The 57,671-nt window shown below is 67.9% G+C and carries 48 protein-coding genes and 1 pseudogene (2 of these 49 cut by a window edge); 20 read left to right on the forward strand and 29 right to left on the reverse strand.

The window, feature by feature from the left end:
• The 6 genes from CUJ89_RS03545 to queA all read right to left on the reverse strand — a co-directional run.
• Positions 1–1,200, reverse strand: the 5' portion of a protein-coding gene (locus CUJ89_RS03545; protein ID WP_201752266.1) for a S41 family peptidase. It extends 366 nt beyond the left edge of the window; 1,200 of the gene's 1,566 nt are visible here — the first part of the coding sequence; the start codon lies at positions 1,198–1,200; its stop codon lies off the left edge, out of view.
• Between the two features lie 201 nt (positions 1,201–1,401).
• Positions 1,402–2,352, reverse strand: coding sequence for a protein translocase subunit SecF (gene secF / locus CUJ89_RS03550; protein ID WP_114176149.1), 951 nt, complete (start codon positions 2,350–2,352; stop codon positions 1,402–1,404).
• Positions 2,353–2,370: 18 nt separating this feature from the next.
• Positions 2,371–4,395, reverse strand: a complete 2,025-nt coding sequence (gene secD, locus CUJ89_RS03555) for a protein translocase subunit SecD (RefSeq protein ID WP_114176150.1) — start codon at positions 4,393–4,395, stop codon at positions 2,371–2,373.
• Positions 4,396–4,501: 106 nt separating this feature from the next.
• A complete protein-coding gene (gene yajC / locus CUJ89_RS03560; RefSeq protein ID WP_048250795.1) occupies positions 4,502–4,825 on the reverse strand; it encodes a preprotein translocase subunit YajC in 324 nt (107 codons plus the stop codon).
• A gap of 233 nt (positions 4,826–5,058) precedes the next feature.
• A complete protein-coding gene (gene tgt, locus CUJ89_RS03565; protein WP_114176151.1) occupies positions 5,059–6,246 on the reverse strand; it encodes a tRNA guanosine(34) transglycosylase Tgt in 1,188 nt (395 codons plus the stop codon).
• A 204-nt stretch (positions 6,247–6,450) separates the two neighbouring features.
• On the reverse strand, positions 6,451–7,518 hold the full coding sequence (gene queA, locus CUJ89_RS03570) for a tRNA preQ1(34) S-adenosylmethionine ribosyltransferase-isomerase QueA (RefSeq protein ID WP_114176152.1): 1,068 nt from the start codon (positions 7,516–7,518) through the stop codon (positions 6,451–6,453).
• A 167-nt stretch (positions 7,519–7,685) separates the two neighbouring features.
• On the opposite strand from queA, the gene recG reads away from it, so the two are divergent.
• The 7 genes and pseudogenes from recG to ubiA all read left to right on the forward strand — a co-directional run bounded on the left by recG (position 7,686) and on the right by ubiA (position 15,345).
• Entirely contained in the window at positions 7,686–10,016 is a 2,331-nt protein-coding gene (gene recG / locus CUJ89_RS03575; protein ID WP_114176153.1) for an ATP-dependent DNA helicase RecG, read from the forward strand.
• Positions 10,017–10,142: 126 nt separating this feature from the next.
• Complete coding sequence (locus CUJ89_RS03580) at positions 10,143–11,102, forward strand: hydrogen peroxide-inducible genes activator (protein WP_114176154.1); 960 nt, start codon at positions 10,143–10,145, stop codon at positions 11,100–11,102.
• Between the two features lie 392 nt (positions 11,103–11,494).
• Complete coding sequence (locus tag CUJ89_RS38825; protein ID WP_265341760.1) at positions 11,495–11,623, forward strand: hypothetical protein; 129 nt, start codon at positions 11,495–11,497, stop codon at positions 11,621–11,623.
• Positions 11,624–11,743: 120 nt separating this feature from the next.
• Positions 11,744–13,930 (forward strand): catalase/peroxidase HPI, encoded by a 2,187-nt coding sequence (gene katG / locus CUJ89_RS03585; protein WP_114176155.1) that lies wholly within the window; start codon positions 11,744–11,746, stop codon positions 13,928–13,930.
• A 110-nt stretch (positions 13,931–14,040) separates the two neighbouring features.
• A complete protein-coding gene (locus CUJ89_RS38175) occupies positions 14,041–14,205 on the forward strand; it encodes a hypothetical protein (protein WP_201752268.1) in 165 nt (54 codons plus the stop codon).
• Positions 14,206–14,224: 19 nt separating this feature from the next.
• Positions 14,225–14,326: pseudogene (locus CUJ89_RS39025) on the forward strand (DNA starvation/stationary phase protection protein); the annotation flags it as partial.
• A gap of 155 nt (positions 14,327–14,481) precedes the next feature.
• Positions 14,482–15,345, forward strand: coding sequence for a 4-hydroxybenzoate octaprenyltransferase (gene ubiA / locus CUJ89_RS03590; RefSeq protein ID WP_114176156.1), 864 nt, complete (start codon positions 14,482–14,484; stop codon positions 15,343–15,345).
• A gap of 96 nt (positions 15,346–15,441) precedes the next feature.
• Here ubiA and proC read toward each other — a convergent pair whose 3' ends face one another.
• From proC to CUJ89_RS03620, 6 genes are all read right to left on the reverse strand, one after another.
• The gene (gene proC, locus CUJ89_RS03595; RefSeq protein ID WP_114176157.1) at positions 15,442–16,254 is read right to left on the reverse strand and encodes a pyrroline-5-carboxylate reductase; all 813 of its coding nucleotides are present in this window, start codon (positions 16,252–16,254) and stop codon (positions 15,442–15,444) included.
• Between the two features lie 51 nt (positions 16,255–16,305).
• Positions 16,306–17,004 carry a YggS family pyridoxal phosphate-dependent enzyme gene (locus tag CUJ89_RS03600; RefSeq protein ID WP_114176158.1) on the reverse strand — a complete coding sequence of 233 codons (699 nt, stop codon included), beginning with the start codon at positions 17,002–17,004 and terminating at the stop codon, positions 16,306–16,308.
• A 98-nt stretch (positions 17,005–17,102) separates the two neighbouring features.
• The gene (gene glcF, locus CUJ89_RS03605) at positions 17,103–18,329 is read right to left on the reverse strand and encodes a glycolate oxidase subunit GlcF (RefSeq protein WP_114176159.1); all 1,227 of its coding nucleotides are present in this window, start codon (positions 18,327–18,329) and stop codon (positions 17,103–17,105) included.
• Positions 18,330–18,333: 4 nt separating this feature from the next.
• A complete protein-coding gene (glcE, locus tag CUJ89_RS03610; protein ID WP_114176160.1) occupies positions 18,334–19,422 on the reverse strand; it encodes a glycolate oxidase subunit GlcE in 1,089 nt (362 codons plus the stop codon).
• 185 nt (positions 19,423–19,607) lie between these two features.
• A complete protein-coding gene (locus tag CUJ89_RS03615; protein WP_114176161.1) occupies positions 19,608–21,101 on the reverse strand; it encodes an FAD-linked oxidase C-terminal domain-containing protein in 1,494 nt (497 codons plus the stop codon).
• A gap of 38 nt (positions 21,102–21,139) precedes the next feature.
• Positions 21,140–22,549: an FAD-binding oxidoreductase gene (locus tag CUJ89_RS03620; protein WP_114178473.1), complete on the reverse strand. Its 1,410-nt coding sequence runs from the start codon at positions 22,547–22,549 to the stop codon at positions 21,140–21,142.
• A gap of 137 nt (positions 22,550–22,686) precedes the next feature.
• Between CUJ89_RS03620 and CUJ89_RS03625 the strand changes: the two genes are divergently transcribed.
• Positions 22,687–23,238, forward strand: a complete 552-nt coding sequence (locus CUJ89_RS03625) for a cob(I)yrinic acid a,c-diamide adenosyltransferase (RefSeq protein WP_114176162.1) — start codon at positions 22,687–22,689, stop codon at positions 23,236–23,238.
• Between the two features lie 94 nt (positions 23,239–23,332).
• The gene (gene hmpA, locus CUJ89_RS03630; RefSeq protein WP_114176163.1) at positions 23,333–24,541 is read left to right on the forward strand and encodes an NO-inducible flavohemoprotein; all 1,209 of its coding nucleotides are present in this window, start codon (positions 23,333–23,335) and stop codon (positions 24,539–24,541) included.
• 85 nt (positions 24,542–24,626) lie between these two features.
• On the opposite strand, the gene CUJ89_RS03635 is transcribed toward hmpA, so the two are convergent.
• The 6 genes from CUJ89_RS03635 to CUJ89_RS03660 form a co-directional block, all read right to left on the reverse strand.
• On the reverse strand, positions 24,627–25,016 hold the full coding sequence (locus CUJ89_RS03635; protein WP_114176164.1) for a type II toxin-antitoxin system VapC family toxin: 390 nt from the start codon (positions 25,014–25,016) through the stop codon (positions 24,627–24,629).
• Positions 25,013–25,282, reverse strand: coding sequence for a type II toxin-antitoxin system Phd/YefM family antitoxin (locus tag CUJ89_RS03640; RefSeq protein ID WP_114176165.1), 270 nt, complete (start codon positions 25,280–25,282; stop codon positions 25,013–25,015). The genes CUJ89_RS03635 and CUJ89_RS03640 overlap by 4 nt, the downstream gene beginning before the upstream one ends.
• Before the next feature lie 124 nt (positions 25,283–25,406).
• The gene (aroG, locus tag CUJ89_RS03645) at positions 25,407–26,480 is read right to left on the reverse strand and encodes a 3-deoxy-7-phosphoheptulonate synthase AroG (RefSeq protein ID WP_114176166.1); all 1,074 of its coding nucleotides are present in this window, start codon (positions 26,478–26,480) and stop codon (positions 25,407–25,409) included.
• Between the two features lie 398 nt (positions 26,481–26,878).
• Positions 26,879–28,345 (reverse strand): metalloprotease TldD, encoded by a 1,467-nt coding sequence (gene tldD, locus CUJ89_RS03650; protein ID WP_114176167.1) that lies wholly within the window; start codon positions 28,343–28,345, stop codon positions 26,879–26,881.
• A gap of 85 nt (positions 28,346–28,430) precedes the next feature.
• Positions 28,431–29,258 (reverse strand): carbon-nitrogen hydrolase family protein, encoded by an 828-nt coding sequence (locus CUJ89_RS03655; protein ID WP_114176168.1) that lies wholly within the window; start codon positions 29,256–29,258, stop codon positions 28,431–28,433.
• A 51-nt stretch (positions 29,259–29,309) separates the two neighbouring features.
• On the reverse strand, positions 29,310–33,509 hold the full coding sequence (locus CUJ89_RS03660) for a YhdP family protein (RefSeq protein ID WP_114176169.1): 4,200 nt from the start codon (positions 33,507–33,509) through the stop codon (positions 29,310–29,312).
• A 228-nt stretch (positions 33,510–33,737) separates the two neighbouring features.
• Between CUJ89_RS03660 and glnE the strand changes: the two genes are divergently transcribed.
• The gene (gene glnE / locus CUJ89_RS03665) at positions 33,738–36,539 is read left to right on the forward strand and encodes a bifunctional [glutamate--ammonia ligase]-adenylyl-L-tyrosine phosphorylase/[glutamate--ammonia-ligase] adenylyltransferase (RefSeq protein WP_114176170.1); all 2,802 of its coding nucleotides are present in this window, start codon (positions 33,738–33,740) and stop codon (positions 36,537–36,539) included.
• A 99-nt stretch (positions 36,540–36,638) separates the two neighbouring features.
• On the opposite strand, the gene recN is transcribed toward glnE, so the two are convergent.
• Together recN and CUJ89_RS03675 are read right to left on the reverse strand one after the other, a co-directional pair.
• Positions 36,639–38,288, reverse strand: coding sequence for a DNA repair protein RecN (gene recN, locus CUJ89_RS03670; protein ID WP_114176171.1), 1,650 nt, complete (start codon positions 38,286–38,288; stop codon positions 36,639–36,641).
• 19 nt (positions 38,289–38,307) lie between these two features.
• Positions 38,308–39,210, reverse strand: a complete 903-nt coding sequence (locus CUJ89_RS03675) for an NAD kinase (RefSeq protein ID WP_114176172.1) — start codon at positions 39,208–39,210, stop codon at positions 38,308–38,310.
• Positions 39,211–39,341: 131 nt separating this feature from the next.
• On the opposite strand from CUJ89_RS03675, the gene hrcA reads away from it, so the two are divergent.
• From hrcA to CUJ89_RS03690, 3 genes are all read left to right on the forward strand, one after another.
• On the forward strand, positions 39,342–40,364 hold the full coding sequence (hrcA, locus tag CUJ89_RS03680) for a heat-inducible transcriptional repressor HrcA (protein WP_114176173.1): 1,023 nt from the start codon (positions 39,342–39,344) through the stop codon (positions 40,362–40,364).
• Positions 40,365–40,489: 125 nt separating this feature from the next.
• Entirely contained in the window at positions 40,490–41,554 is a 1,065-nt protein-coding gene (gene hemH / locus CUJ89_RS03685; protein WP_114176174.1) for a ferrochelatase, read from the forward strand.
• An 84-nt stretch (positions 41,555–41,638) separates the two neighbouring features.
• Complete coding sequence (locus tag CUJ89_RS03690; protein WP_114176175.1) at positions 41,639–42,046, forward strand: RNA-binding S4 domain-containing protein; 408 nt, start codon at positions 41,639–41,641, stop codon at positions 42,044–42,046.
• On the opposite strand, the gene CUJ89_RS38180 is transcribed toward CUJ89_RS03690, so the two are convergent.
• Positions 42,018–42,179 carry a hypothetical protein gene (locus CUJ89_RS38180; protein ID WP_201752269.1) on the reverse strand — a complete coding sequence of 54 codons (162 nt, stop codon included), beginning with the start codon at positions 42,177–42,179 and terminating at the stop codon, positions 42,018–42,020. The genes CUJ89_RS03690 and CUJ89_RS38180 overlap by 29 nt on opposite strands.
• A gap of 353 nt (positions 42,180–42,532) precedes the next feature.
• Here CUJ89_RS38180 and grpE point away from each other — a divergent pair, with 353 nt between their 5' ends.
• The 5 genes from grpE to CUJ89_RS03720 all read left to right on the forward strand — a co-directional run bounded on the left by grpE (position 42,533) and on the right by CUJ89_RS03720 (position 48,975).
• Positions 42,533–43,078 (forward strand): nucleotide exchange factor GrpE, encoded by a 546-nt coding sequence (gene grpE, locus CUJ89_RS03700; RefSeq protein ID WP_114176177.1) that lies wholly within the window; start codon positions 42,533–42,535, stop codon positions 43,076–43,078.
• Between the two features lie 13 nt (positions 43,079–43,091).
• Positions 43,092–43,517, forward strand: a complete 426-nt coding sequence (locus CUJ89_RS03705) for a thioredoxin family protein (protein ID WP_114176178.1) — start codon at positions 43,092–43,094, stop codon at positions 43,515–43,517.
• A gap of 148 nt (positions 43,518–43,665) precedes the next feature.
• Positions 43,666–45,618 (forward strand): molecular chaperone DnaK, encoded by a 1,953-nt coding sequence (gene dnaK / locus CUJ89_RS03710; protein WP_114176179.1) that lies wholly within the window; start codon positions 43,666–43,668, stop codon positions 45,616–45,618.
• A 266-nt stretch (positions 45,619–45,884) separates the two neighbouring features.
• Entirely contained in the window at positions 45,885–47,021 is a 1,137-nt protein-coding gene (gene dnaJ / locus CUJ89_RS03715; RefSeq protein WP_114176180.1) for a molecular chaperone DnaJ, read from the forward strand.
• Between the two features lie 4 nt (positions 47,022–47,025).
• A complete protein-coding gene (locus CUJ89_RS03720) occupies positions 47,026–48,975 on the forward strand; it encodes a chorismate-binding protein (protein ID WP_114176181.1) in 1,950 nt (649 codons plus the stop codon).
• A 79-nt stretch (positions 48,976–49,054) separates the two neighbouring features.
• Here CUJ89_RS03720 and CUJ89_RS03725 read toward each other — a convergent pair whose 3' ends face one another.
• From CUJ89_RS03725 to hda, 7 genes are all read right to left on the reverse strand, one after another.
• Positions 49,055–50,275, reverse strand: a complete 1,221-nt coding sequence (locus CUJ89_RS03725; RefSeq protein WP_114176182.1) for an ISL3 family transposase — start codon at positions 50,273–50,275, stop codon at positions 49,055–49,057.
• Between the two features lie 138 nt (positions 50,276–50,413).
• On the reverse strand, positions 50,414–51,229 hold the full coding sequence (panB, locus tag CUJ89_RS03735) for a 3-methyl-2-oxobutanoate hydroxymethyltransferase (protein ID WP_114176183.1): 816 nt from the start codon (positions 51,227–51,229) through the stop codon (positions 50,414–50,416).
• A 43-nt stretch (positions 51,230–51,272) separates the two neighbouring features.
• On the reverse strand, positions 51,273–51,959 hold the full coding sequence (locus CUJ89_RS03740) for a deoxynucleoside kinase (protein ID WP_114176184.1): 687 nt from the start codon (positions 51,957–51,959) through the stop codon (positions 51,273–51,275).
• Complete coding sequence (folK, locus tag CUJ89_RS03745; RefSeq protein WP_114176185.1) at positions 51,956–52,498, reverse strand: 2-amino-4-hydroxy-6-hydroxymethyldihydropteridine diphosphokinase; 543 nt, start codon at positions 52,496–52,498, stop codon at positions 51,956–51,958. The genes CUJ89_RS03740 and folK overlap by 4 nt, the downstream gene beginning before the upstream one ends.
• A gap of 35 nt (positions 52,499–52,533) precedes the next feature.
• Positions 52,534–54,075: a polynucleotide adenylyltransferase PcnB gene (gene pcnB, locus CUJ89_RS03750; protein WP_114176186.1), complete on the reverse strand. Its 1,542-nt coding sequence runs from the start codon at positions 54,073–54,075 to the stop codon at positions 52,534–52,536.
• 5 nt (positions 54,076–54,080) lie between these two features.
• Positions 54,081–54,758, reverse strand: a complete 678-nt coding sequence (locus tag CUJ89_RS03755; RefSeq protein WP_114176187.1) for an HAD family hydrolase — start codon at positions 54,756–54,758, stop codon at positions 54,081–54,083.
• A gap of 11 nt (positions 54,759–54,769) precedes the next feature.
• Entirely contained in the window at positions 54,770–55,504 is a 735-nt protein-coding gene (gene hda, locus CUJ89_RS03760; protein WP_219139655.1) for a DnaA regulatory inactivator Hda, read from the reverse strand.
• Between the two features lie 250 nt (positions 55,505–55,754).
• Between hda and purM the strand changes: the two genes are divergently transcribed.
• The gene (purM, locus tag CUJ89_RS03765; RefSeq protein WP_114176189.1) at positions 55,755–56,810 is read left to right on the forward strand and encodes a phosphoribosylformylglycinamidine cyclo-ligase; all 1,056 of its coding nucleotides are present in this window, start codon (positions 55,755–55,757) and stop codon (positions 56,808–56,810) included.
• Positions 56,811–56,911: 101 nt separating this feature from the next.
• Positions 56,912–57,307: a YybH family protein gene (locus CUJ89_RS03770; RefSeq protein WP_114178474.1), complete on the forward strand. Its 396-nt coding sequence runs from the start codon at positions 56,912–56,914 to the stop codon at positions 57,305–57,307.
• Between the two features lie 189 nt (positions 57,308–57,496).
• Here CUJ89_RS03770 and miaA read toward each other — a convergent pair whose 3' ends face one another.
• Positions 57,497–57,671, reverse strand: the end of a protein-coding gene (miaA, locus tag CUJ89_RS03780; protein ID WP_114176191.1) for a tRNA (adenosine(37)-N6)-dimethylallyltransferase MiaA. 800 nt of this gene lie beyond the right edge of the window; 175 of the gene's 975 nt are visible here — the last part of the coding sequence; its start codon lies beyond the right edge, outside the window; the stop codon is at positions 57,497–57,499.

A 57,671-nucleotide genomic window follows, 5' to 3' on the forward strand; every position in this document is an offset into this window, starting at 1 on the left:
GCCGTTCGGCCGCAGGTTGCGAGCGAACGTGAAATTCAGGCGCGTGCCGTCGATCAGGTCGACGCCCGTCTGCGCGAGCCCCTTCCCGTAGGTCGGCATGCCGAGCAGTTTGGCGCGGCCGAGATCCTTCAGCGCGGCCGCGGTCGCCTCGGCGGCAGATGCGCTTTGCCCGTCGACCAGCACGACGAGCGGCACGGTACGCCACCAGTCGTCGGCCTGCAGTGGCGCGAGCGGGTCCTGCCCGTGCATCACCGGCAATTCGTAGTCGGGCCAGTTGGTCGTGAAGCGGCGGCGCTTCGTGTCGTCGCGCTCGACCGTGACCATCGCGGTGCGGTCGCGTCCGGCGAACAGCGCGGTGATGCCGATCGCCGCATTGAGTGCGCCGCCGCCGTTGATCCGCAGGTCCAGGATCACACCCTTCACGGGTGGCCCGGTGCGGCGCGCGGCCTGCACCGCGTCGATATAGTCGCCGACCGCCGGCTCGGGGAAGCTCGACAACCGCGTGTACAGGATGTCGCCGTCGAGTCGCTTCGCGGTCGCCGGATGCGGCTTGATGATCGCCCGCACCGGCGCGAAGCGCAGTGTCTCGTGCGACGGGCCGCGCTGTACGGTGAGCTTCAGCGGCACGCCCGCGTCGCCTTTGGCGAGGGTCGCGAGATCGCTGGCGTCGATGCCGACGACGCTCCTGTCGTTCATCGCGACGACGAGATCGTCAGGCCGCACGCCGGCCTTCTCGGCGGGGGCATCGGGAATCACGTCGACGATGTGCAGCCCGTCGGGCCGTGTCTCGAACACGATCCCGATGCCGGGCGTGCCGTCGCGCGCGCGCCGTTCGTCGTCGCGCCGCTCCTGCTCCTCCTTCGCGTCGAAGAAGCGCGCATACGGCAACGTCTTGATCCCCGCGTGGACCGAGGCGTCGAGCAGCGCGCCGATGTCGATGTCGGTCAGGTGCTGCCGCTTCAGCAATTCGACCGCGGCCTTGAGTTCGCAGATCTGCGGCTCCCAGTCGGGCGGACAGGGCGATGGCGATACGGCGGTGGTGGGCGAGGAGGCAGGCGCAGCGACGGGCGGGGAGGTGGGCGACGAGGCAGGCGGCGCGGACGCTGGCTGGGCGCTGGCGGATTGCTCACACGGCAGTAATGCAGCCGCGACGGCTGCGCAGATGGCAAGACGACGAATGACACGCGTGGGAGGCATCATCGGGACCGCAGGTTAGGACCGGTGGCGAGGGTGCTGCCCGCTGGCGCGCGACCGGCAGGCGACGAGGTGGGAACGATTGTAGCCGACACCCGTGACGGCGCACGACGGCCCGTCGCGGAGCGGAAGGAGCGGGCCGCTGTCCGCATAAAAAAACCGGCCCAACCGGGCCGGCTTTTCGTCGATGCCGAAGCAGCGTTGCGCTTAAACCTGCGCGCCCGCGTTCGGATCGTCCGGATCGTGCGCGGTCTTCTTGTCCTTGATCAGGTCTTCGCGCTTGATGCCGAGCCACATCGCGAGCGAGCCCGCGACGAACACCGACGAGTAGATGCCGAACATGATGCCGACCGTCAGCGCGAGCGCGAAGTAGTGCAGCGTCGGGCCGCCGAAGAAGAACATCGACAGCACCATCATTTCCGTCGACGTGTGCGTGATGATCGTGCGCGACATCGTGGTCGTGATCGCGTGGTTGATCACTTCCTGCACGTTCATCTTGCGTTCGCGGCGGAACGTTTCGCGGATCCGGTCGAAGATGACGACCGACTCGTTGACCGAGTAGCCGAGCACCGCGAGGATCGCCGCGAGCACCGCCAGCGAGAACTCCCACTGGAAGAACGCGAAGAAGCCGAGAATGATCACGACGTCGTGCAGGTTGGCGATGATGCCGGCGACCGCGTACTTCCATTCGAAGCGGAACGACAGGTAGATCACGATGCCGATCACGACGCACGCGAGCGCGAGCAGGCCGTCGGTCGCGAGCTCCCGGCCGACCTGCGGGCCGACGAACTCGACGCGTTGCAGCGTGACGTCCGGGCTCTGCGCCTTCAGCGCGCCCATCACCTGGTCGCTCTGCTGCGCGGACGTGAGGCCTTCCTTCAGCTGCAGGCGGATCAGCACGTTGCGCGAGGTGCCGAAGTTCTGCACCTGTGCGTCGGTGTAGCCGAGCTTGCCGAGCGTCGCGCGTACCGGTTCGAGCTCCGCGGCCTGCTGGTACTGCACCTCGATCACCGTACCGCCGGTGAATTCGACGGACAGGTGCAGCCCGCGGTGGAACAGGAAGAACACGGCGGCGAGGAACGTGACCAACGAGATCACGTTGAACACCAGCGCGTGCCGCATGAACGGAATGTCTTTACGGATGCGGAAAAATTCCATGGTCTCGTCTCCGGGGCCTTATTGGGTCGAGCCCGGTTTCTTCGGCGACACGCCTTGCTGCGCGCGGTTGCGCAACTGCGGCTTGCCGGCGGCGCGCGGTGCATTGCTCTTCGCGGGTGCGGCGAGCTTCGCGGCGCGCGCGGTGTCGGTCGATTCGTCGGCCGCGGCGAACGACGCGGCGGCAGCGGCGCCTTCCGGCTTCCACACCTGGCCGATCGCGAGCGACTTCAGCTTCTTGCGGCCGCCGTACCAGAGGTTGACGAGCCCGCGCGAGAAGAACACCGCGGAGAACATCGACGTCAAGATGCCGATACAGTGCACGATCGCGAACGCGCGCACCGGGCCCGAGCCGAACGCGAGCAGTGCGAGGCCGGCGATCAGCGTCGTGACGTTCGAGTCGAGAATCGTCGCCCACGCATGCGCGTAGCCGGCCTGGATCGCGAGCTGCGGCGGCTGGCCGGCGCGCAGTTCTTCACGCACGCGCTCGTTGATCAGCACGTTCGAGTCGATCGCCATGCCGAGCGCAAGCGCGATGGCGGCGATACCGGGCAGCGTCAGCGTGGCCTGCATCAGCGACAGCACGGCGACGAGCAGCAGCAGGTTCACCGACAGGCCGATCACCGAGACCACGCCGAACAGCATGTAGTACGCGATCATGAACACGGCGATCGCGCAGAAGCCCCAGATCACCGAGTGCACGCCCATCTTGATGTTGTCGGCGCCGAGGCTCGGGCCGATCGTGCGTTCCTCGATGATCTCCATCGGCGCGGCGAGCGAACCAGCGCGCAGCAGCAGCGCGAGGTCGGCCGCGGCCTGCGGCGTCGGCTGGCCCGTGATCTGGAAGCGGTCGCCGAGTTCGGACTGGATCGTCGCGACCGTCAGCACTTCGCCCTTGCCCTTCTCGAACAGCACCATCGCCATCGGCTTGCCGATGTTGTCGCGCGACACGGTGCGCACCGAGCGGCCGCCCGCCGAATCGAGGCGGATGTTGACCGATGGGCGCTGGTGTTCGTCGAAACCGGCCGATGCATCGATGATGCGGTCGCCGGTGAAGATCACGTCCTTCTTCAGCAGCACGGGCGCCTGGTTGCCCTGCGTGAACAGTTCCTCGCCCGGCGGCACGGGGTCGTTCGGGTTCGGGTGCGTGTTGATCGGGTCGGCGAGGCGCGCCTCGAGCGTCGCGGTGCGGCCGATGATGTCCTTCGCCTTCGCGGTGTCCTGCACGCCCGGCAGCTCGACGACGATGCGGTCGCTGCCCTGCTGCTGCAGGATCGGCTCCGACACGCCGAGTTCGTTCACGCGGTTGTGGAGCGTCGTCAGGTTCTGCTTGAGCGCGGCGTCCTCGACGGACTTCTGCACGGCCGGCGAGAACGTGCCGACGACTTGCGTGCCGCCGCCGCCGGGCTGGGTCGCCCATTGCAGTTCGGTGACCGAAGCGGCGAGCACCTTGCGGGCGTCTTCCGCCGTCTGCGCGTCGCTGAAGTTGACGACGACGGATTGATCGACGCGGCTTACGCCGCCGTCGCGGATGTTCTTGTCGCGCAGCAGCGTGCGCGCGTCGGACGCGTCGGAGTCGAGCTTCTTCGTGAGCGCGCCCGTCATGTCGACCTGGAGCAGGAAGTGGACACCGCCGCGCAGGTCGAGGCCGAGATACATCGGCAGCGCGTGCAGTGCGGTCAGCCAGCGCGGCGACGCGCTCTGCAGGTTCAGTGCGACGACGTACTGCGGATCGTTCGGGTCGGCGTTCAGCGACTTTTGCAGCAGGTCCTTGACGCGCAGCTGCGTATCGGTGTCCTTCAGGCGCACGCGGATGTTCGCGTTGGCTGCCGTGTTCTCGAAGGTGACGTCGTCCGGCGTGATCTGCGCGGACGCGAGCGCCGATTCGACCTGGGTCAGCGTGGTCGAGTCGAGCTTGACCGTGGCCTTGCCGCTCGACACCTGCACCGCCGGCGCTTCGCCGAAGAAGTTGGGCAATGTGTACAGAAGGCCGATGGCGAGCGCCACGACCATCACGACATATTTCCAGAGTGGGTAACGATTCATGAGGGGGCCGAACGGGTGGTTGGCGTGAAAGCGTCGCGTCCGGCGCCGTGGCGGCCCGCTCTCTCAGGCAGGCACGGCGCGGGGAGCCGGACGCTCGGTGAAGGGCTTACAGCGACTTGATCGTGCCCTTCGGCAGAATGGTCGTGACCGCAGCCTTCTGCACGGTGATTTCGGTGCCTTCGGCGATTTCGACGCCGATGTAGCCTTCGGTGACCTTCGTCACCTTGCCGACGAGGCCGCCGCTCGTGACGACTTCGTCGCCCTTGGCCATGGCCGACAGCATGTTGCGGTGCTCCTTCTGCCGCTTCATTTGCGGACGGATCATGATGAAGTAGAGCACGGCGAACATCAGGATGAGCGGCAGGAAGCTCATCAGGCTCGATTCGGCGCCACCGGCACCTTGCGCGAAGGCATTGGAAATAAACGGCACGTTGGTCTCTCCGTAGGGGAAGATCGAAAAATAAGCCGGTTATTCTACCACCGGCCCCATGCGCAAACGGTTCGGCAAATGCGCTTTCGGATCAAGCTGTTAAAGCGCGAACCGACACCGTTGCGACTTGTATGGAAAGGCAATTGTAATATTTCGCGGTCGCGACTGGCGATTGGAGCGCGTTATTTAGTACACGTCCTATGTGACTTGCCGCCGCGCGGCTCGCCGGCCCGTCAGTCGACGCCTCTCGCGCGATCCTCCGCGAAGCGCTGGCGGAACGCGTCGAACGTGTGGGTTTCGATCGCGTCGCGGATCTCGCTCATCAGTTGCAGGTAGTAGTGCAGGTTGTGGATCGTGTTGAGCTGCGCGCCGAGGATTTCGCCGACGCGGTGCAGGTGATGCAGGTAACCGCGCGAGAAGTTCTGGCACGTGTAGCACGCGCAGCTCGCGTCGAGCGGCTTCAGCGAGTGCTTGTGCGTCGCGTTGCGGATCTTCACGTCGCCGAAGCGCGTGAACAGCCAGCCGTTGCGCGCGTTGCGGGTCGGCATCACGCAGTCGAACATGTCGACGCCGTTGGCGACGCCCTCGACCAGATCCTCCGGCGTGCCGACGCCCATCAGGTAGTGCGGCTTGTTGGCCGGCAGCTTCGGGCCCACGTGCCGCAGCACGCGCATCATGTCTTCCTTCGGTTCGCCGACCGACAGCCCGCCGATCGCGAGGCCGTGGAAGCCGAGTTCCGACAGGCCTGCGAGCGACTCGTCGCGCAGGTCCTCGAACATCCCGCCCTGGACGATCCCGAACAGCGCATTCGGGTTGCCGAGGCCGTTGAACTCGTCGAGCGAGCGCTTCGCCCAGCGCAGCGACATGCGCATCGAGTCGGCCGCTTCCTTGTGCGTCGTCGGCACGCCGTTGGTCGCGTAAGGCGTGCACTCGTCGAACTGCATCACGATGTCGGAGTTCAGCACCTTCTGGATCTGCATCGACACTTCCGGCGACAGGAACAGCTTGTCGCCGTTGATCGGCGACGCGAACGTGACGCCGTCCTCGGTGATCTTGCGCAGGTCGCCGAGCGAGAACACCTGGAAGCCGCCCGAGTCGGTCAGGATCGGCTTGTTCCAGCCCATGAAGCCGTGCAGGCCGCCGTGCGCGTCGATCGTGTCGAGGCCCGGGCGCAGCCACAGGTGGAACGTGTTGCCGAGGATGATCTGGGCCTTGATCTCGTGCAGCTCGCGCGGCTGGATCGCCTTCACGGTGCCGTACGTGCCGACCGGCATGAAGATCGGCGTCTCGACCACCCCGTGGTTGAGCTTCACGCGGCCGCGGCGTGCATGGCCGTCGGTCGTCAGCAGTTCGAATTCGAGCCCGTTGGCCGGGCGGTCCTGAACGGGGGCGTGCGTATCGTGGGATGAACCTTCGGTCATCGTATCGTGCTCCTCGCTACCGGAAATGCTTTGCATGGGACCAGAGTAGTCGCTAAAGCGCCAACTCTGGATCGCAAGTCCGGCGCATGTTGGAAACACCGCCGGGAGGCCGGCAGCGGGGAAAAAGCGGGTGCGCGCCATCGTAGCGCGCGGCACGGGCAAACGGCGACTCGCGCGTGGGCGCAGTGCCGTGCGCTGCGTGTATTACGCGCCGGCCGTCTCCGGCGTGTCGCGCCGCGTGAGCAGCATCGCGTCGCCGTAGCTGAAGAAGCGGTAGCGTTCGTCGATCGCGTGCCGGTATGCGGCACGGATCGTCTCGACACCCGCGAACGCGGACACCAGCATCAGCAGCGTCGACTTCGGCAGGTGGAAGTTCGTGACGAGCCGGTCGACCACGCGAAAACGGTAGCCGGGCGTGATGAAGATGTCGGTCTCGGCCTGGGTTGCCGCGAGCGGGCGGCCCGCTTCGTCGGCCGAGCGCGCCGCGGCTTCGAGCGCGCGCATCGACGTCGTGCCGACCGCGATCACGTTGCCGCCGCGCGCGCGGGTCGCGGCGATCTTGTCGACGAGCGACTGCGGCAGGTCGTACCACTCGCTGTGCATCTTGTGTTCGGCGATGTTGTCGACGCGCACCGGCTGGAACGTGCCGGCGCCGACGTGCAGCGTCAGCGTCGCGCGCTCGACGCCCATCGCGTCGAGCTTCGCGAGCAGCGGCTGGTCGAAGTGCAGCCCGGCTGTCGGCGCGGCGACCGCGCCCGGATTGCTTGCGTAGACGGTCTGGTAGCGCGTCTCGTCGGTCGCGTCGGCGTCGTGCTCGATGTACGGCGGCAACGGCAGGCGGCCGTATTGCTCGATCAGCGTCAGGCACGGCTCGGGGAAGTGCAGCGTGAAGAACGGCTCGACGCGCTCGCCGACCGTCACGTCGAACGCGTCGGCGAGACGCAGCGTCGTGCCGGCGCCCGGCGATTTGCTCGCGCGGATCTGCGCGAGCGCCGAGTGCGTGCCTGTCACACGCTCGATCAGCACCTCGATCCTGCCGCCACTGGCCTTCTGGCCGAAGAAACGCGCCTTCAGCACCTTGGTATCGTTGAAGACGAGCAGGTCGCCGGACGCGATGCACGACGGCAGCTCGGCGAAACGGCGGTCGACGAAGCGCGCGGGCTCGACGGTACGGTCGACCTCGAGCAGGCGGCTCGCGGTGCGGTCGGGCAGCGCGGTTTGCGCAATCAGCTCGGGCGGCAGATTGAAATCGAAATCGGAAAGCGTGAACATGCGAGCTGGTTCGAAGCGGCCGGCGGGCGTCGCCGGCAGGGCGGAAACGCGTAAATGGGGCGCGCGAGCCGCTATGATGACGGGATGCGCGGCCTGGCCGGCGTCGTTCGTTCGGACGACGTGAAAGCCGCTATTGTACTTGCCTTGCGAAGCACCCAGACGATCCGATGCCTGTGTCCCCACGCCGTTCCACCGCCGCCGTTGCCGATTCCGCCGATCCGTTCGACGCGGAGGATGCCGCGCTACCCGCGCGTAGCGCGGGGGAGCGCGATGCAGGGGAGCGCGCCGCGCCGCGCCGCGCCGGGCCGAAGCGCGGCGCCGACGGGCGGCTCGCGCAGCCGGCCGCCGCCGCGCCCGATGCCGAAGGCAGCGCCGCGAGCGACGAAGCGGGCGCGGCTGGCGCGAAGCGCAAGAAGAAGGCGGCCGCCGACAAACCCGTGAAGACCGCCGACAAACTCGCGAAGCTTGGCCTCACGCGCTCGATCGATCTCGTGCTGCATCTGCCGATGCGCTATGAGGACGAAACCACGCTCACGCCGATCGGCGAACTGCTGCCGGGCGGCATCGCGCAGACCGAAGGCGTCGTGTTCGACAACGAGGTCGCGTTCCGGCCGCGCCGCCAGCTCGTCGTGAAGATCCAGGACGACGACGGCGAGCACCTCGTGCTGCGCTTCCTGAATTTCTACGGCTCGCAGGTCAAGCAGATGGCCGTCGGCCAGCGGCTGCGCGTGCGCGGCGACGTGCGCGGCGGTTTCTTCGGGATGGAGATGGTGCATCCGGCGGTGCGCGTCGTCGAAGCGGATGCCCCGCTGCCGCAGGTGCTCACGCCCGTCTATCCAAGCACGGCCGGCGTGTCGCAGGCCTATCTGCGCAAGGCGATCGAGAACGCGGTCGAGCGTACGCCGCTGCCCGAGCTGCTGCCGCCCGAGATCGATCGCGCGTACCTGCAGCCGCTCGGCGTGCCGTCGCTCGAGCAGGCCGTGCGCATCCTGCACCACCCGCGCGTCGATTCCGACGAAGCCGCGCTGATGGACGGCTCGCATCCCGCGTGGACGCGCATCAAGTTCGAGGAGCTGCTCGCGCAGCAACTGTCGCTCAAGCGCGCGCACGAGGAGCGCCGCACGCGAGCGGCGCCCGCGATGCCGCGCCGCACCGCGAACGATGCCGACGCGCTGACGACCCGGTTCTACGCCGCGTTGCCGTTCGCGCTGACGGGCGCGCAGTCGCGCGTCGTCGACGAGATCGCGCACGACCTCACGCTCGCGCACCCGATGCAGCGCCTGCTGCAGGGCGACGTCGGCAGCGGCAAGACGGTCGTCGCGGCGCTGGCCGCCACGCAGGCGATCGACGCCGGCTACCAGGCCGCGCTGATGGCGCCCACCGAAATCCTCGCCGAGCAGCACGCGCGCAAGCTGCGCGCCTGGCTCGAGCCGCTCGGCGTCACGGTTGCGTGGCTGGCGGGCAGCCTGAAGGCGAAGGAGAAGCGCGCGGCGATCGAGGCGGCCGCGCTCGGCACCGCGCAGCTCGTGATCGGCACGCACGCGATCATCCAGGACACGGTCGAATTCGCGCGGCTCGGCCTCGTGATCGTCGACGAGCAGCACCGCTTCGGCGTCGAGCAGCGTCTCGCGCTGCGCGCGAAGGCCGCGAACGCGGCCAACGGCGCGCGCGATTTCCAGCCGCACCAGCTGATGATGTCGGCCACGCCGATTCCGCGCACGCTCGCGATGACGTACTACGCGGATCTCGAGGTCTCGACGATCGACGAGCTGCCGCCGGGCCGCACGCCCGTGCTGACGCGCCTCGTCGGCGACGCGCGGCGCGAGGAGGTGATCGCCCGCGTGCGCGAGGCCGCGCTGACGGGGCGCCAGGTGTACTGGGTGTGCCCGCTGATCGAGGAGAGCGAGACGCTGCAGCTGCAGACGGCCGTCGAGACCTACGAGACGCTGGCCGCCACACTCCCCGAGTTGAAGGTCGGGCTCGTGCACGGCCGGCTGTCGCCGGCCGACAAGGCGGCCGTGATGGAAGCGTTCACGCGCAACGACGTGCAGCTGCTCGTCGCGACGACCGTGATCGAAGTCGGCGTCGACGTGCCGAATGCGTCGCTGATGGTGATCGAGCATGCGGAGCGCTTCGGCCTCGCGCAGCTGCACCAGTTGCGCGGTCGCGTCGGGCGCGGCACCGCGGCGTCGGTGTGCGTGCTGCTGTACACGGGGCCGCTGTCGATTACCGGGCGCGAGCGGCTGAAGACGATGCGCGAGACGACCGACGGCTTCGAGATCGCGCGGCGCGACCTCGAAATCCGCGGCCCCGGCGAATTCCTCGGCGCGCGCCAGTCGGGCGCGGCGATGCTGCGCTTTGCCAACCTCGAGACCGACGGCTGGCTGATCGACCCGGCCCGCGAGGCCGCGACGCGGCTGATCGCTGCGTACCCCGACGTCGTCACGCAGCATCTTGCGCGCTGGCTCGGCGCGCGCGAGCAGTACCTGAAGGCCTGATCCACCGGTTTGGGGCCGGATCTGAAGCCGCCAATCGATGCGTCGCGATGCAGAGAAACTTGGCGAACCGGTGCCGGAGGGTGTATAAATTAAACCTATCGCATGTATATCCCTGATTGACCCACAATGACGCTGACTGAATTGAAATACATCGTCGCGGTCGCGCGCGAGCGGCATTTCGGCCGCGCGGCCGAAGCATGCTTCGTAAGCCAGCCGACGCTGTCGGTGGCGATCAAGAAGCTTGAAGACGAGCTGAACGTGCAGATTTTCGAGCGCGGCGCGAGCGAAGTGAGCGTGACGCCGATCGGCGATCAGATCGTCACGCAGGCGCAGCGCGTGCTCGAGCAGACCTTCGCGATCAAGGAGATCGCGAAGCAGGGCAAGGACCCGCTGGTCGGCCCGTTCCGCCTCGGCGTGATCTATACGATCGGGCCGTACCTGCTGCCGACGCTCGTCAAGCAGATGATCCAGCGTGTTCCGCAGATGCCGTTGATGCTGCAGGAGAACTACACGCTGAAGCTGCTCGAACTGCTGAAGCAGGGCGAGATCGACGCCGCGATCATGGCGCTGCCGTTCCCGGAAACCGGCCTGATGGTGCGCCCGCTGTACGACGAGCCTTTCGTCGTCGCGCTGCCGGCCGGCCATCCGTGGGAGAAGCGCGACGAGATCGCCGCCGAGGACCTGAAGCAGGAAACCATGCTGCTGCTCGGCAACGGCCACTGCTTCCGCGATCACGTGCTCGGCGTGTGCCCGGAGCTGATGCGCTTCTCGCAGACGGCCGACGGCATCCAGAAGACCTTCGAGGGTTCGTCGCTCGAGACGATCCGCCACATGGTCGCGAGCGGCGTCGGCATCACCGTGCTGCCGCGGATGTCGGTCGCCGAGATCGGCCCGCGCGCGAGCGGCCCCGATGCCGAGCTGCTGTCGTACGTACCGTTCAACGAACCGGTGCCCGACCGCCGCGTGGTGCTCGTGTGGCGCAAGAGCTTCACGCGGATGCCCGCGATCGACGCGATCAGCGATGCGATCACCGCCTGCGTTCTGCCGGGCGTCGCGAAGCTCGACATGCCGGCCACGATGAACTGAACGAGCTGCGGCAGGCGTGCGCGACAGCCGATGGACGGGGTTTGCGACCCCGTTTATTTTTCCCTATCGAATAGATAAAATTAATTAAATTAAAATAATCGATAGATTTAAATAGAATCCTCTACGTGGATCGGCGTCGTGTTGACGTCCGATTTGCACGCGGAATGCAAGCGTCAAAGGAGGGTGTCATGATGCGGTCGGTATTGCAGCACGCGCAGCGGAACATCCGGTTGCGCAACGAGGTCGTACATCGCGCCAAAGCTGCGGTTCGCAGCCTGCGTCCGATTGCGTTCGCGTACCTGGCGGACCGTGTGTATGGTGGATGAACGTCGCCGCATGACGGTCCCGTGTGCCGCCGCTTCACCTGCCGTCAAGCCATGAGGGAGCATCGCATGTCCGAAAGCTGGAACACCACGCGCAGCACCGGCACGACGCCTGCCGGCCGCCGGTTCCCCGAGCGCCCCGCCTGCGGCGCGTCGCAGCGGGAACGCGCGACGAAGGCCACGCACGACATCCCGTAGTACGACAGGAGGACCTCCCTGTTCCGTTTCTTATCCCCGCAATGACACTCCACGAACCGCGCCCGGCATGCTGCCGGAGCGAGCTGGTGGAGGCATACGAGCAAGCCAAGGAGAAAACGCATGTCGACCGAAACGAAGTGCCCGTTCAACCACGCCGCAGGCAGCGGCGCGACGAACAAGGACTGGTGGCCGAATCAGCTGAATCTGAACATCCTGCACCGGCATTCGGCGCTGTCCGATCCGATGGACAAGGATTTCGACTACGCCGAGGCGTTCAGGAAGCTGGACCTCGCGGCGGTGAAGAAGGATCTGCACGCGCTGATGACGACGTCGCAGGACTGGTGGCCGGCTGACTTCGGCCACTACGGCGGCCTGTTCATCCGCATGGCATGGCACAGCGCCGGCACGTACCGCACGGCCGACGGCCGCGGCGGCGCGGGCGGCGGGCAGCAGCGCTTCGCGCCGCTCAACAGCTGGCCGGACAACGTGAGCCTCGACAAGGCGCGCCGGCTGCTGTGGCCGATCAAGCAGAAGTACGGTCGCAACATCTCGTGGGCCGACCTGCTGATCCTGACCGGCAACGTCGCGCTCGAATCGATGGGCTTCAAGACGTTCGGCTACGGGGGCGGCCGCGTCGATACGTGGGAACCGGACGACGTCTACTGGGGTTCGGAAAAGATCTGGCTGGAACTGAGCGGCGGCCCGAACAGCCGCTACTCGGGCAAGCGCGATCTCGAAAGCCCGCTCGCCGCGGTGCAGATGGGCCTCATCTACGTGAACCCGGAAGGCCCGGACGGCAACCCCGATCCGGTCGCCGCCGCGCATGACATCCGCGAGACGTTCGCGCGGATGGCGATGAACGACGAAGAGACGGTCGCGCTGATCGCGGGCGGCCACACGTTCGGCAAGACGCACGGCGCCGGCCCGGCATCGAACGTCGGCGCCGAGCCGGAAGCCGCGGGCCTCGAGCAGCAGGGTCTCGGCTGGAAGAGCACGTTCGGCACGGGCAAGGGCGCGGACGCGATCACGAGCGGTCTCGAAGTCACGTGGACGTCGACGCCGACGCAGTGGAGCAACGACTTCTTCAAGCACCTGTTCAGCTATGAGTGGGAGCTCACGAAGAGCCCGGCCGGCGCGCACCAGTGGGTCGCGAAGGACGCCGGCGACGTGATTCCGGATGCCTACGACGCGTCGAAGAAGCATCGCCCGACGATGCTGACGACCGACCTGTCGCTGCGTTTCGATCCGGCATACGAAAAGATCTCGCGCCGCTTCTACGAGAATCCGGCCGAGTTTGCCGACGCGTTCGCGCGTGCGTGGTTCAAGCTCACGCACCGCGACATGGGCCCGCGCGCCCGCTATCTTGGCCCGGACGTGCCGGCGGAGCATCTGCTGTGGCAGGACCCGATCCCGGCCGTCGACCACAAGCTGATCGACGATGCCGACGTCGCGGCGCTGAAGGCGAAGGTGCTGGCATCGGGCCTGTCGGTGTCGCAGCTCGTGTCGACCGCATGGGCGTCGGCTGCGACGTTCCGCGGTTCGGACAAGCGCGGCGGCGCGAACGGTGCGCGCATCCGCCTCGCGCCGCAGAAGGACTGGGAAGTGAACCGTCCGGCTGATCTCGCGAAGGTGCTCGAGACGCTCGAAGGCGTGCAGAAGGCGTTCAACGACGCGCAAACGGGCGGCAAGAAGGTGTCGCTCGCCGACCTGATCGTGCTGGCCGGTGCGGCCGGCGTCGAGCAGGCTGCGAAGAACGCGGGCGTCGCGGTGACGGTGCCGTTCGCACCGGGCCGCGCGGATGCGTCGCAGGAGCAGACCGACATCGAGGCGATGGCCGTGCTCGAACCGCTCGCGGATGGCTTCCGCAACTTCCTGAAGAGCGCGTACAAGACGCCGGCCGAGGCGCTGCTGGTCGACAAGGCGCAACTGCTGACGCTGAACGCGCCCGAGATGACGGTGCTCGTCGGTGGCCTGCGCGTGCTCGGCACGAACGTCGGCGATGCGAAGCACGGCGTGTTCACCGACCGGCCGGAAGCGCTGACGAACGACTTCTTCGTGAACCTGCTCGACATGGGCACGGAATGGAGGCCGGTGTCGGCCGCGAACGACGTGTTCGAAGGGCGCGATCGTGCGACGGGCAAGGTCAAGTGGACCGGCACGCGCGTCGACCTGATCTTCGGCTCGCACGCGCAACTGCGTGCGCTGGCCGAGGTGTACGGCAGCGCGGATGCGAAGGAGAAGTTCGCACGCGACTTCGTCGCGGCCTGGAACAAGGTGATGAACCTCGATCGCTTCGACCTCGCATGAACCTTGCCGCAGCGTAATGCGGTAGTGCGCTAACGCAGCAACGCGAAACGGCCGGTCGAATGACCGGCCGTTTCTTCTGGAACCGATGTCTTGTCGAAGGAGTGACGACCATGACGCAGATGATGCTGGACATGCGCGCCGCGTTCGCGGCGCCGGTGAAGCGGGCGCCGGCCGCGATGGCGCGGCGCTTCGTCGGCTTTGCAATCGCCGGCGGCGGCGCGGCCGTGCTGGTCGCGCAGGCGCTGCACGCGTTCGCGCCGGTCGCGGGAGGCTGAGCGCGCCGTTCTTTGTGCGCTCGGCGGCGTCGCGCCCGGCACGTTTGAGGATTTCGCGAAACTGGCGTCGGTGCCGGAGGCGAACGGCGCGCCGGCCGGTTTGATCCGGGGCGTCGTCAAATCTGTCCCTTGATTGGCGCATATCGCGACACGGCGCATGTGGCGGGCCCGTGCGGCCCGTGCGTGTGCGGCGATTGCCGGCCGCGGGCCGCGCCGACATGACGCGAAGCGCCGCTCGGCTCTAAAATGCCGGGGTTATCTTCCCGGTGCTTCGCCATGCTTGCCCGCTTTCCCCTGTATCTGCGGCTCGTCCGGATGGACAAGCCGATCGGCAGCCTGCTGCTGCTGTGGCCGACGTTGAACGCGCTGTGGATCGCGTCGGACGGGCACCCGCGCTGGCCGCTGCTCGTGATCTTCACGCTCGGCACGCTGCTGATGCGCTCGGCCGGCTGCGCGATGAACGACTACGCCGACCGCGATTTCGACCGCCACGTGAAGCGCACGGCCGACCGGCCGCTGACGTCGGGCAAGATCCGCGCATGGGAAGCCGTCGCGATCGCGGTCGGGCTGTCGTTTATCGCGTTCCTGCTGATCCTGCCGCTCAATACGCTGACGAAAGAGCTGTCCGTCGTCGCGCTGTTCGTCGCCGGTTCCTATCCGTTCATGAAGCGCTTCTTCGCGATTCCGCAGGCGTATCTCGGCATCGCGTTCGGCTTCGGCATCCCGATGGCGTTCGCGGCCGTGCAGGACACGGTGCCGACGGTCGCATGGGTGATGCTGGTCGCGAACATTTTCTGGTCGGTCGCGTACGACACCGAATACGCGATGGTCGATCGCGACGACGACATCAAGATCGGCATTCGCACGTCCGCACTGACGTTCGGCCGTTTCGACGTCGCGGCCGTGATGGCGTGTTATGCGGCGACGCTCGGCATCTACGTGTGGATTGGCGTGACGCTCGGCTTTGGCCTTGTGTACTGGGCCGGCTGGGCGGCGGCGGTCGGCTGCGCGCTGTATCACTACACGCTGATCAAGGACCGCGAGCGGATGCCGTGCTTCGCGGCGTTCCGGCACAACAACTGGCTCGGCGGCGTACTGTTCGCCGGGATCGCCGCGCATTACCTGCTGGCCGGCAACTGAACCAAGCTGCGCGCCGGCTCGCGTTGCCAATAAAAAAGCGGCCGGGTGGCCGCTTTTTTGTTTCCGGCACCAGCGGAGCCGGCACCCCAGAAGCGCTTACGCGCGGCCGAGCTCGTCGCCCATTTCCTTCGCGCGCGCCTCGGCCGCGAGCGCGCCGCGCACGATCGCTTCCTTCACGCCCTGTGCGTCGAACGACGCGAGCGCGGCGGCCGTCGTGCCGCCCTTCGACGTCACGCGCTCGCGCAGCACGCTCGCCGGTTCGCCCGATTGTGCGGCGAGTTGCGCGGCGCCCGCGAACGTCGCGACCGCGAGCGCGCGGCCCTGTTCGTCGTTCATGCCAAGGCGGCGCGCGGCTTCCTGCAGCGCTTCGATGAAATAGAACACGTACGCGGGGCCGCTGCCCGAAATGGCCGTGACGGCGTCGAGCTGCGCTTCGTCGTCGAACCACACGATCTCGCCGACCGCGCCGAGCACGTTCGAGGCGAGTTCGCGGCCCGCCGCGTCGACGCCCGGCAGCGCGGCGAGGCCCGTCACGCCCATGCCGACGAGCGCGGGCGTGTTCGGCATCGTGCGCACGACGCGGGCGTAGTCGCCGAGCCAGCGTGCGAGGTCCGTGCCGCGGATGCCGGCCGCGATGCTGATCACGAGTTGCGATTTCAGGTGCGGCGCGAGCGCCTGCGCGACGTCCTTCAGCACCTGCGGCTTCACCGCGAGCACGACCGCGTCGTAATCGGCGAGCGTCGCGTCGACGGCCGCGCCGGTGCGCACGCCGAATTGCTGCGCGGCGCGCGCGCGGGCGTCTTCGTTGACGTCGATGGCATACAGGCCGTCAGCGGCGACGCCGCGCTTGATCAGGCCGCCGATCAGGGCCGCGGCCATGTTGCCGCCGCCGATGAATGCGATTTTCATGATGTCGGATTGAGCGAGTGAGTGAACGGAAAGGCGGAAAGGGTGCGGCGTTCAGTGCGCGTAATCGCGCGCGCCGAAGATCGCGGTGCCGACGCGCACGATCGTCGCGCCTTCGAGCACGGCCGCGTCGAGATCGGCGGACATGCCCATCGACAACGTGTCGAGCGGCAGGCCGTCGGCACGCAATGCGTCGAACAGCGTGCACAGCGCGCGATGCGGCGCGCGTTGTGCTTCGGTGTCGCCGGCAGGTTCAGGAATCGCCATCAGGCCGCGCAGCCGCAGCGACGGCAGCGCGGCGACCGCGCGCGCGACTTCGGCCACGTTGGCCGGCGCGACGCCGCTCTTCGACGCCTCGCCGCTGATGTTCACCTGCACGCACACGTTGAGCGGCGGCAGGTGCGCGGGGCGTTGTTCCGACAGGCGCTGGGCGATCTTCAGCCGGTCGACCGAATGGACCCAGTCGAAGCGCTCGGCGACGGCGCGCGTCTTGTTCGATTGTAGCGGCCCGATGAAATGCCATTCGAGCCCCGCACGCAGGTCGGCGAGCGCGTCGATCTTGTCGATCGATTCCTGCACGTAGTTTTCGCCGAATGCGCGCTGCCCGGCCGCATGCGCGGCGCGCACGTCGGCGGCGGGAAACGTCTTCGAGACGGCGAGCAGCGACACGGTGGCGGGATCGCGGCCGGCCGCGCGGGCGGCGTCGGCAATGCGGCGATGAACGGATTCGAGACGGGCGGCGAGATCGGACATGGCGGGCACGGAAGCAGGCACGGAAGCAGGCATGAAGCGGATGCGCCGCGGCACGCGGCGCATCGATCCGCACATTATACGGACGCTGCGCGCGAGGCCTAGCCGTACAGCAAATGCTCGACGAGCTGGATCCAGTGGGCGACCGGAATCTGCGTGCCGCTCTGCAGGTGCGCGATGCAGCCGATGTTGCCGGACACGATCATCTGCGGTTCGAGCGCCTGCAGCTTCAGCAGCTTCTGCTTGCGCAACCGGTACGACAGCGACGGCTGCGTCAGCGAATACGTGCCGGCCGAGCCGCAGCACAGATGGCTGTCGGCCGGCAGCCGCACGTCGATGCCGAGCGTCTCGAGCAGGCGTTCGACCTTGCCGCGCGACTGCTGGCCGTGCTGCAGCGTGCATGGCGGGTGGTACGCGACGGTATGGATCGCGCGGCGGCGCGCGAGCGTCGCGAGTTCGGCCTCGAACGGGAGCAGCACGTCGGAGATGTCGCGCGTCAGCGAGACGATGCGCTGCGCCTTCTCCGCGTAGGCCGGGTCGTCGCGCAGCAGGTGCGCGTATTCGAGCACCGTCACGCCGCAGCCCGATGCGTTCATCACGATCGCCTCGGCGCCCTGCTCGACATGGGGCCACCACGCGTCGATGTTGCGGCGCGCGTCGTCGAGCGCTTCGTCGTGATAGTTCAGGTGCAGGCGGATCGCGCCGCAGCAGCCCGCGTCGGGCGCGACGACTGTCTCGATGCCGAGCGCGTCGAGCACGCGCGCGGTCGCGATGTTGATGTTCGGCAGCATCGACGGCTGTACGCAGCCGGCGAGCATCAGCATCTTGCGCGTATGCGTGCGGTGCGGCCATTCGAGCAGCCGCGTGCGCGGCGGCACCTTGTCGCGCAGCCGCTTCGGCAGCAACGGCCGCACGTGCTGGCCGAGCCGCATCATCGGCGAGAACAGCGCGGCGTTCGGCACGAGGCTCGCGAGCACGCGGCGCACGAGGCGTTGCTGCACGGGGCGCTGCACCTGCGCTTCGACGTGCTTGCGGCCGATCTCGACGAGCCGGCCGAACTCGACGCCCGACGGGCAGGTCGTCTCGCAGCTGCGGCACGTGAGGCAGCGGTCGAGGTGCTGCTGCGTGCTGCGCGTGACGTTCGCGCCTTCGACCATCTGCTTGATCAGGTAGATGCGCCCGCGCGGGCCGTCGAGTTCGTCGCCGAGCAGCTGGTAGGTCGGGCAGGTCGCGGTGCAGAACCCGCAATGCACGCACTTGCGCAGGATGGCGTCGGCCTCGTCGCCGTCGGGCGTGTTGCGGATGAAATCGGCGAGGTTCGTTTGCATCGACTTAAAGATCGGGGTAGAGCCGGCCGCGGTTGAGGATGCGCGCGGGATCGAACGCGCCCTTCAGCCCGCGGTGGATTTTCATCATCGGTGCGGGGAGCGGCGTGAACACGCCCGCGCTGCGGTCGTAGGCGTCGCCCGCGCGGAACAGCGTCGCGTGGCCGCCGGCCTGCTTCGCGCTCATGCGCACGGTTTGCGCATCGGCGTCGGTGATCCACCAGCGCTGCGCGCCGCCCCATTCCATCAGCTGGGTGCCGGGCAGGTGCATCGGTTCGGTGATCGACGGCAGCGCGAGGCGCCACAGCGCGTAGCCGGGCGGGATGCCGTGGAAGAACGGGTCGGTATGCTCGCGCAGGCCGGCCCAGAAGCGCTCGGCTTCGACCGCGTCGACGACTTCGCCGCCGAGCAGCGTCTTCGCGGATTTCACGGCCGCTTCGGCGCCCGACAGACGCAGCACGAGCGTGCCGTTGCGCCACGCGCTCGCGCTGACGGGCAGCGGATGGCCACCCCATTCGTTGAGCTTGCGCACCGCGTCGGTCGCGGTCATCTCGAACTTCAGCGTGACTTCCGCGACGGGCATCGGCAGCACCTTGATCGACAGGTCGAGCATCAGCCCGAGCGTGCCGAGCGCACCGGCCATCAGCCGCGACACGTCGTAGCCGGCGACGTTCTTCACGACCTGCCCGCCGAAGCGCAGCATTTCGCCGCGGCCGTTCATCAGCGTGACGCCGAGCACGAAATCGCGCGGCGCGCCGCAGGTTGCGCGGCGCGGGCCCGCGAGGCCCGCCGCGATGCAGCCGCCGACGGTGGCCGCGCGGCCGAAGTGCGGCGGCTCGAACGGCAGCATCTGACCGCACTCGGCGAGGACGGTTTCAAGCCGCGCGAGCGGCGTGCCCGCGCGGACCGTGACGACGAGTTCGGCCGGGTCGTACGACACGACGCCCTGAAACGCGCGCGTATCGAGTATTTCGCCCTCGAGCGCCTGGCCGTACCAGTCCTTGGTGCCGCCGCCGCGAATCCGCAACGGCCGGCCGTCGGCGCTGGCTGCGCGGATGCGCTCGGCCCATCCGGCGACGATGTCGTCCTCTTCCATGTTCTGTTGCTGCCTCGACTTGTTGTTCGGTCGATTGTACCGGGGTGGCGCGAATCCACATCGCGACTATCCCTAAGCCCGGTATTGCCGGCCGCATGCCCGCGCCGCCGCGCGAACGGGCCGCGCGGGCACGGCAGTACGCCGCGGCCCGGCCGCCGGCGCGGGCCGCGCACCGCGCGCGACGCTCAGAAACGCGGCAGGTCGGGGTGCGGCAGCAGCCCGCCGCGCACGTGCTGGCGACCGTACTCGGCGCAGCGCGCGCGGGTCGGGATGCCCTTGTCGGGGTTCAGCAGCCCCGCCGGATCGAATGCGCGCTTGACCGCGAAGAACGCATCGCGCTCCTGCGGCGAGAACTGTACGCACATCGAATTGAGTTTCTCGATGCCGACCCCGTGCTCGCCCGTCACGCTGCCGCCGAATTCCACGCAGCACTCGAGGATTTCCGCGCCGAACTGTTCGGCGCGGTGCAGTTCGTCCGGATCGTTCGCGTTGTAGAGGATCAGCGGATGCATGTTGCCGTCGCCCGCATGGAACACGTTGATGCAGCGCAGCCCGTAGCGCGTTTCGAGCTGCTCGATGCGCGCGAGCAGCGGGCCGATCGCGCGGCGCGGCACCGTGCCGTCCATGCAGTAATAGTCGGCGGAAATGCGGCCGGCGGCCGGGAACGCGTTCTTGCGGCCCGACCAGTAGCGCAGCCGCTCTTGTTCGTTGCGCGACACCTGGATGCGCGTCGCGCCGTGCTCGCGCAGCACGGCCGTCATCCGCACGATTTCTTCCGCGACTTCTTCCGGCGTGCCGTCCGATTCGCAGAGCAGGATCGCCTTCGCGTCGAGGTCGTAGCCCGCGTGCGTGAACGCCTCGACGGCCTGCGTGGCCGGCTTGTCCATCATTTCGAGCCCGGCCGGGATGATGCCCGACGCGATGATCGCCGCGACGGCCTCGCCGCCCTTGACGACGTCGTCGAAGCTCGCCATCACGAGTTGTGCAGTCTGCGGCTTCGGAATCAGCCGCACGGTGACTTCGGTGACGATCGCGAACATCCCTTCGCTGCCGATCATCACGGCGAGCAGGTCGAGGCCCGGCATGTCGAGTGCGAGCGAGCCGAACTCGACGATTTCGCCGTCGATCGTCACCGCGCGCACGCGCATCACGTTGTGCACGGTCAGCCCGTATTTCAGGCAGTGGACGCCGCCGGAATTTTCCGCGACGTTGCCGCCGATCGTGCAGGCGATCTGCGACGACGGATCGGGCGCGTAATACAGGCCGTACGGCGCGGCGGCTTCCGAGATCGCGAGGTTGCGCACGCCGGGCTGCACGGTCGCCGTGCGCGCGTACGGGTCGACTTCCACGATGCGCGTGAAGCGCGCGAGCGACAGCACCACGCCGAGCGTGATCGGCAGCGCGCCGCCCGACAGGCTCGTGCCCGCGCCGCGCGGCACGATCGGCACTTCCATGCGGCGGCAGATCTGCACGATCCGCTGCACCTGCGATTCCGTTTCGGGCAGCGCGACCGCGAGCGGCAGGCGGCGGTAGGCGGACAGGCCGTCGCATTCGTACGGCGCCGTGTCTTCGTCGCGGTACAGCAGGCAGTGCGTCGGCAGCACGGCCATCAGCGCCTGCACGACTTCGCGCTGGCGCTGCGCGCGTGCTGCGCTCGACAGTTCGACGGGAGCGTTCATGGGGTCTCCTGCAGGAGGCGCGGCGTCGCGCCGGCGTCTCAGCACGTGAAAATCTTGCCCGGATTCATCAGGTTGCGCGGATCGAGCGCGAGCTTGATCGCGCGCATCGTGTCGATCGCGTTGTCGCCGTGCTCCTTCGGCAGGAAGCGCATCTTGTGCAGCCCGACGCCGTGCTCGCCCGTGCAGGTGCCGCCGAGGCGCAGCGCGCGCTCGACGATCCGGTCGTTGATGTGCTCGGCTTCGGCGATTTCCTCGGGCTTGTCGGGGTCGATCAGGATCGCGACGTGGAAATTGCCGTCGCCGACGTGGCCGACGATCGGGCAGGGCAGCGACGACGCGCGCAGGTCGACTTCGGTTTCCTCGACGCACGCGGCGAGTTGCGAGATCGGCACGCAGACGTCGGTCGTCACCGCGCGGCAGCCGGGTTTCAGCTGCAGCATCGCGAAGTACGCGTTGTGGCGCGCGGCCCAGAGCCGGCTGCGGTCCTCGGGGCGGGTCGCCCATTCGAAACCCTGGCCGTTGTTCTGGCCCGCGAGCGCCTGCACGAGTTCAGCCTGTTCCTTGACGCCGGCCTCGGTGCCGTGGAATTCGAAGAACAGCGTCGGCGCTTCGGCGAGCGTCAGGTTCGAGTGACGGTTGATCGAGCGCACGGCGAGCGCATCGACGAATTCGACGCGCGCGATCGGCACGCCGATCTGGATCGTCTCGATCACGGTGCGTACTGCGTCGCCCATCGTCGGGAACGTGCAGATCGCGGCCGACACGGCTTCGGGCAGCGGGTGCAGGCGCAGCGTAATCTCGGTGATCACGCCGAGCGTGCCTTCGGAACCGACGAACAGGCGCGTGAGGTCGTAGCCGGCCGACGACTTGCGAGCGCGCGAGCCTGTTTTCACCGCGCGGCCGTCGGCGAGCACCGCGGTCAGGCCGAGCACGTTCTCGCGCATCGTGCCGTAGCGCACGGCGTTGGTGCCCGATGCGCGGGTCGCGGTCATCCCGCCGATGCTGGCGTCGGCGCCCGGGTCGATCGGGAAGAACAGGCCGGTGTCGCGCAGTGCTTCGTTGAGCGCCTTGCGCGTGATGCCCGGCTCGACCGTCACGGTCAGGTCTTCGGCGTTGATCGACAGCACGCGGTTCATTTCCGACAGGTCGAGCGATACGCCGCCGCGCACCGCGAGCAGGTGGCCTTCGAGCGACGAGCCGGCGCCGTACGGGATCAGCGGCACGCTGTAGAGCGCACACAGCGACACGACTTCGCGCACGTCGTCCGCGCTGTGCGCGAACACGACGGCGTCGGGCAGTTGCGGATCGAACGGCGATTCGTCGCGGCCGTGGTGGGCGCGGACGGCTTCGGCGGTCGACACGCGCTCGCCGAAGGCGGCGCGCAGCGCATCGAGCATGGCGGGAGGAAGCGGGCGGCGCGTGGCGGCCGGCGAGGCGGGGTGATTCACGAATGTCTCCTGACTGCTTGTCAAACTTTCGGCCCATTCTACGCTGTAACGCCCGCTGCGCCCGCCGCCGCGGGCTGCGATAATCGCGTTCAAACGCAACCGGGCCGCATCGCGGCCGCGCATGAGAGGAGATTCGCATGGGCAACCGCTTGAGCAAGATCGCCACGCGCACGGGCGACGACGGCACCACCGGCCTCGGCGACGGACGGCGCATCGGCAAGGACGACGCTCGGATCGCGGCGATCGGCGACGTCGACGAACTGAACTCGAACCTCGGCGTGCTGCTTGCCGAGACGCTGCCGGACGATATTCGCACGGCGCTCGTCACGATCCAGCACGACCTGTTCGATCTCGGCGGCGAGCTGTGCATCCCCGGCCATACGGTGCTCGACGACACGCATCTCGCGCGTCTCGACCAGTGGCTGGCCGACTACAACGCGACGCTGCCGCCGCTGAAGGAATTCATCCTGCCGGCCGGCTCGCGCGCGGCGGCGCTCGCGCACGTGTGCCGGACCGTGTGCCGCCGCGCGGAGCGCTCGATCGTCGCGCTCGGGCGCAACGAAACGCTCAATGATGCGCCGCGGCGGTATGTGAACCGGCTGTCGGACCTGCTGTTCGTGCTGGCGCGCGTGCTGAACCGCGCTGGCGGCGGGGCGGATGTGCTGTGGGAGCGCGGGCGCGTCCGCTAGCGCGCCATGGCGTTTTTGCGCACTGCGACAATTTGTCCGGGGGGCGTCGATTTTCAAACATGTATTGTATGTGCATGTTTAACGGAGAACGAACATGACCCACATCACCGCTGACCAGATGGCCCGTGTGAAGGCCACCGCCCCCGTCCTCGCCGAGCACGGCGCGACGATCACGAAGCACTTCTACCAGCGCATGTTCGCGCGTCATCCGGAACTGAAGAACCTGTTCAACCAGACGCACCAGAAGACCGGCAGCCAGCCCGAGACGCTCGCGAAGGCCGTCTATGCGTATGCGGCGAACATCGACAACCTCGGCGCGCTGGGCGGGGCGGTGTCGCGGATCTCGCACAAGCACGCGAGTCTCAACATCCGTCCCGAGCATTACCCGATCGTCGGCGAGAACCTGCTCGCGTCGATCGTCGAAGTGCTCGGCGACGCGGTCGATGCCGCCACGCTCGAAGCGTGGCGCGTCGCCTACGGCCAGCTCGCGCAGATCATGATCGGCGCCGAAGCCGACCTGTACGCGAACGCCGCGTGGAGCGGCTTCCGCCCGTTCACGGTCGCGCGCAAGGTGCGCGAAAGCGACGAGATCACGTCGTTCTACCTGACGCCCGCCGACGGCGGCGCGGCGCCGTCGTTCGAGCCGGGCCAGTACATCTCGGTGAAGCGTTTCGTCGGCGATCTCGGCGTCGACCAGCCGCGCCAGTACAGCCTGTCCGATGCGCCGCACGGCAAGTGGCTGCGCATCTCGGTGAAGCGCGAGGCCGGCAAGGCGGAAGCGATCCCGGCCGGCAAGGTGTCGACGCTGATGCACGACGGCGTTGAAGAGGGCGCGATCGTCGAAGTGACCGCGCCGATGGGCGACTTTTCGTTGAAGCGCGATGCCGATACGCCGGTCGTGCTGATCTCGGGCGGCGTCGGCATCACGCCGATGATGTCGATGGCGTCGACGCTGGTCGCGCAAGGCAGCAAGCGCGACGTGCGGTTCGTCCACGCATGCCGCTCGGGCGCGGTGCACGCGTTCCGCGACTGGCTGAACGATACGGTGCGCGAGCACGCGAACGTCAAGCGCACGGTGCTGTATGAACTGGTTGGCCCGAGCGATCGCGCCGGCATCGACCATGACCTCGAAGGGCGCCTCACACCGGCGCGCGTGAAGGAATTCGCGCTCGTTCCGGACGCCGACTACTACATCTGCGGCCCGATCGCGTTCATGAAGGCGCAGCGCGACGCGCTCGTCGCGCTCGGCGTCGCGCCGGAACGCGTGAACACCGAGATCTTCGGTTCGGGCGCGCTCGAGTGATGCGCTGACGGAGGTCTCCGGCGAATAAAAAACCCGGCGAGAGCCGGGTTTCGATTTTGTCGCTTGCGGTGTCGCGCAGATGGCGTCAGGCGCGCAGCATCAGCGTCGCGTGATAGCGCCATACTTTCGGATCGGCACTGACGAGCGGCATGCCTTCATGAAGTGCCTGGGCAACCATCACGCGATCGAACGGATCGGCATGGTCCGGGAAATCGGGCAGTGCGGCGACCGCCTCGACGTGATCGCTGCTGATCGGCAACTCCGAGAAGCCGGCGAGCCGGAACGCCGAGCGTGCGTCGCGCGGATGAACGGGCAGGTTGCCCTTGCGGTATTTGATCGCAATTTCCCAGATGGACGCGGCACTGACATACAGGGTGTGCGCGGGATCCTCGATCAACGCGACTGCAGTCGCAGAAAGTTGAGGCGCGCCTTCAGCGGCCCACAGCGCGATATGCGTATCGAGCAACAGTTTCACGGCCCGACCCCGCGCTCCGCGCTGGCATCAAAGTCGGCGGCGATCGATTCGTCGCCGGCATTGAATGCCTCGACGGTGGTCGGGATGTTCAGCCCGGCAAGCAACTGACGGGCCGCACCGATCCGCTTCGGTGCCGCGTAAGGAACGATCCGGGCGACCGGATGACCGTTGCGGGCAATCACGACCTCGGATTCGCGCCCCAATTCAAGTGCTTCGACGAGGCTCGAGAGCCGCGACTTGGCATCGTGCATGTTGACGGTCGGCATGATCACTTCCTGATTAGCTAGGCTGTATTAGCTAGTCTAGCAGAGCCTGGCGCCGACCGCAGGCTGACCGAATGGCCAGCCCGCCGGCAGGCGGGGCCATGACGATTCAGCCTGTTTTCGTCCGTCAGTTCCCGCTGCCGCGCGCAACCCGCCGCGCCTTGACCGATTCCGCGAGGCCTTCGAGCACCTTCACGCTGTCGTCCCAGGCGATGCACGCGTCGGTGATGCTCTGGCCGTAGGTCAGCTCGCAGCCTTCCTTCAGGTCTTGGCGGCCCTCGACGAGGTGCGACTCGATCATCACGCCGACGATGCGCTCGTCGCCCGCCGCGATCTGGCGGCCGATGTCGGCACAGACGGGGATCTGGTTCTCGTGCTTCTTCGAGCTGTTCGCATGGCTCGCGTCGATCATCAGGCGCGCGGCGAGGCCGGCCTTGCCGATGTCCGCGCATGCGGCGTTCACGCTGTCCGCGTCGTAGTTCGGCGTCTTGCCGCCGCGCAGGATCACGTGGCAGTCCTCGTTGCCGGCCGTCGACACGATCGCCGAGTGGCCGCCCTTCGTCACCGACAGGAAATGGTGCGGCTGCGACGCGGCCTTGATCGCGTCGACCGCGATCTTCACGTTGCCGTCGGTGCCGTTCTTGAAGCCGACCGGGCACGACAGCCCCGACGCGAGCTCGCGGTGCACCTGCGACTCGGTCGTGCGCGCGCCGATCGCGCCCCACGAGATCAGGTCGGCGATGTACTGCGGGCTGATCATGTCGAGGTATTCGGTCGCAGCCGGCAGGCCCATCTCGTTGATCTGCAGCAGCAGCTCGCGCGCGGTGCGCAGCCCTTCGTTGATCTTGAAGCTGTTGTCGAGGTGCGGATCGTTGATGAGCCCCTTCCAGCCGACCGTCGTGCGCGGCTTCTCGAAGTACACCCGCATCACGATTTCCAGTTCGCCCTGGAAGCGCTCGCGCTCCTTCACGAGCCGGCCCGCGTATTCGATCGCCGCCTTCGTGTCGTGGATCGAGCACGGCCCGACCACGACGATCAGCCGGTCGTCCATCCCGTGCAGGATGCGGTGCATCGACTGGCGCGAGTTGTAGATCAGCTCGGACGCGGCTTCGGAGCACGCGAATTCGCGGATCAGGTGGGCGGGCGGCGTCAGTTCCTTGAGCTCGCGAATGCGGACGTCGTCGGTATTGTGCGGGGGCATGCTGTTTCTCCTAATTTTCCGGGGCGCCGTTCGGTCAATGCGCGTGCGGCAGATTCATCAATTCAAGCGATTCGGTGGTCTCGGTCGGCGCCGCGGGACCGCTGCGGCGGCGACCGGGTGGCGAAGGGCGAAAAAAAACCGCCGGGTTCGCCGGCGGTTTTTTCGGGAATTTCGGTTGCGCTTTACGCGCCATCAACCCTCTCGATCCGCCAGCGGTCTGAGATACCAGAAAAAGTAAAAATAAAACTTGGCGGACATGACGGAGATTCGGCTCGTCAAAAAAGTTGATTCGGAATTTATACCCCGTCGCCGTGCGGCTGGCAACCGGGAAACGTCGAAAATGCGGATAATCCGCGCGTTTTCTTCAAAATGCGCGGATTGTCTGCGCCGCGATGCGGTTATGCCGTACCGCCGACCGTCATCTTGTCGATCCGCAGGGTCGGCTGGCCGACGCCGACCGGCACGCTCTGGCCTTCCTTGCCGCACACGCCGACGCCCGAGTCGAGCGACATGTCGTTGCCGATCATGCTCACGTACTTCAGCGATTCCGGGCCGCTGCCGATCAGCGTCGCGCCCTTCACCGGGTAGGTGACCTTGCCGTTCTCGATCATGTACGCCTCGGACGCCGAGAACACGAACTTGCCGTTCGTGATGTCGACCTGGCCGCCGCCGAAGTTCACCGCGTACAGGCCGTTCTTCACCGACGCGATGATTTCCTGCGGATCCTTGTCGCCGTTCAGCATGTACGTGTTCGTCATGCGCGGCATCGGCAGCGCCGCATACGACTCGCGCCGCGCGTTGCCCGTGACCGGCATCTTCATCAGGCGTGCGTTCAGCGTGTCCTGGATGTAGCCCTTGAGGATGCCGTCCTCGATCAGCGTCGTGCACTGCGTCGGGTTGCCTTCGTCGTCGATGTTCAGCGAGCCGCGGCGGTTCGGCAGCGTGCCGTCGTCGACGACGGTCACGCCCTTGGCCGCGACCCGCTCGCCGATCCGGCCCGCGAATGCCGACGAGCCCTTGCGGTTGAAGTCGCCCTCGAGGCCGTGGCCGATCGCCTCGTGCAGCAGCACGCCCGGCCAGCCCGGCCCGAGCACGACCGTCATCGCGCCGGCCGGCGCGGGGCGGGCGTCGAGGTTGACGAGCGCCGCGTGCACGGCGTCGTCGACGTAGCGCGACAGGACTTCATCGCTGAAGTAGCCGTAATCGAAGCGGCCGCCGCCGCCGCCGGAGCCGATCTCGCGGCGGCCGTCCTGCTCGGCGATCACCGTGACCGACACGCGCACGAGCGGGCGGATGTCGGCCGCGATCGCGCCGTCGCTGCGCGCGACCAGCACGACGTCGTATTCGCCGGCGAGGCCCGCCATCACCTGCTTGATGCGCGGGTCGCGCCCGCGCGCCATCTGCTCGATGCGCTCGAGCAGCTTGACCTTGGCCGTCGCGTCGAGCGACGCGAGCGGATCGGACGGCAGGTACAGGTCGCGGCCCGAGATGCCTTTCAGCGACGTCGCGGCCTTGATCTTCTGCCGGCCGCCGCCGGCCGCCGCGATCGCCTTGGTGGCCGCGGCCGCCTGCGCGATCGCTTCGGGCGACAGGTCGTCCGAGTACGCGAACGCGGTGCGGTCGCCCGCGACCGCGCGCACGCCGACGCCCTGGTCGATGCTGAAGCTGCCCGATTTGACGATGCCTTCCTCGAGGCTCCACGCTTCGCTGCGGGTGGCCTGGAAGTACAGGTCGGCGTAGTCGACGCGATGCGTGAAGATGTCGGCGATCGTGCGCGTGAGCAGGCTTTCGTCGAGGCCGTACGGCGTGAGCAGGATGTCCTTCGCCAGCGCGAGGTTGCGGATGCCGGGTTCGATGATGTTCATGCGGATATCGGGGTTTCTCAAAAAGTTGTCGGGTGCTGCTGGGCAGATGGGTTGGCCGCGCGGCGTTTCAAGCGGCGCGGCGAATTCAGGTCAGCACGCGGTGCCGCCACGCGGGCAGGCTCTGGCGCACGTCGGCGATGCGCTGCGGATCGATCGCGCCGAGCACGACGCTCGCGCCCACGTCGCGGACCGCGACGATCTCGCCCCACGGGTCGATCAGCATGCTGTGGCCCCAGGTGCGCCGGCCGTTCTCGTGCTTGCCGCCCTGCGCGGCCGCGAGCACGTAGCACTGGTTCTCGACGGCCCGCGCGCGCAGCAGTGTTTCCCAGTGCGCGCGGCCGGTCGTGTACGTAAATGCCGACGGCACGACGATCATCGCGCAGTCGCCCATCCTGCGATACAGCTCCGGAAAGCGCAGATCGTAACAGACCGACAGGCCGACCCGCCCGAACGGCGCGTCGAACGCGACGACCGTATCGCCCGCGCGGATCGTGCGCGCCTCGTCGAACGACTCGTCGCCTTTCTCGAAGTTGAACAGGTGGATCTTGTCGTAGCGCGCGGCCTCGTTGCCGGACGGATCGAACACGAGCGTCGTGTTCAGCACGCGATCGGGCTCGGGCGCCTTCAGCGGCAGCGTGCCGCCGATCACCCAGATGCCGTGGCGGCGCGCGGCGTCGGCGAGGAAGCGCTGGATCGGGCCGTCCTGGTAGGGCTCGGCGAGCGCGAGCTTGTCAGTGTCGCGGTGCCCCATGAAGCAGAAATACTCGGGCAGCAGCACGAGCTGCGCGCCTTCGCCGGCGGCTTCCGCGATCAGGCGGCGGGCTTCGGCGAGATTGCGCGCGACGTCCGGCGCGCTCACCATCTGCAGCGCGGCAACCCGGAACGACGTGGCGGAACGGGAAGGTTCGGTCATCGCGAAATCGGTTGCGTCATAAATGGGGTGCGGTCCGGCAGCGCGCGGTGCTCAGTGGCTCGCCGCATCGGCCGGACCGTGATTCATCTTACCCTGATCGCCCTGCACCCGCTCGATGTGCGGGTGCGCCCACGGCCCCGTGATCGCGTAGTCGAGCGCGAACGCGTGCGACAGCGTTTCCGACAGCGCGTAGTTCGCGGCCAGCACGCCGACGCCGAGCAGCGGATTGATGACGGCCGCCGCGATCGCGGCGGCGCCCGCGCCGATCTTCGGCGCGACGTGCGCGTGCAGGTCCTGCGTCTCGGCGCCGAGATCGACCGCGCCGCGCACCGTGACGTTCGCGGGCGCCGTCGTCATCTCGAAGTTGTCGGTGCGCGCGATGCCGTTCGAGATCTGCCCCGTGCCGGTGATCTTGTCGAACGGCAAGCCCTTGCCGATCACGTCGCGGAAATTCAGTGTCAGGAAGCGCGCGAGGCTCTGCAGGCTCAACACGCCGAGCAGCTTGGCGGCGCCCGGATCGACCTTCAGGATCTGGCCGTGTTCGAGGTCGACCGCGACCTGGCCGCCGAGCGACGGGAAGTCGAGCGCGGTCGGGCCGCCGCGCCAGCCGACCTTGCCTGTCACCGTGCCGTGGCCGTTCTCGAGCGTGCGGGGCAGGCCGACGCGGTCGAGCAGCGCGCCCGCGTTGTCGATGTCCAGCTTGAAGTCGAACACGCTGCGGCGCGGCGCGTCGCTTTCGTCGACGCCGCGGGCGAGCGCGCGGCGCGACGTGCGCCAGTTGCCGGTTGCCGTGAGCCTGGCGGCCGGGTTCGACAGTTCCAGCTTGTCGAGCTGCCAGACGGGCGTGCCGGCCTCGTCGATGTTGCGCGCGTTGACGACGAGGCGGCCGATGTCGTGGTCGCGCGCGACCACCTGGTCGACGATCAGGTCGACCGACGGCATCGGGCGGTCGGTCGGCGTCGGCAGGTTCATCGCGCGGCCGACCAGATCGTGCTGCGCGCTGTCCGGAATCACGAGCTTCGCGAGCCGCGCGTTCAGCACGCCCGCGCCGTTGTGGCCGCCGCCCGGCGCCCACGACAGGTAGCCCGACACCTGGTTCGACGCGATGTTCGCCTGCCACAGCTCGTCGACGTGCGACGCGCCGACGATCACGTTTTCCCAGTTGCGCTTGAGCAGTTTCAGCGTGCCGAAGTGGAACGCGAAGCGCTTCGGCGCGAAGCTCGCGACATCGACGCGCGGCGGTGCTTGCGGCTCCGGCGTGCGCGGCGTGCCGGATTGCAGCGTGCGGGCGAGCGCGAGCCATGCGTCGGCATCCAGCTCGTCGACGTCGACGGCCGCGCTCACGCCGTCCTGCGGCATGTCGGGCATCCGGTGGATGCCCATCGCGCCGCGCACCGCGCGCAGCGGCTGGCCGCGCGTCGCGTCGAGCAGGTAGGTCGCGGACACGGGGCCGAGCGTCAGGTCGGCGTGTTCGAGGCGTTTGCCGTCCGCCTGCGGCGCCGGCTGCAGCGTGAAGCTGAACGGCATCGGCGTGCCGGCCGGTTTCGCGAACGGCGCCGGGAAGTTCAGCGCAACGCCTGTCAGGTCGGAATGCGCGCTGATGTCGGGCAGGCGGCCCGGCGCACCGCGCACGGCGACCTTGTACGGTGCGTCGCCGACCACGTGCTCGAGCAGCGCGGCAGCCGGGCCGTGCAGGTTCAGGCCGCGCGCGGCGTCGAGCGCGAGCCGGCCGTCGACGTCCACCGTGTACGGGCCGTGCGACTGGAAGCTGCCGTTCGCGCGCACCGGGCCGCCGAGGAAGCGCCCCGACAGGTCGTGCAGCGACGCGCCGGCCTCGGTGAACCGGACGCTGCCACGCAGCGCGGACAGCGGCGGCACGCCGCTGGTCGACAGCGTGTTGCCGCCGAACGCGAGCGCGCCTTCGATGTGCGTATGCGGATGCGGGACGTGCTGCGGAATCGTGATCTTGAGCGCGAGCGACGCGGGCCCCTGCGCATCGATCCGCTGGCCGATATGCCCGCTCATCGTGCCGAGCGAGCTGTTGTCCGCGTAGTCGATCAGGTCGGCGAGCGGGCCCTGCGCATGGCCGTCGATGACGAGCGGCGAGTGGCTCGGATTGCCGAGATCGTCGATGCGTCCCGTGACCTTCGTCAGCGCGACGCGCTTGTAGTGCGCGCGCTCGATGTCGAAGCGCAGCTTGTTCTGCGCGAGCTCGAATACGCCGTCGATCCCGTCGAGCGCCGGCCAGACGCTCGGCGTGCCGTTCGCGAGCTTGCGCGGCGGGTACGGGGTCGGCTCGAAGCGGCCGCCGGTGAACGGCGCGACGATGTGGAACACGCCGGCGTCCGGTTCGTGTTCGAACGGAAATTTCTCGAGCGGGCCGCGGGCGACGATCGACGCGCCCTTGGTCACCTTGCCGTCCTGCAGCGCGTGGCCGAGATAGTCGCGCAGGTGCTCGGACATCCCGGTCGGCAGGTAGCGCGGAATGCGCGCCACCGACGCGCGGGCGAAATCGGCGCGCAGGTCGAGCGCGCCGCGGCCGTGGCCGGGGTTCGTGTACGAGCCCGACACCGCGATTTCGGCATCGGGGTTCGTGACGAGCAGGTCGGGCACGGTCACGTCGACGCGCGCGTGCTTGTCGCCGGGCGCGGGCGTGATCACCCATTGGGTGTTGCCGCGCAGCCGGTCGAACGTCAGGCGCGGCTCGTCGAACTCGCCGGGTACCGTGACGGCCGCGTTGACCGTGTCGAAATGCGCGGTGCCGCCCGTCTCGCTCGCATCGACGCGGCCCCACAGGTTCTCGATACCCGGCCAGCCGGCGCGCGGGTGGCCGCGCGGCGAGAGGCCGGGCGGCGGCTCCTGCGCGGCGAAGCTGATGCCCTGCAGGTCGCCGAGGAAGCGGTAGCGGACGATCGGCGCGGCGCCGGTGCGCCGCTCCTCGTCGGCGAGCTCGGCCCGCGCGGGTTTCGCGCGTTCGACCTCGATGTGATAGTTCGACACCATCCCGCGCGGGTCGATCTTGATCAGCTCGTTGCGCAGGCGCGCCGGCAGCGGCAGCCCGCGGATGAACTCGCTGAGGATGCCGAGATCGACGCGATCGCCGACGACGCTGATCAGTTGCCCCTGGCTGGCCGTCGGCACGCGGTAGCGGGCCGTCAGCGTCGACAGCGCGAGCGAGCGGGCGAGCGGCGTGCCATCCGGCAGCGGCGGCTGGCCGAGCTCCGCGTTGAAGCCCGTCAGGTGCAGCGTGTAGTCGTGGCCGGCATCGAGCACCATGTCCCAGCCGAAGCCGACCGTCGGCACGTCGAGCCGCGGCTGCGTCGGGCGCACGCGCAGCGCAACGTCGGCGCCTTGCAGATCGCCGCCCACCGAGTGCAAGTGGCCGTCGCTGAAGGTCGCCCAGATCGCGTTGTCGATCCGGCCCGCGTGGATCGTGAGCGGCATGTCGAGGTAGCGGCCCAGCGTCTGCAGGTCGACGGGGCCCGTCGACAGGTAGGCGTCGCCCGTCCAGTTCGACGGCTTGCCGACCGGCGCGAGCGGCTTGTGCCTGAAACGCGCGCGGAAATCGAGCGGGCCAAGCAGCAGCGTGCCGTTCGCGGGCGCCTGCAGCGCAACCTTGTGCACGCGGCCGTGGTTGAGCACCGCGAGCCGGATGCCCGCCAGCACGAGCTCCGGCGCGCCGTGCTGCGCGTCGCGCCAGCGCAGCGTGCCGCCGCGCAGCACGATCGCCTCCTGCTTCAGCAGCCACGTGCCGAACGTGGCGTTGCCGCCGTGGGTGGTCGCCACGCCGACGCCCGCGATGCTCAGCGAGCCGTCGGCCGCGCGCGCGACCACCAGGTCGGGCTGGTCGACGATCAGGCTCGACAGCGCGGGCGACAGCCGCAGCAGCGACATCCACGACAGCGCGGCCGTCGCATGCGGCACCGACAGCGCGATCTTGCCGTCACGGCCGCGGATCGTCAGGTTGGTCAGTTCGACGCCCGGCTGCATGCCGGACCAGTTCGGGGAAAGCTTGCCGATCGAAAGCTGCGCGTGGAGCTTGTCGGACACGAGGCGCTCGATGCGCGGGCGGAATTCGTCGATGCGGGGCAGCAGCACGTAGCGCAGCCCGAGGAACGCGCCGGACGCGACGAAGTAGGTGCCGATCCCGACCGCCAGCGTCGCCTTGAACACGCGACGCAGGACCGGATGATCGTGCTTCGGAGGTCCCGCTTCGGGCGCAGCTACGGCGGATTCCTGACGGTCGGACATGCGGCGGACGGGCGGCAATATGGTAATTTTGCAGATTGACGTTGAAATGTATCACACGGGTTCGTGCCGGCGGCCGTTGCGGCAGCGCGGCACGGGCTTTCCGGCGCGCGGTTTCGCGACGCGCACGCGCGTCCCGCGATGCCGCGCCGAGTCCATGGAGCCTGTCGGCAGCGGGGCGCGCATGCGTTTGCCCGCGCCGGCCGGCCTTATCTCCAGGCCCGCTTTTCGATGACCGACGCTTCCGCCCTGATCAGCACGTCCTATTCCCGTTACCTTGCCCGCGCGGCCGCCGCACGGCCCGCGCTGGCCGAACAGGTCGCCGCGTGGGCTGCCGCGCCGCTCGCCCGCGCGCAGCTCGACGCGCGTCTCACCGAACTGCTCGCGACGCCGGCCGGCACGGCCGCGCCGACCGACGAGCAACTGAAGCGCGCGTTGCGGCAACTGCGCACCGAGGCGTTCGGCGCGGTCGCGGAGCGCGACCTGCGCGGGCTGGCGGACGTCGCCGAGGTGACGGGCGCGATGACCGATCTCGCCGAAGTGGCCGTGCAGCGCTCGCTTGCGCTGCTGTCGGCCGAACTCGAGGCGCTGTACGGCGAGCCGCGCGGCGCCGACGGCCAGCGCGTCGTGCTCGGCGTGGTCGGGATGGGCAAGCTCGGCGGCCGCGAGCTGAACGTGTCGTCGGACATCGACCTGATCTTCGTCTACGAGGACGACGGCGAGACGACCGGCGGCGCGCGCGCGCCGCTGTCCACGCAGGAATACTTCACGCGGCTCGGCCGGCGCCTGATCGGCGTGCTGTCCGAGGTCACGGCCGACGGCTACGTGTTTCGCGTCGACATGCGGCTGCGCCCGAACGGCGATTCGGGGCCGCTCGTCTGCAGCCTCGGGATGCTCGAGGAATATTTCTACGTGCAGGGGCGCGAGTGGGAGCGCTATGCATGGATCAAGGGGCGGCTCGTGTCGGAAGGCGACAGCGACGCGGCGCAGCGGCTGGCGTCGCAGCTCGAGTCGATCGTCAAGCCGTTCGTGTACCGCCGCTATCTCGATTTCGGCGTGATCGGCGCGATCCGTTCGCTGCACCAGCAGATTCGGCAGGAAGCCGCGCGCCGCGCGTCGATGCGGCCCGACAAGGCCGACGACATCAAGCTCGGGCGCGGCGGGATTCGCGAGATCGAATTCAGCGCGCAGGTGTTCCAGCTGATCCGCGGCGGCCAGGATGCGGAATTCCGCGTGCGGCCGACGCTCGCGGTGCTGCGCCATGCGCAGGCGCGCGGGCTGATCGGCGAGGACGTGCGCGCACGCCTGACCGACGCTTACAACTTCCTGCGCACGCTCGAGCACCGGCTGCAGTACCGCAACGACGCGCAGACGCACGCGATGCCGGTCGAGCCCGACGAACGCGCGGCGCTGGCCGCGTCGCTCGGCTTTGCCGACTATGCGGCGCTGATGGCGGTGCTGGACGGTCACCGGACCTTCGTCGAGGCGCAGTTCCACCAGATCTTCGCGGACAAGGTGAACGGCAGCCCCTGCGCGGCGGGCGACGACACGGCGGCCGCGTGGATCTGGAGCGGCGCGCTGGCCGACGACGGCGAGGACGACGCGCTGGTCGCGCGCCTCGACGGCCTCGGCTTCGCCGATCCGGCTACCGTGCTCGCGCGGCTGCGTGCGATCTGGCAGTCGTCGCGCTACACGGGCCTGCCGGAAAAGAGCCGGCAGCGCTTCGACAGCGTCGCGCAGCGGGCGCTCGAGGCCGCGCCGCGGATCGACGCCGTGCGCCGCGACGACACGATCGTGCGCCTGTTCGACCTGCTCGAGACGGTCAGCCGGCGCGGCGTCTATCTCGCGCTGCTGACCGAATATCCGGCTGCGCTCGACCGCGTGCTGTCGGTGCTCGGCGCGACGCGCTGGGGGGGCGGCTACCTGATCCGCCACCCGCAGCTGCTCGACGAACTGCTCGATGACGAGGCGATTGCGAGCCCGTTCGACTGGCCCGCGTTCAAGGATGCGCTGCGCGCACGCCTCGCGGCGGCCGACGGCCCCGAGCAGCAGATGGACCTGCTGCGGCACGCGCAGCACGCGGAGGTGTTCCGAATCCTGCTGATCGATCTCGCCGGGCAGCTGTCGGTCGAGCATGTGAGCGACCGCCTGTCCGAGCTGGCCGACGCGGTGCTCGACGTGACGATCGAAGTCGTCTGGTCGCAGCTCGCGAAGCGTCATCGCGACGTGCCGAAGTTCGCGGTGATCGCGTACGGCAAGCTGGGCGGCAAGGAGCTCGGCTACGCATCGGATCTCGACCTGATCTTCCTGTATGACGACCCGGACGAGCGCTCGGCGGACGTCTACACGACCTTCACGCGGCGGCTGATCACGTGGCTGACGACGGCGACCGGTGCGGGCGCGCTGTTCGACATCGACCTGCGGCTGCGGCCGAACGGCGAGGCCGGGCTGCTCGTCACCGATCTCGACGCGTTCCGCCGCTACCAGCTGCGCGAGGGCGACGCCGCGAATACCGCGTGGGTGTGGGAGCACCAGGCGCTGACGCGCGCGCGCTACAGCGCGGGCGACGCGCAGATCGGCGCGGATTTCGAGGCGATCCGCCAGCAGGTGCTGACGACGCCGCGCGACGGCGGCGTGCTCGCGAAGGAGATCGTCGACATGCGCGGCAAGGTGTTGGCCGGTCACCCGAACCAGACCGAGCTGTTCGACCTGAAGCACGATCGCGGCGGGATGGTCGACATCGAGTTCATCGTCCAGTACTGGGTGCTGCTGCATGCGTCGCGCGACGCCGAACTGATCCGCAACACGGGCAATATCGCGCTGCTGCGCGAGGTCGCGCGCTTCGGGCTGATGGGCGAGGACGAGGCGGAGCGGGTCGGCGCGGCCTACCGCAAGTACCGCAAGCTGCAGCACAAGCTGCGGCTCGACGGGATGGAGAAGGCGCGCGTCGAGCCGGCCGTGGTGGCGGACGAGCGGGCAGCCGTGACGGCGCTGTGGGCGCGCGTGTTCGGGGCGGTTGAAACGGTCGTTTGAATGGAAGCAGGGCGGACGCGGCATCAACCCGCGCTCCGCCCTGAAAGTACGAACCGTTCGAGCGCCGTTCGGCGCGGATTCGAGCGGCGGGCGGCCGCGTCAGGCCGCCAGCATTTCCTTCGCGTGCTTGCGCGTCGTGGCCGTGATCTCGAGCCCGCCGAGCATCCGCGCGACTTCCTCGATCCGGTTGGCCCGGTCGAGCGCGACGACCGTCGACACCGTGCCGCCGCGCTCGTCGGCGCCCTTCGCGACCTGGAAGTGGTGGTCGCCGCGCGCGGCGACCTGCGGCAGGTGCGTCACGCACAGCACCTGGCGGTCGCGCCCGAGCTGGTGCAGCAGGCGGCCGACTACTTCGGCTACGCCGCCGCCGATCCCCGTATCGACTTCGTCGAAGATCAGCGTCGGCGTCGGGCTCGCCGCGCTCGCGATGACCGCGAGCGCGAGGCTGACCCGCGCGAGTTCGCCGCCCGACGCGACTTTCGCGAGCGGCCGCAGCGGCACGCCGGGGTGCCCGGCGACCCGGAACTCGACCTGCTCGAGCCCGTGCGGGCCGCCGTCGGCAAGCGGCGCGAGCGCGACTTCGAAACTTCCGCCCGCCATCGACAGTTCCTGCATGCCGGCCGTGACGGCCGTGCCCAGCGCCTTGGCGGCCTGCGTGCGTGCCTTGGACAGGTGTTTTGCGTCGGCGAGATAGGCTTCCCGCGCCTTGGCCCGCGTTGCCTCGAGCGCGCCGAGATCGGCGGCCGCGTCGAGCGCGGCGAGCTGGGCGCGGCGAGCCGCATGTTCTTCGTGCAGCGTGTCGGGCGGCAGCCGGAACTTGCGGGCGGTCGAGTGCAGCGCATCGAGACGCGTTTCGACCTGCGCGAGCCGCTCGGGGTCGAGATCGACGCGCTGCGCGTAGTGCGACAGCGAATAGACGGCTTCCTGCAGCTGGATCTCGGCCGGTTCGAGCGACGCGAGCGCATCGCCGAGCGCGGTGTCGTAGTCGGCGAGGCTGCGCAGCTTCGACACGATCGCGCCGAGCTGCGCGAGCATCGCGTCGTCGGCCTCGGACAGTGCGTTGAGCGCGCCGCGCACGCCCTCGATCAGGTTCGCCGAATGCGACAGGCGCTTGTGTTCGTTGCTGACTTCGTCCCATTCGCCGGGCTGCGGCGCGAGCTTGTCGAGCTCGGCGAGCTGCCACGCGAGCTTTTCGCGTTCCAGCTGCAACTCGCGCTCGTGCGCCTTCGCGGCGTCGATCGCCTGCGTCGCGTCGCGCCATACGCGCCACGCGCGCGCGACGTTCGCGGCATCGGCGACGAGCCCCGCGTGCGTGTCGAACAGCTCGCGCTGCGCGTCGGGCCGCATCAGCAGCTGGTGCGCGTGCTGGCCGTGGATGTCGACGAGCATCTCGCCGAGTTCGCGCAGTTGCGCGAGCGTCGCGCTGGTGCCGTTGATGAACGCGCGCGAACGGCCGTTCGCGTCGATCACGCGACGCAGCATCACGGTGTCCTCGGCGTCGAACGCGTGTTCGTCGAGCCAGCGCGCGACGCGGTCGTGCGGCGTGAATTCGGCCGTGATGTCGGCGCGGCCGCAGCCGGTGCGCACGACGCTCGAGTCGGCGCGTTCGCCGAGCGCGAGGGCAAGGGCGTCGATCAGGATCGATTTCCCGGCGCCGGTTTCGCCGGAAAAGACGGAAAAGCCGCTGTCGAATTCGAGATCGAGCGCGGCGACGATGACGAAGTCGCGGATCGAGAGGTGGCGGAGCATGGTGTCGGGCGGGGGAGCGTCAGGACGCCTTGTCGTCTTCGTTCGATGCGTGTTCGTTCCAGTGCAGCTTCTTGCGCAGCGTCGCGTAGTAGCTGTAGCCGATCGGGTGCAGGAACGGCACCGTATGCTTCGAGCGGCGCACCTCGATCGTGTCGTTCAGTTCGAGCGCGGTGAACGACTGCATGTCGAAGTTGACGTTGACGTCGCGCCCGCCGACGATCTGGATCGCGATCTTCGAATCGTCCGGCAGCACGATCGGCCGGTTCGACAGCGCGTGCGGCGCGATCGGCACGAGCAGGATGCCCTGCAGCTGCGGATGGAGGATCGGGCCGGCCGACGACAGCGCGTAAGCGGTCGAGCCCGTCGGCGTGGCGACGATCAGGCCGTCCGAACGCTGGTTGTACATGTACCGGCCGTCGACCGACGCGCGCAGCTCGACCATCCCGGAGAAGCCGCTGCGGTTGACCACGACGTCGTTGAACGCGAGCGCGTGGTAGATCGGTTCGCCGTCGCGCATGATCCGGGCCTCGAGCAGCGAGCGCTCCTCGCGCTCGAACTTGCCCGACAGCATCACGGGCACGAGCGCGTGCATGTCGGCTGCCGCGATGTCCGTGATGAAGCCGAGCCGCCCGTGGTTGATCCCGATCAGCGGTGTCCGGTACGGCGCAAGCTGGCGGCCGATGCCGAGCATCGTGCCGTCGCCGCCCAGCACGACCGCCACGTCCGCACGCGCCCCGATTTCGGCCGGGGTGAGCGCTGGATAGTTGGCGATGCCGATCTCGCGCGCGGTGTCGCCTTCGAACACGACCTCGAAGCCCCGCTTGGCGAGGCTGGCAGCCAGTGTGGCAAGCGGCTCGGTGATGCCGGGCGTGTTGCTCCGGCCGACGAGCGCGACAGTATTGAACTGATTCCCGGTTTTCATGCCGGCATTACACCATAGCTCGTAGACGAAAAGAACCGGCTGTGCGCCGGCGGGGCCGGATCGGGCCCGCCCGCACAATGGTGGCCGACGCCACTCGCCGCGGTTGCGCGGTTGCGCTAAAATTTTCCACCATGCTAGATCCTCGCGCACGAACCCTCCTGAAAACCCTGATCGAACGGTATATCGCCGACGGTCAGCCAGTCGGATCGCGCACGTTGTCCCGTTACTCCGGGCTCGAGCTGAGCCCGGCGACGATCCGCAACGTGATGTCCGACCTGGAGGAGCTCGGCCTCGTGTCGAGCCCGCACACGTCGGCCGGCCGCGTGCCGACGCCGCGCGGCTACCGGCTGTTCGTCGACACGATGCTGACGGTCGAGACGCCGATCGACGCCGAGGCCGTCGCGCGGCAGGTGCAGAACACGCTGCAGGTCGGCGAGCCGCAGCAGCGGGTGGTCGCAGCGGCCGCGAGCGTGCTGTCGAACCTGTCGCAGTTCGCGGGCGTCGTGCTGACGCCGCGCCGCAGCCACGTGTTCAAGCAGATCGAGTTCATGCGCCTGTCGGACAAGCGCATCCTGCTGATCATCGTCACGCCCGAGGGCGACGTGCAGAACCGGATGCTCGCGACGCCGCGCGACTACTCGCCGTCGCAGCTGACCGAGGCGTCCAACTACATCAACGCGCATTTCGCCGGCCTGTCGTTCGACGAGGTGCGCCGCCGCCTGCGCGACGAGATCGACCAGTTGCGCGGCGACATGACCACGCTGATGCACGCGGCCGTGACCGCCAGCACCGAGGTGCCCGACACCGAGGACACCGTGCTGATTTCCGGCGAGCGCAACCTGCTCGAGGTGGCGGACCTGTCGTCCGACATGGCGCGGCTGCGCAAGCTGTTCGACGTGTTCGACCAAAAGACGGGCCTCCTGCAACTGCTCGACGTGTCGAGCCACGCCCAGGGCGTGCAGATCTTCATCGGCGGCGAATCGACGCTCGTGCCGATCGAGGAAATGAGCGTCGTCACCGCGCCTTACGAGGTGAACGGGCAGATCGTCGGCACGCTCGGCGTGATCGGCCCGACCCGCATGGCGTACAACCGCGTGATACCGATCGTCGACATCACCGCGCGCCTGCTGTCGCTCACGCTGAGCCAGCAGTAGCAAGCCCGATCCCGCCCCGTCATCGTGACGCGGTGCCGCATGCGCCGACAGTCGGCCGAACGGCACGGGGCGGCCCGCTATAATTGAGAGCCGTCCGGTCCCGTGCCCCGAGCACGTTCTTGCCCATGCGTTTCGATCTTGAGCCGCCTTCGAGTATCGCGGCCGCCCATCGCATCGGCGTGCTGCTGATCAATCTCGGCACGCCCGACGCTCCCACGCCGCGCGCGGTGCGGCGCTATCTGGCCGAATTCCTGTCGGATCCGCGGGTCGTCGAGATTCCGCAGGTCGTCTGGCAGGTGCTGCTGCGCACGCTGATCCTGCCGCTGCGCGGCCGCGCGTCCGCGAAGAAATACGCGGCCGTCTGGATGCCCGAGGGCTCGCCGCTGCGCGTGCACACCGAGCGCCAGACCGACAGCGTGCGGCACCTGCTTGCGTCGAACGGCTATCACGTGCTGGTCGACTACGCGATGCGCTATGGCAGCCCGAACATTTCGCACGCGCTCGCGCAGTTCAAGCGCACGGGTGTCGAGCGCGTGCTGCTGATGCCGATGTATCCGCAATACTCGGCGTCGACCACGGCCACCGCGTTCGATGCCGCATTCGGCGCGCTCGCGCGCATGCGCAACCAGCCGGAGGTGCGCACGGTGCGGCACTACGCCGACCATCCGGCCTATATCCACGCGCTTGCCGAGCAGGTGCGCCAGTATTGGGCGCAGCATGGCCGGCCCGACTTCGCGGCCGGCGACAAGCTCGTGCTGAGCTTTCACGGCGTGCCGAAGCGCACGCTCGACCTCGGCGACCCTTATCACGACCAGTGCCAGCAGACGGGCGCGCTGCTGATGGCCGCGCTCGGGCTGTCGACGACCGAATGCCGCATCACCTTCCAGTCGCGCTTCGGCAAGGCCGAATGGCTGCAGCCGTACACCGCGCCGACGCTGCGCGAGTTCGGCGAGGCCGGTGTGCGGCGCGCCGATGTGTTCTGTCCCGGTTTCACGGCCGATTGCCTGGAGACGGTCGAGGAGATCGGCATGGAAGTGCGCGACGAATTCCTCGCCGGCGGCGGCAAGGCGTTCCACCGCATTCCGTGCCTGAACGGTGCGCCCGCGTGGATCGGCGCGATCGGCGAGATCGTCGCCGAGAATCTGCAGGGCTGGCCCGTCAGGGCCGCGCAGCCCGAAACGGTGAACTGATATGAAACGACCCCCACGCTCACTTCGTTCGCTGCCCCCCGAGGGGGTGGTCAGCCTCCTTGGGGCGGCCCGGCGGAGGCTGATATGAACTACAAGATTTCCACGGAACCGGGCGCGAAGCTGCGTATCGACAAATGGCTGTGGGCGGCCCGGTTCTTCAAGACGCGCTCGCTCGCGACCGATGCGGTCGACAAGGGGCACGTGAAGATCGGCGGCGCGGCGGTCAAGCCGTCGAAGGAGGTGCGCGTGGGCGACGAGGTCGAGATTGCGATCGACGGCATCGTCTGGCACATTGCCGTGCTGGGCATGTGCGACGTGCGCGGGCCCGCGAGCGTCGCGCAGACGCTTTACGAGGAAACGGAAGCTGGGCGGGCCGCGCGGCTCGCCGAACTGGAGCGGCGCCGCACGTATCGCGAGCCGGCGGCCGAAATGCACGGCCGGCCGACGAAGCGCGACCGGCGCATCATCGACAGATTTTCTGGTGGGAGCTGAACATCTGGTCGAATGTCGCCCGCGCGCTTCCGTATTCGGTCGTGCGATCGGTGACGGCTCCCGACAGGCAGATGGTGGTGGTGCCGGCAATGAGTACCAGCGCGACCACCGATTTCGCAAAGGTCAGTTTCACGGTACTCCCCTCGAGAAGACGGGTGAAAACGGCGCCAGGTGGATGTCAGGCGGCGGTCAGCTAGGGTAAACACGCTTTTCCGACGCTTGAGTGGAGTGTAGTGCAGCCGGCCTGTGCCAAGCTAGTACTTGCCGGGTAAGCGTTGTTACAGCCCGTTTCGCCTGATCTGGCGGACTATGCGGGCCTGCACCGGCGAAACGCGCGGTTGTTTCGCGGCATTGGAGAATGCCGGCGAATAACCCTCTTGAAATCGCAGTTTTCGCCCTTATTTGCACCAGCAATGTGCGGTGCCGCCGGGTATACGGTCCAGCGGTTGCCGATTTGGCTTCAACCTCTAATCGACTTTCAGCGACATGGAAAACACGCAAGAGAACCCGACTACCCAATCGGCCGAAGACATCGGCAGCGAGAAGCAGGCGGCGCAAGGCGCCGCTCCCGCCGCCGAAGCAGCCGACGCGGCGCTCGCGGAGGCTCAAGCCAAGGTCGCCGAGCTGCAGGAAAGCTTCCTGCGGGCGAAGGCCGAGACCGAGAACGTCCGCCGCCGCGCGCAGGACGACGTCTCGAAGGCGCACAAGTTCGCGATCGAGAGCTTCGCGGAACACCTGCTGCCCGTGCTGGATAGCCTGGAAGCGGCTGTCAGCGATACGTCCGGCGACATCGCGAAGGTGCGCGAAGGCGTCGAACTGACGCTGCGCCAGCTGACGAACGCGCTCGAGAAGGGCCGCGTCGTCGCGATCAACCCGGTTGGCGAGAAGTTCGATCCGCACCAGCACCAGGCGATTTCGATGGTGCCGGCCGAGCAGGAGCCGAACACCGTCGTCGCGGTGCTGCAAAAGGGCTATACGATCGCCGACCGCGTGCTGCGCCCGGCGCTCGTCACCGTCGCGCAGCCGAAGTAAGAAGGTCGCCGCGATGGTTCCCGCCGGCGTCGATTCGGCCGCGTTTGGCGCGTTCGACATGCAGGCGCTGGCTGCCGACACGTTCGACGCGGCTATCGACGGCGCGGGGGATGCGCTCGCGGTGGTGTTCTTCTGGGGCGTCGACTGCTTCAACTGCGAGATCGCGAAGAAGGCGATGCTCGCCCAGCCCGACGCGATCCGCGCGCTGGACCTGAAGTGGTTCCATTGCAACGTGTACGAACATCATCAGCTGGGGCACCGCTTCGGGCTGCACGGCGTGCCGACGTGGTTCTTCTTCCATCGCGGCAAGCGGCTCGGCCGCGCGACCGGCTGGCATGGCCTCGCGCAGTTCCAGGCGGCCGTTTCGGCGGCGCGCGCGAAGATCGCGGCGACGGCCGGCGATCCGGCGGCCGGCGATCCGGTAGCCGGCGGCGATTGAAAAAATTTAATACCCGCATCGCCTGTCAGGGCTTGAAAACGGGCCGGACGGACGCATTTCGGGAACAGAGTTGAATTCTGGCGTGCGAAACCGCCCCAAAAAGCGGGGTTTCGTGCAGCAAACAAGCATTTCTGGAGATTAGGAAAAAATGGGAAAGATCATCGGTATTGACCTCGGCACCACGAACTCGTGCGTCGCCATCATGGAAGGCAACCAGGTCAAGGTCATCGAGAACTCGGAAGGCACGCGCACCACGCCGTCGATCATCGCGTACATGGACGACAACGAAGTGCTCGTCGGTGCGCCGGCCAAGCGTCAGTCGGTGACCAACCCGAAGAACACGCTGTTCGCAGTGAAGCGCCTGATCGGCCGCCGCTTCGAAGAGAAGGAAGTCCAGAAGGACATCGGCCTGATGCCGTACACCATCAGCAAGGCCGACAACGGCGATGCATGGGTCGAGGCACACGGCGAAAAGCTCGCGCCGCCGCAGGTTTCGGCGGAAGTGCTGCGCAAGATGAAGAAGACGGCCGAAGACTACCTCGGCGAGCCGGTCACGGAAGCCGTGATCACGGTGCCGGCGTACTTCAACGACAGCCAGCGTCAAGCCACGAAGGACGCCGGCCGCATCGCGGGCCTCGAAGTCAAGCGGATCATCAACGAGCCGACCGCGGCCGCGCTTGCGTTCGGTCTCGACAAGGTCGAGAAGGGCGACCGCAAGATCGCGGTGTATGACCTCGGCGGCGGCACGTTCGACGTGTCGATCATCGAGATCGCGGACGTCGACGGCGAAATGCAGTTCGAAGTGCTGTCGACCAACGGCGACACGTTCCTCGGCGGCGAGGACTTCGACCAGCGCATCATCGACTACATCATCGGCGAGTTCAAGAAGGAGCAGGGCGTCGACCTGTCGAAGGACGTGCTCGCGCTGCAGCGCCTGAAGGAAGCCGCCGAAAAGGCGAAGATCGAGCTGTCGTCGGGTCAGCAGACCGAAATCAACCTGCCGTACATCACGGCGGACGCATCGGGCCCGAAGCACTTGAACCTGAAGATCACCCGCGCGAAGCTGGAAGCGCTGGTCGAGGACCTGGTCGAGCGCACGATCGAACCGTGCCGCATCGCGATCAAGGACGCGGGCGTCAAGGTGTCGGACATCGACGACGTGATCCTGGTCGGCGGCCAGACCCGCATGCCGAAGGTGCTGGAGAAGGTGAAGGAGTTCTTCGGCAAGGATCCGCGCCGTGATGTGAACCCGGACGAAGCCGTCGCCGTTGGCGCGGCGATCCAGGGCCAGGTGCTGTCGGGCGACCGCAAGGACGTGCTGCTGCTCGACGTGACCCCGCTGTCGCTCGGCATCGAGACGCTCGGCGGTGTGATGACGAAGATGATCAACAAGAACACGACGATCCCGACGAAGCACGCGCAAGTGTATTCGACGGCGGACGACAATCAGGGCGCCGTGACGATCAAGGTGTTCCAGGGCGAACGCGAAATGGCGGCCGGCAACAAGCTGCTCGGCGAGTTCAACCTCGAAGGCATCCCGCCCGCACCGCGTGGCGTGCCGCAGATCGAAGTGACCTTCGACATCGACGCGAACGGCATCCTGCACGTCGGCGCGAAGGACAAGGCGACCGGCAAGGAAAACAAGATCACGATCAAGGCCAACTCGGGTCTGTCCGAAGCCGAAATCGACCAGATGATCAAGGACGCGGAAGCGAACGCAGCGGAAGATCACAAGCTGCGCGAGCTGGCCGATTCGCGCAACCAGGGCGACGCGCTGGTCCACAGCACGAAGAAGGCGCTGACCGAGTACGGCGACAAGCTGGACGCGGGCGAGAAGGAAGCGATCGAAGCGTCGCTGAAGTCGCTCGAGGAAGTGCTGAAGGACACGTCGGCCGACAAGGCTGCGATCGACGCGAAGGTCGAGGAGCTCGGCAAGGTTTCGCAGAAGCTCGGCGAGAAGATGTACGCCGACATGCAGGCCCAGCAGGCGGGTGCGGCCGGCGCGGCGGGTGCTGCGGAAGGTGCGGCCCACGCGGGTGGCGCGCAGCAGGCTGCCGACGACGTCGTCGACGCCGAGTTCAAGGAAGTGAAGAAGGACTAAGCCGGGTTGCAACGACACCGAATGCCGCGCGCGGAAACGCGCGCGGCGCGGCTGACAAGCGGCTGAAAAGCGGTCTGTCTTTCCTTCCGGATGGCCGGATCGACTCCACGCCTGGCGGGCTTCGCGGCCCTCCGGGCACATTTGTTTTTTGGCGGGTGCTGCGCGAGCCGTCCGCGGACGGGCGCAGCGCCAGACGAGTCGAGAGACTTTACTGCGGGCGAAAGGAGCCGCCGCGTGCGCGATGCGTGGCGGCACAGTGAATCGATATGGCGAAACGGGATTACTACGAGGTTCTGGGCGTCGCGAAGAATGCGGGCGACGACGAAATCAAGAAGGCATATCGCAAGCTTGCGATGAAGCATCACCCTGACCGCAATCCGGACAACAAGGATGCGGAAGAGCATTTCAAGGAGGTGAAGGAAGCCTATGAAATGCTGTCGGACAGCCAGAAGCGGGCCGCGTACGACCAGTACGGCCATGCGGGCGTCGATCCGAACATGGGCGGTGCGGGTGCACAGGGCTTCGGCGGCTTCGCGGACGCGTTCGGCGACATCTTCGGCGACATCTTCGGCCAGGCCGCGGGCGGTGCCGCGCGCGGCGGCCGTGGCGGCCCGCAGGTGTATCGCGGCGCCGACCTGCGCTACAGCATGGAAATCACGCTCGAGCAGGCCGCGCACGGCTACGACACGCAGATCCGCGTGCCGAGCTGGGTGTCGTGCGAGGTGTGCCACGGGTCGGGCGCGAAGCCCGGCACGAAGCCCGAAACCTGCCCGACCTGCCATGGCCAGGGCACGGTGCGCATGTCGCAGGGTTTCTTCAGCATCCAGCAGACCTGCCCGAAGTGTCATGGCACCGGCACCTACATCCCGGAACCGTGCGTGCACTGCCACGGGTCGGGCAAGGTGAAGGAAACCAAGACGCTCGAAGTGAAGATCCCGGCCGGGATCGACGACGGGATGCGGATCCGCTCGGCCGGCAACGGTGAACCGGGCATCAACGGCGGGCCGCCGGGCGACCTGTACGTCGAGATCCACATCAAGCCGCACTCGGTGTTCGAGCGCGACGGCGACGATCTCCACTGCCAGATGCCGATCCCGTTCACGACCGCCGCGCTCGGCGGCGAGATCGAGGTGCCGACGCTGGCCGGCCGTGCGTCGTTCCCGGTACCGGAAGGCACGCAGTCGGGCAAGACGTTCCGCCTGCGCGGCAAGGGCATCAAGGGGCTGCGTTCGAGCATCGCGGGCGATCTGTACGTGCACGTGCAGGTCGAGACGCCCGTGAAGCTGACCGACCACCAGCGCGACCTGCTCAAGCAGTTCGAGAAGTCGCTGGCCGAGGGCGGCGCGCGTCACAGCCCGCAGGGCAAGAGCTGGTTCGACCGTGTGAAGAGCTTCTTCGAGTAACGGCATGACTGAAGGCAGCGAGAGCGCGTCGTTCGCGCTCTTGGACGATTGCGACTCGACCGCGTCCGCGCGGTCGAGTCGTTTGTATTCGGGTTTCGTGCGCGAACGCGTGTGCACGGACCCGGCGCGGCTCGACGAAGTCGACGCGGCGGTTGCGCAGGACCTGCGCGACGGGCTGCATGCGGTCGTCGTCGGTGATTACGCATTCGGGCGCAACCTGCAATGGGCGCAGCCGGGCGATGCCCCGCTGCGCTTTTTGCTGTACGCGCGCTGCGAGCGCCTGTCGCGCGGCGAAGTCGACGCGTGGCTCGCGCAGCAGGACGGCGGCGGTGCGCCGTCGATCGCGGGCGTCGCGCACGTCGAGAAGAGCGTCACGCGCGATGCGTTCGACGCGGCGATCGCCGCGGTGCACGACGCGCTGCGCGCGGGCGATTCGTACCAGATCAACTATACGTACCGGCTGAATTTCGACGTGTTCGGCACGCCGCTCGCGCTGTACCGGCGGCTGCGCGCGCGCCAGCCGGTGCGTTACGGCGCGCTGATCGCGCTGCCCGGCGGCGCGTGGGTCGTGTCGTGCTCGCCCGAGCTGTTCGTCGAGAAGCACGGCGAAGTGCTGCGCGCGCGGCCGATGAAGGGCACTGCGCCGCGTTCGGCCGATCCCCGCGAAGATGCGGCTGCTGCTGCGTTCCTCGCGAGCGATCCGAAGAACCGCGCGGAAAACGTGATGATTGTCGACCTGCTGCGCAACGACGTGTCGCGGATCGCGCGCACGGGGACGGTCCGCGTGCCGGCGCTGTTCTCCGTCGAGCCGTATGCGTCGGTGTGGCAGATGACGTCGACGGTCGAGGCAGGCTGGCGCGACGGCACGACGTTCGCGCAGATGTTGCGCGCGCTGTTTCCGTGCGGATCGATCACGGGCGCGCCGAAGCACCGGACGATGCAACTGATCGACGCGATCGAGTCGACGCCGCGCGGGCTCTATACGGGCGCGATCGGTTGGCTTGAAGCCCCGAAGGAAAGCGCCGATTCCGATGCGTGTTGCGATCGTGCGGCCGGTTGCGGCGATTTCTGCCTGTCGGTCGCGATCCGTACGCTGACGCTCGACGCGGCCGGCGAAGGTGCGACCGGCGAAGGTGCGGCCGGTGAAGGCGCGGCCGGCGCCGACATCGAAGCACGCGATCCGGCAACGGCAACCGCCGGCCGGCGCCGCGGCATGATGGGCGTCGGCGCGGGCATCGTGCTCGACAGCGTCGCGGCCGACGAATATGCGGAGTGCGAATTGAAAGCGCGATTCCTGACGGACGCCGATCCCGGCTTCCAGTTGTTCGAAACGACGGCCGCCACGCGCGCGGACGGCATCCGGCATCTTGATCGTCATCTTGCGCGGCTGCAGCGCAGCGCGGATGCGTTCGGCTTCCGCTTCGATGCCGATGCGTTGCGCCGCGAGATCGACGCACGCTGCGCGGCGCTCGACGGCGACGGCGCCTACCGGATGAAGCTCTCGCTCGCGAAGGACGGCACGATCGGGATCGTCGCGGCACCGCTCAAGCCGCTGCCGGCGGGGCCGGTCGGCGTGCTGCTGGCGTCCGCGCACGGCTTCGCGCCGACCCGCGCCAGCGACGCGCTGTTGCTGCACAAGACGACGCGCCGCGCCGAATACGACCGTGCGTGGCAGGCGGCGGAGGCGCTCGGCGGTTTCGACATGCTGTTCGTCAACGAGCGTGGCGAGGTGACGGAAGGCGGGCGCTCGAACCTGTTCGTGAAGCTCGACGGCCAATGGGTGACGCCGCCGCTGGCGTCCGGCGTGCTGCCGGGCGTGATGCGCGGCGTGCTGCTCGACGATCGTGGGTTCGGTGCGACGGAGCGCGTCGTGACCTGCGACGATCTGGCGCGCGCGCAGGCGCTGCTGCTGACCAATGCGCTGCGTGGCGCGCTCGACGCGGTATTGAAGTGATGCAGTGACGAAGTGATGGATCGTGCACCGCGCTTGCGCCGGTGGCGCGAACCTTCACCCTGCAGCGTATAAAAAAGGTTCATCGCGGATTACCGGGGAACGCGGCGCGGATTTTGAGGAAGAAGTATTCCTCGTCGCGGTACCCATAAGCCCGACGCTTGATGACCTTGATGGTGTTGTTGATGCCTTCGACGACGCTGGTATTGAGCGGATGACGGCAGCGAGTCACGATTCCGTGCCAGTAACCCTGCAAGCGCTGAGCGAACTTTTGCAGCGCGGCGATCCCGCTTTGCTGAGCCTGTTCGAACCATTGCCCCCAAGCCTTTTCCGCCCAGGCGGGCTTTCGGTAGAACCAGAGCCGTTTGAGTTCGTCGCGCAGCACGTAGACGCATAACAGCGACTGATTGGCGGCCAGCAGATCCTTCAGGTGCACGGCCTGTTCTGGTTTCAGGTTGTGACGGTTGCGCAGCAACAGCCAGCGGCTGGACTTCAGGACCTTGCGGGCCGGCTTGTCATGTCGTAGTTGATTGGCCTGATCCACTCGCACCCTGTCGATCACTTCGCGGCCGTACTTGGCCACGACGTGGTACAGGTCAAAGACGATTTCCGCTTGCGGGCACTGCTCCTTGATCTCCAGCTCATAGGCCGTGGTCATGTCGATCGCGACCGCTTCGATGCGCTCGGCAACGCCTTCGGGCAGTTGTTCGAAGAAGGTTCGAGCCGTTTCTCGTGAACGTCCGGGGCCGACCCAGAGCACCTGTCGGCCGATCGGATCAACTACCACCGTGGCGTAGCGATGGCCCTTATGCAGCGCGAATTCGTCCATTGCCAGATAGCGGATCGTCGACCAGTCCGGCTCGGCCACGCGAGCCCGCAAGCGCATCTTGTCGATCGATTTGACCGTGTGCCAGCCCAGGTCGTAGAAGGCTGCCACCGCCTGCACGCTGGCCGCTTGCAGCAGCTTCTCACAGGCCTTGGCGAACCGCTCCGTCACTCGCTGGTAGCGGCCCAGCCACGTCAGCTTCTCCAGCCTCGGGCCGCCGCAGTGTGCGCACCAGACCCGACGGCGGGGGACATGCAGCACGACTCGGTACTCGAACAGTGGCAGATCGCGCACTCGCCGAACCGTCGTCTCGTGGATTTGCTGGCAGCGCGCGCCGCACTGTTCGCAGTGCATGACCTTGCTGACTGGCTTCAGATGCAGCGACAGCGTATGGCCGTCTCCTTCCGGCCATTCCACCCGTTCCAACCGATAGCCGGTCCAGCAGCCCAGTGCCTGAAGCGCCTTGCGATCGAGCAATTCTTCCCCCTGACCTCCATAGAATCAGGCGTCAGGTTACGCAATCGCCCTCAAACGCTCCACGGTTTCCTGCGATGAACCATAAAAAAGCGCGGCGCCCGGCAAAGGGCGCCGCGCTTTTTCACATCCGGCGTTGCTTCAGAACGAATGTTCCGGCCCGGGGAACGTGCGGTCCTTCACCGCGCTCACGTACGCTTCGACGGCCGTCTGAATGTTCGGCTGCCCCTGCATGAAGTCCTTCACGAAGCGCGGCCGCTTGCCGGGGAAGACGCCGAGCATGTCGTGCAGCACGAGCACCTGCCCCGAGCAGTCGACGCCCGCGCCGATGCCGATCGTCGGGATCTTCAGCATGTGCGTGACTTCGGACGCGACGAGCGTCGGCACCGCTTCGAGCACGACGAGCTGTGCGCCCGCGTCCTCGATCGCGCGTGCGTCGCGCAGCAACTGCGCGGCGCCGGCTTCGGTCTTGCCCTGGACCTTGAAGCCGCCGAACGCATGCACCGATTGCGGCGTGAGGCCGAGGTGCGCACACACGGGCACCGAGCGCTCGACGAGGAAGCGGATCGTCTCGGCCAGCCATTCGCCGCCTTCGAGCTTGACCATCTGCGCGCCCGCGCGCATCAGCTTGACCGAGTTCGCGAACGCCTCGGCCGGCGTGCCGTACGTGCCGAACGGCAGATCGGCGACGACGAGCGCGCGCGGCTGCGCGCGTGCGACACAGGCGGTGTGATACGCGATGTCGTCGAGCGACACGGGCAGCGTGGTGGTGTGGCCCTGCAGCACGTTGCCGAGCGAATCGCCGATCAGCAGCACGTCGGTGCCTGCGCGATCGAGCAGCGCGGAAAAGCTCGCGTCGTAGCAGGTGAGCATTGCGATCTTCTCGCCGGCATCGCGCATTGCCTGCAGCTTGGGTACCGTCACGGCAGGCCGGCTCGATTCCTGGAGATAGGTCATGGGAAATCCGGTTCGATGGATGAAGAACGGCAGGCGGGACGCGTCAGCGCGTCGTCTCGCCCTTGACGAAGAATTCCTTGCGGCCGCGCATCGTCTCGATGCGCTCGACCAGCAGCGCAAGATCGTCGGGGGAATCCAGCGGGTTCAGGTGTTCCGCGGCGACCGTCAGCACCGGCGTGCGGTCGTAGTGATAGAAGAATTCGTTGTACGCGTCGACGAGCGAGCGCAGGTACGCGTCGCTGATCTGCAGTTCCATCGGCAGCCCGCGCTTCTGGATGCGCGAGAACAGCACCTCGGGGCTGGCCTGCAGATAGACGACGAGGTCGGGCGACGGCGCCTGCGGCACGTCCACGTGCGTCGCGACCGAGCGGTAGAGCTGCCATTCGTCTTCCGGCAGGTTCAGCCGCGCGAAGATGTCGTTCTTCTGCGGCATGAAATCGGCGATGACGGGGCGGCCGGTTTCGAGCGCACCGATCAGCTCGCGCGCCTGCTGCGCGCGCTGAAGCGCGAACGACAGCTGCACGGGCAGCGCGTAGCGCGCGGTGTCGCGATAGAAGCGTTCGAGGAACGGGTTGTCCTGCGGGCGCTCGAGCAGCGCCTGCATCGACCAGCGCTCGGCGAGCTGGCGCGCGAGCGTCGTCTTGCCGACGCCGATCGGGCCTTCGATCACGAGATAGCGGTGCGGGGCGCGCAGGTCGGGCGCGGTGACGGTAAGGGGAGTCGAGTTCATCGGCAGGGGTTCTTGTCGGCGTCTTCGCCGGCAGCGAGCGCCTTCTGCATCAGGCACTGGCAGGTCTGTACCTTTTCGACGCGCTGGTCGGCGACGGCGGCGAGGAAGGCATCGGCGCGGCCGCGCGCGGGGATGTCGAGCGCCGGCTCGATTTCGACGAGCGGCACGAGCGCGAACGCACGGTCGGTGAGGCGCGGGTGCGGGACGATCAGGTCGGGTTCGTCGATCGAGTCGGCGCCGAACAGCAGGATGTCGAGATCGAGCGTGCGCGGCGCGTTGCGATATGGGCGCTCGCGGCCGAAGTGATGCTCGATCTTCTGGCAGAGCGCGAGCAGTTCGCGGGCCGAGAGCGTCGTGTCGAGCTTGACGACGCAGTTGTAGTAGTCGTCGCCGCCCGCTTCGAACGGCGCCGTGCGATACAGGCTCGATTTGCCGAGGACCGAGATGGTGCGCTGTTGAGCGAGGCACACCACCGCGTCCTTCAGGGTCTGGCGCGCATCGCCGAGATTCGCCCCCAGTCCGATATATGCAACCGTCATGGCATCACTTCCTACGTCGTTCGCCGGCGAGCGCGTCAGTCGTCGGACCCGCCCGCGGTGTCCGGTGCCTGCTCGGCGGCACCTTCACCCGGCTGGCGGTTTCGCGCGCCGCCACGGCGGCGCCGCTTGCGGGGCGATTTTTCCTTCGAGCCGCCCTGCGTGAGCAATGTCTCGCGAGCAGCCGCGTCGCCTTCGATGAAATCCGTCCACCACTGTCCGACATCCGCATCGAGCTCGCCGGATTCGCAGCGTAACAGGAGGAAATCATACCCCGCTCTAAACCTTTGGTGTTCCAGCAGCCGCATCGCGCTGCGGCCCGAGCGTTTCTCGAGGCGCAGCTGCAGGCCCCAGATCTCGCGCATGTCGGCCGAATAACGCTTGTGGATCGCGAGTTTCTCGGTCTGCATGTCGAGCACGTCGTCCATCGCGCGATGGAGCGCCGGCACCGGGATTTCGCCTTCGGCCGTGTATTGCTCGAAGCGCTGGCGCATGTCGTGCCACAGCAGCGTCGCGAACAGGAAGCCCGGCGACACCGGCTTGCCGGCGCGCACGCGCGCGTCGGTGTTGTTCAGCGCGAGCGTGATGAACTTCTCGCCCTGCGGCTGTTCGAGCACGACGTCGAGGAGCGGCAGCAGCCCGTGGTGCAGGCCTTCCTTGCGCAGCCGCGTCAGGCACGCGAGTGCGTGGCCCGACAGCAGCAGCTTCAGCATTTCGTCGAACAGGCGCGCGGCCGGCACGTTGTTGATCAGGTCGGCGAGCGCGTTGATCGGCTCGCGCGTGTGCGGTTCGATCTCGAAGCCGAGCTTCGCCGCGAAGCGCACGACGCGCAGCATCCGCACCGGATCCTCGCGGAAACGCGTGGCCGGATCGCCGATCATCCGCAGCAGGCGGGCGCGCATGTCGGCCATCCCGTCGTGGTAGTCGAGCACCGTCTGCGTCGACGGGTCGTAGTACATCGCGTTGATCGTGAAGTCGCGGCGCGCGGCATCTTCATGCTGCTCGCCCCACACGTTGTCGCGCAGCACGCGGCCGCTCGCGTCGACCGCATGCGTGCGGCGATCGAGTTCGTCGCGCTTCAGGCGCTTCGGCGGCTCGGCCGCGGCAGCAGCCTCGGGCGGGGCGTCGACCAGCGCGCGGAACGTCGACACCTCGATCAGTTCCTGGCCGAACTGCACGTGGACGATCTGGAAGCGTCGGCCGATCAGGCGCGCGCGGCGGAACAGGCGCTGCACTTCGGTGGGCGTCGCGTCGGTCGCGACGTCGAAGTCCTTCGGCGCGATGCCGAACAGCAGATCGCGCACCGCGCCGCCGACGATGAACGCGCGAAAGCCCGCCTGCTGCAGCGTGTCGGTCACGCGCACGGCATTCTTCGAGATCAGCGACGGATCGATGCCGTGCACGCTGGCCTGTACGACGGTCGGCTCATGGTTGCTGCGCGGTTTCTTCGCGCCGCCGCCGCGAGCGGCCTTCGAGGTGCGCGGGGCAGCAGGGGCCGCTTCGTCGGCCGGGGCCGTTGCGGGGGGCGTTTGCTCGGTTTCGTCCTGGCCGAGCAGCTTGCGAATGAATTTTTTGATCACGACGTTCAGAAGAGATCGAGGATACGCCAGCCGCGGTTGCTTGCATGCGCGCGCAGCGTGTCGTCAGGGTTGGTCGCGATCGGGTCGGTGACTTTCTCGAGCAGCGGGATGTCGTTGTGCGAGTCGCTGTAGAAGTAGCTGTGCGCGAAGTCGTCCCAGTGCTTGCCGAGCGACGCGAGCCACGCTTCGGTACGCACGATCTTGCCTTCGCGATAGCTCGGTGTGCCGGTCGGCCGGCCCGTGTACGGTGAATCGGGATGCCCGTCGGTCGTTTCGACCTCGCACGCGATCAGCGTGTCGACGCCGAACGCCGATGCGATCGGGCGCGTGATGAATTCGTTGGTCGCCGTCACGACGCAGCACAGGTCGCCCGCATCGAGATGCTTGCGCACGAGTTCGAGCGCGGCGGGCGTCATTGCGGGGCGGATCACCTCGTGCATGTATTGCTCGTGCCATTCGGCGAGCTGCGCGCGCGAATACTTCGCGAGCGGCGTGAGCATCGCCGTGAGGTACGCGTGGATGTCGAGCTTGCCGGCCTTGTAGTCGGCGAAGAACTGATCGTTCTGACGCGAGAAGCTTTCCGCGTCGACGATGCCGAGCTTCACCATGAAGCGACCCCATTCGTGGTCGCTATCGGTCGGGATCAGCGTGTGATCGAGGTCAAAGAGTGCCAGATTAGTCATGGAAGCGCATTTTACTCGAAGCGGTTCGGGCCGGTGCCCGGAGGTGTGATGTCGTCGCCGGGACGGGCCAGCATCCGGCGCAGCAGCGGCAGCGTGACAGCGCGTTTTTGCTCGAGCGAGAAGCGGTCGAGCGCGTCGAGCAGCGCCATCAGGCTCGGCATGTCGCGGCGGAAATGGGTCAGCAGGTAGGCTGCGATGTCGTCGGTGAGCGCGATCCCGCGCTCCTTCGCCGCAAGCTTGAGCACGGCGATCTTGCCGGCGTCGGACGGCGGCGACAGGTGGAACACGAGCCCCCAGCCGAGGCGCGTGCGGAGATCCTCGCGCACGTCGAGCGCGAGCGGCGCCGCGGGGCCCGCCGCGACGAACGCGCTCGACGGATGCGCGCGGACCTCGTTGAACAGGTTGAACAGCGCGACCTGCTGCGTGTCGGTCATCCGGTCGCAGTCGTCGATCGCGTAGATGCCGATGCGCGGGTCGAACGTGAACGCGCCGAGCGGGCTCTGCGGCGTCAGATAGCGCGCATAACCGTATGACGCGTCGCTCACGAGCGCCTGCAGCAGGTGGCTGCGGCCGCTGCCGGGCTCGCCCCAGATATAGAACGACCGGTCCGGCACGGGGCCGGCCGCGAGCGCGAGGTCGAGCTTCTGGAGCCGCGTGATGAGCTCGCCGTTCTCCTCGCTCATGATGAAGTTGTCGAACGTGGCGGGCGGCGGCGTGCCGAGATCGAGCGTCAGTTGACGGGACACAGCAGTCACAATGCGGGTCGGTTGAAAAAACGCGTGCCGTACGCCGGGCACGCGCGGGGGAATGCGGCTCCGATGGCTGCACGCGCGACCGTACGCACGGCGCCGCGCCGGTTTCGGCGCGGTTCGCTCGGCGAAGAAAACGGGGACGTGTTGACCAAGATGCAATCCCTGACGATTCGGTGCTGGGAATTCCGGCCAACGGGCCGGCTTCGGGTAAAATCGCATTTTACCGACCTTCTCGCATTCCCCCATGAATCCTCCGAAATCCGCTCCTGACGCTCAGGGTCTGTCCTATCGCGACGCAGGCGTCGACATCGACGCAGGCGACGCGCTCATCGACAAGATCAAGCCTTTTGCGAAGAAAACCCTGCGCGACGGCGTGCTCGGCGGCATCGGCGGGTTCGGCGCGCTGTTCGAAGTGCCGAAGAAGTATCGCGAGCCCGTGCTCGTGTCGGGCACCGACGGCGTGGGCACCAAGCTCAAGCTGGCGTTTCATCTGAACAAACACGACACGGTCGGCCAGGATCTCGTCGCGATGAGCGTGAACGACATCCTCGTGCAGGGCGCCGAGCCGCTGTTCTTCCTCGACTACTTCGCGTGCGGCAAGCTCGACGTCGACACGGCCGCGACCGTCGTCAAGGGCATCGCGCAAGGCTGCGAACTGTCGGGCTGCGCGCTGATCGGCGGCGAAACCGCCGAAATGCCGGGCATGTACCCGGACGGCGAATACGATCTGGCCGGCTTCGCGGTCGGCGCGGTCGAGAAGAGCAAGATCATCGACGGCAGCACGATCGCCGAAGGCGACGTGGTGCTGGGCCTCGCATCGAGCGGCATCCACTCGAACGGCTTCTCGCTCGTGCGCAAGATCATCGAGCGCGCGAACCCCGACCTGTCGGCCGATTTCCACGGCCGCTCGCTCGCCGACGCGCTGATGGCGCCGACCCGCATCTACGTGAAGCCGCTGCTTGCGCTGATGCAGAAGCTGCCGGTGAAGGGCATGGCGCACATCACGGGCGGCGGTCTCGTCGAGAACATTCCGCGCGTGCTGCGCGAAGGCCTCACCGCCGAGCTCGACCAGAACGCATGGCCGCTGCCGCCGCTGTTCAAGTGGCTGCAGGAGCACGGCGGCGTCGCCGATGCGGAAATGCACCGCGTGTTCAACTGCGGGATCGGCATGGCCGTGATCGTCGCGGCGGCCGATGCCGATGCAGCGATCGCCGACCTGACCGCCGCCGGCGAACAGGTGTGGAAGATCGGTACCGTGCGCGCGACCCGCGAAGGCGAGGCGCAGACGGTCGTGGTCTGACGCACCGCCAGCAGCAGATGCAGCAACGAAAGCCGCCCGGAGTCGATCCGGGCGGTTTTTTTTCGGGCGCCGTGCGCGGCGCCGATGAAGGAGGGACGACGATGACCGAAGATGAACGCGCGATCCGCGAGCTCGTGGAAAACTGGTTCGTGTCGAGCCGGCGCGGCGATCTGGCGACCGTGCTCGACCTGATCGCCGACGACGCGATCTTCATGGTGGCCGGCAAGCCGCCGTTCGACAAGGCGGCATTCGCGGCCGCGTCGCGTGAAGCGAACGCGGGTGCGGAGCACGCGCCGAAGATCGACGGCCGCTACCGGATCGACGAACTGCGCGTGATGGGCGACTGGGCGTACATGCGCAATTTCCTCGAGATCGACGCGACGCCGCCGGGCGGCGAGACGATACGCCGTTCGGGCCATACGCTGACGATCTTCCGCAAGGCCGACGGCCGCTGGCAACTCGTGCGCGATGCGAATCTCGTGACGCTCGTGCACTGAGCGCGGCGGGGCGCGTGACGGTGCCTGCCGACGCTCAGGCGGACGGCCGCGGCGCGCCCGCCGGACGCGCGCCGGCCAGCAACGGCGGTACGAGCAGATAGAGCAGCGCGGCCGCGGCCCAGACGAGCCCCGGCCACGTCGCGCCTGGCGGCGCGCCAGCGCGGCTGACACGGGCTGCCGGCGGCCCGCTCAGCCCGGTGTGCGGCCGTCGAGCACGCGTTCGAGTGCGTCGAGCGCGCGGGCCGTCGAGTCCGGCGCGACGCAGTCGACGACGATCCGCTCGGGCATCGCGCGCAGCCACGTGATCTGGCGCTTGCAGAGTTGGCGCGTCGCGAAGATACCCTTGTCGCGCATCGTCCGGTAG

Source organism: Burkholderia pyrrocinia (assembly GCF_003330765.1).
In the GTDB taxonomy this organism is placed as follows: Bacteria; Pseudomonadota; Gammaproteobacteria; order Burkholderiales; family Burkholderiaceae; genus Burkholderia; species Burkholderia pyrrocinia_B.

Coding starts and splice junctions, on each gene's coding strand:
- secF (WP_114176149.1), bottom strand. CDS start 2,352: ATGGAATTTTTCCGCATCCGTAAAGACATTCCGTTCATGCGGCACGCG.
- secD (WP_114176150.1), bottom strand. CDS start 4,395: ATGAATCGTTACCCACTCTGGAAATATGTCGTGATGGTCGTGGCGCTC.
- tgt (WP_114176151.1), bottom strand. CDS start 6,246: ATGACCGAAGGTTCATCCCACGATACGCACGCCCCCGTTCAGGACCGC.
- queA (WP_114176152.1), bottom strand. CDS start 7,518: ATGTTCACGCTTTCCGATTTCGATTTCAATCTGCCGCCCGAGCTGATT.
- recG (WP_114176153.1), top strand. CDS start 7,686: ATGCCTGTGTCCCCACGCCGTTCCACCGCCGCCGTTGCCGATTCCGCC.
- CUJ89_RS03580 (WP_114176154.1), top strand. CDS start 10,143: ATGACGCTGACTGAATTGAAATACATCGTCGCGGTCGCGCGCGAGCGG.
- CUJ89_RS38825 (WP_265341760.1), top strand. CDS start 11,495: ATGTCCGAAAGCTGGAACACCACGCGCAGCACCGGCACGACGCCTGCC.
- katG (WP_114176155.1), top strand. CDS start 11,744: ATGTCGACCGAAACGAAGTGCCCGTTCAACCACGCCGCAGGCAGCGGC.
- CUJ89_RS38175 (WP_201752268.1), top strand. CDS start 14,041: ATGACGCAGATGATGCTGGACATGCGCGCCGCGTTCGCGGCGCCGGTG.
- ubiA (WP_114176156.1), top strand. CDS start 14,482: ATGCTTGCCCGCTTTCCCCTGTATCTGCGGCTCGTCCGGATGGACAAG.
- proC (WP_114176157.1), bottom strand. CDS start 16,254: ATGAAAATCGCATTCATCGGCGGCGGCAACATGGCCGCGGCCCTGATC.
- CUJ89_RS03600 (WP_114176158.1), bottom strand. CDS start 17,004: ATGTCCGATCTCGCCGCCCGTCTCGAATCCGTTCATCGCCGCATTGCC.
- glcF (WP_114176159.1), bottom strand. CDS start 18,329: ATGCAAACGAACCTCGCCGATTTCATCCGCAACACGCCCGACGGCGAC.
- glcE (WP_114176160.1), bottom strand. CDS start 19,422: ATGGAAGAGGACGACATCGTCGCCGGATGGGCCGAGCGCATCCGCGCA.
- CUJ89_RS03615 (WP_114176161.1), bottom strand. CDS start 21,101: ATGAACGCTCCCGTCGAACTGTCGAGCGCAGCACGCGCGCAGCGCCAG.
- CUJ89_RS03625 (WP_114176162.1), top strand. CDS start 22,687: ATGGGCAACCGCTTGAGCAAGATCGCCACGCGCACGGGCGACGACGGC.
- hmpA (WP_114176163.1), top strand. CDS start 23,333: ATGACCCACATCACCGCTGACCAGATGGCCCGTGTGAAGGCCACCGCC.
- CUJ89_RS03640 (WP_114176165.1), bottom strand. CDS start 25,282: ATGCCGACCGTCAACATGCACGATGCCAAGTCGCGGCTCTCGAGCCTC.
- aroG (WP_114176166.1), bottom strand. CDS start 26,480: ATGCCCCCGCACAATACCGACGACGTCCGCATTCGCGAGCTCAAGGAA.
- tldD (WP_114176167.1), bottom strand. CDS start 28,345: ATGAACATCATCGAACCCGGCATCCGCAACCTCGCGCTGGCGAAGGAC.
- CUJ89_RS03655 (WP_114176168.1), bottom strand. CDS start 29,258: ATGACCGAACCTTCCCGTTCCGCCACGTCGTTCCGGGTTGCCGCGCTG.
- CUJ89_RS03660 (WP_114176169.1), bottom strand. CDS start 33,509: ATGTCCGACCGTCAGGAATCCGCCGTAGCTGCGCCCGAAGCGGGACCT.
- glnE (WP_114176170.1), top strand. CDS start 33,738: ATGACCGACGCTTCCGCCCTGATCAGCACGTCCTATTCCCGTTACCTT.
- recN (WP_114176171.1), bottom strand. CDS start 38,288: ATGCTCCGCCACCTCTCGATCCGCGACTTCGTCATCGTCGCCGCGCTC.
- CUJ89_RS03675 (WP_114176172.1), bottom strand. CDS start 39,210: ATGAAAACCGGGAATCAGTTCAATACTGTCGCGCTCGTCGGCCGGAGC.
- hrcA (WP_114176173.1), top strand. CDS start 39,342: ATGCTAGATCCTCGCGCACGAACCCTCCTGAAAACCCTGATCGAACGG.
- hemH (WP_114176174.1), top strand. CDS start 40,490: ATGCGTTTCGATCTTGAGCCGCCTTCGAGTATCGCGGCCGCCCATCGC.
- CUJ89_RS03690 (WP_114176175.1), top strand. CDS start 41,639: ATGAACTACAAGATTTCCACGGAACCGGGCGCGAAGCTGCGTATCGAC.
- grpE (WP_114176177.1), top strand. CDS start 42,533: ATGGAAAACACGCAAGAGAACCCGACTACCCAATCGGCCGAAGACATC.
- CUJ89_RS03705 (WP_114176178.1), top strand. CDS start 43,092: ATGGTTCCCGCCGGCGTCGATTCGGCCGCGTTTGGCGCGTTCGACATG.
- dnaK (WP_114176179.1), top strand. CDS start 43,666: ATGGGAAAGATCATCGGTATTGACCTCGGCACCACGAACTCGTGCGTC.
- dnaJ (WP_114176180.1), top strand. CDS start 45,885: ATGGCGAAACGGGATTACTACGAGGTTCTGGGCGTCGCGAAGAATGCG.
- CUJ89_RS03720 (WP_114176181.1), top strand. CDS start 47,026: ATGACTGAAGGCAGCGAGAGCGCGTCGTTCGCGCTCTTGGACGATTGC.
- panB (WP_114176183.1), bottom strand. CDS start 51,229: ATGACCTATCTCCAGGAATCGAGCCGGCCTGCCGTGACGGTACCCAAG.
- CUJ89_RS03740 (WP_114176184.1), bottom strand. CDS start 51,959: ATGAACTCGACTCCCCTTACCGTCACCGCGCCCGACCTGCGCGCCCCG.
- folK (WP_114176185.1), bottom strand. CDS start 52,498: ATGACGGTTGCATATATCGGACTGGGGGCGAATCTCGGCGATGCGCGC.
- CUJ89_RS03755 (WP_114176187.1), bottom strand. CDS start 54,758: ATGACTAATCTGGCACTCTTTGACCTCGATCACACGCTGATCCCGACC.
- purM (WP_114176189.1), top strand. CDS start 55,755: ATGAATCCTCCGAAATCCGCTCCTGACGCTCAGGGTCTGTCCTATCGC.
- CUJ89_RS03770 (WP_114178474.1), top strand. CDS start 56,912: ATGACCGAAGATGAACGCGCGATCCGCGAGCTCGTGGAAAACTGGTTC.